Origin of the sequence: Brevibacterium sp. LS14, assembly GCF_012027885.1 — a bacterium.
GTDB lineage: Bacteria > Actinomycetota > Actinomycetes > Actinomycetales > Brevibacteriaceae > Brevibacterium > Brevibacterium casei.
Genome location: NZ_SJXG01000032.1, coordinates 1 through 56,828 on the forward strand (window position 1 = coordinate 1; position 56,828 = coordinate 56,828).

General features: G+C 68.6%; 50 protein-coding genes and 1 tRNA gene (1 of these 51 running past the window's edge). 25 read left to right on the top strand and 26 right to left on the bottom strand.

The features are described from left to right. The 4 genes from EZE58_RS03810 to EZE58_RS03825 form a co-directional block, all read right to left on the bottom strand. A partial coding sequence (locus tag EZE58_RS03810; protein ID WP_167559844.1) for an MBL fold metallo-hydrolase occupies positions 1-548 on the bottom strand: 548 nt, incomplete at its 3' end. Further along, positions 548-1,639: an S-(hydroxymethyl)mycothiol dehydrogenase gene (locus tag EZE58_RS03815; protein ID WP_063248829.1), complete on the bottom strand. Its 1,092-nt coding sequence runs from the start codon at positions 1,637-1,639 to the stop codon at positions 548-550. The genes EZE58_RS03810 and EZE58_RS03815, both read right to left, overlap by 1 nt. 317 nt (positions 1,640-1,956) lie before the next feature. Further along, positions 1,957-2,067 carry a methionine/alanine import family NSS transporter small subunit gene (locus EZE58_RS03820; RefSeq protein ID WP_009376483.1) on the bottom strand — a complete coding sequence of 37 codons (111 nt, stop codon included), beginning with the start codon at positions 2,065-2,067 and terminating at the stop codon, positions 1,957-1,959. After that, positions 2,067-3,653: a sodium-dependent transporter gene (locus tag EZE58_RS03825; RefSeq protein ID WP_063248830.1), complete on the bottom strand. Its 1,587-nt coding sequence runs from the start codon at positions 3,651-3,653 to the stop codon at positions 2,067-2,069. Before EZE58_RS03825 ends, EZE58_RS03820 begins: the two co-directional genes overlap by 1 nt. Positions 3,654-3,938: 285 nt before the next feature. On the opposite strand from EZE58_RS03825, the gene cysS reads away from it, so the two are divergent. Beyond that, entirely contained in the window at positions 3,939-5,390 is a 1,452-nt protein-coding gene (gene cysS, locus EZE58_RS03830; RefSeq protein ID WP_101623542.1) for a cysteine--tRNA ligase, read from the top strand. A gap of 62 nt (positions 5,391-5,452) precedes the next feature. Next, positions 5,453-6,394 (top strand): 23S rRNA (guanosine(2251)-2'-O)-methyltransferase RlmB, encoded by a 942-nt coding sequence (gene rlmB, locus EZE58_RS03835; RefSeq protein WP_009376476.1) that lies wholly within the window; start codon positions 5,453-5,455, stop codon positions 6,392-6,394. Between the two features lie 165 nt (positions 6,395-6,559). Here the strand turns inward: rlmB and EZE58_RS03840 are convergent, their stop codons facing one another. From EZE58_RS03840 to EZE58_RS03855, 4 genes are all read right to left on the bottom strand, one after another. After that, entirely contained in the window at positions 6,560-8,050 is a 1,491-nt protein-coding gene (locus EZE58_RS03840) for an amino acid permease (RefSeq protein WP_101623543.1), read from the bottom strand. A gap of 56 nt (positions 8,051-8,106) precedes the next feature. Then, positions 8,107-8,997 carry an SDR family NAD(P)-dependent oxidoreductase gene (locus EZE58_RS03845; RefSeq protein ID WP_167559939.1) on the bottom strand — a complete coding sequence of 297 codons (891 nt, stop codon included), beginning with the start codon at positions 8,995-8,997 and terminating at the stop codon, positions 8,107-8,109. 348 nt (positions 8,998-9,345) lie between these two features. Continuing rightward, a complete protein-coding gene (locus EZE58_RS03850; RefSeq protein WP_009376470.1) occupies positions 9,346-10,635 on the bottom strand; it encodes a DUF4032 domain-containing protein in 1,290 nt (429 codons plus the stop codon). 3 nt (positions 10,636-10,638) lie between these two features. After that, on the bottom strand, positions 10,639-11,346 hold the full coding sequence (locus EZE58_RS03855) for an ABC transporter ATP-binding protein (RefSeq protein WP_223289914.1): 708 nt from the start codon (positions 11,344-11,346) through the stop codon (positions 10,639-10,641). A gap of 301 nt (positions 11,347-11,647) precedes the next feature. Here EZE58_RS03855 and EZE58_RS03860 point away from each other — a divergent pair, with 301 nt between their 5' ends. Further along, complete coding sequence (locus EZE58_RS03860; protein WP_101623545.1) at positions 11,648-12,628, top strand: LacI family DNA-binding transcriptional regulator; 981 nt, start codon at positions 11,648-11,650, stop codon at positions 12,626-12,628. Continuing rightward, positions 12,628-13,677 carry a LacI family DNA-binding transcriptional regulator gene (locus EZE58_RS03865; protein ID WP_167559846.1) on the top strand — a complete coding sequence of 350 codons (1,050 nt, stop codon included), beginning with the start codon at positions 12,628-12,630 and terminating at the stop codon, positions 13,675-13,677. Before EZE58_RS03860 ends, EZE58_RS03865 begins: the two co-directional genes overlap by 1 nt. A 243-nt stretch (positions 13,678-13,920) precedes the next feature. Here EZE58_RS03865 and EZE58_RS03870 read toward each other — a convergent pair whose 3' ends face one another. Together EZE58_RS03870 and EZE58_RS03875 are read right to left on the bottom strand one after the other, a co-directional pair. Continuing rightward, positions 13,921-14,856 (bottom strand): trehalose-phosphatase, encoded by a 936-nt coding sequence (locus tag EZE58_RS03870; protein ID WP_167559848.1) that lies wholly within the window; start codon positions 14,854-14,856, stop codon positions 13,921-13,923. 8 nt (positions 14,857-14,864) lie between these two features. Further along, positions 14,865-16,559, bottom strand: coding sequence for a trehalose-6-phosphate synthase (locus EZE58_RS03875; RefSeq protein ID WP_119296919.1), 1,695 nt, complete (start codon positions 16,557-16,559; stop codon positions 14,865-14,867). Between the two features lie 65 nt (positions 16,560-16,624). Between EZE58_RS03875 and EZE58_RS03880 the strand changes: the two genes are divergently transcribed. From EZE58_RS03880 to EZE58_RS03890, 3 genes are all read left to right on the top strand, one after another. Then, positions 16,625-18,766: a serine/threonine-protein kinase gene (locus EZE58_RS03880; RefSeq protein WP_131248071.1), complete on the top strand. Its 2,142-nt coding sequence runs from the start codon at positions 16,625-16,627 to the stop codon at positions 18,764-18,766. Between the two features lie 330 nt (positions 18,767-19,096). Next, complete coding sequence (locus tag EZE58_RS03885; protein ID WP_063248839.1) at positions 19,097-19,957, top strand: thioredoxin domain-containing protein; 861 nt, start codon at positions 19,097-19,099, stop codon at positions 19,955-19,957. 340 nt (positions 19,958-20,297) lie between these two features. Next, a tRNA-Thr gene (locus tag EZE58_RS03890) sits at positions 20,298-20,373 on the top strand. Between the two features lie 38 nt (positions 20,374-20,411). Here the strand turns inward: EZE58_RS03890 and EZE58_RS03895 are convergent. Then, positions 20,412-21,923, bottom strand: a complete 1,512-nt coding sequence (locus EZE58_RS03895) for an MFS transporter (RefSeq protein WP_063248840.1) — start codon at positions 21,921-21,923, stop codon at positions 20,412-20,414. 127 nt (positions 21,924-22,050) lie between these two features. Between EZE58_RS03895 and EZE58_RS03900 the strand changes: the two genes are divergently transcribed. The 3 genes from EZE58_RS03900 to EZE58_RS03910 all read left to right on the top strand — a co-directional run bounded on the left by EZE58_RS03900 (position 22,051) and on the right by EZE58_RS03910 (position 24,550). Further along, on the top strand, positions 22,051-23,163 hold the full coding sequence (locus tag EZE58_RS03900; RefSeq protein WP_063248841.1) for a M4 family metallopeptidase: 1,113 nt from the start codon (positions 22,051-22,053) through the stop codon (positions 23,161-23,163). After that, positions 23,160-23,546 (top strand): hypothetical protein, encoded by a 387-nt coding sequence (locus EZE58_RS03905; protein ID WP_063248842.1) that lies wholly within the window; start codon positions 23,160-23,162, stop codon positions 23,544-23,546. The genes EZE58_RS03900 and EZE58_RS03905 overlap by 4 nt, the downstream gene beginning before the upstream one ends. Before the next feature lie 104 nt (positions 23,547-23,650). Then, positions 23,651-24,550, top strand: coding sequence for a tryptophan 2,3-dioxygenase family protein (locus EZE58_RS03910; RefSeq protein WP_063248843.1), 900 nt, complete (start codon positions 23,651-23,653; stop codon positions 24,548-24,550). A gap of 81 nt (positions 24,551-24,631) precedes the next feature. Here EZE58_RS03910 and EZE58_RS03915 read toward each other — a convergent pair whose 3' ends face one another. Together EZE58_RS03915 and EZE58_RS03920 are read right to left on the bottom strand one after the other, a co-directional pair. Next, the gene (locus EZE58_RS03915; protein ID WP_063248844.1) at positions 24,632-25,426 is read right to left on the bottom strand and encodes an alpha/beta hydrolase; all 795 of its coding nucleotides are present in this window, start codon (positions 25,424-25,426) and stop codon (positions 24,632-24,634) included. Beyond that, positions 25,419-26,417 (bottom strand): SGNH/GDSL hydrolase family protein, encoded by a 999-nt coding sequence (locus tag EZE58_RS03920; protein WP_063248845.1) that lies wholly within the window; start codon positions 26,415-26,417, stop codon positions 25,419-25,421. Before EZE58_RS03920 ends, EZE58_RS03915 begins: the two co-directional genes overlap by 8 nt. A 256-nt stretch (positions 26,418-26,673) precedes the next feature. Between EZE58_RS03920 and EZE58_RS03925 the strand changes: the two genes are divergently transcribed. Together EZE58_RS03925 and EZE58_RS03930 are read left to right on the top strand one after the other, a co-directional pair. Continuing rightward, positions 26,674-27,945: an amidohydrolase gene (locus EZE58_RS03925; RefSeq protein WP_063248846.1), complete on the top strand. Its 1,272-nt coding sequence runs from the start codon at positions 26,674-26,676 to the stop codon at positions 27,943-27,945. Continuing rightward, positions 27,942-29,738: a threonine/serine exporter family protein gene (locus EZE58_RS03930; protein ID WP_223289915.1), complete on the top strand. Its 1,797-nt coding sequence runs from the start codon at positions 27,942-27,944 to the stop codon at positions 29,736-29,738. The genes EZE58_RS03925 and EZE58_RS03930 overlap by 4 nt, the downstream gene beginning before the upstream one ends. 9 nt (positions 29,739-29,747) lie before the next feature. Here EZE58_RS03930 and EZE58_RS03935 read toward each other — a convergent pair whose 3' ends face one another. Further along, positions 29,748-30,449, bottom strand: coding sequence for a uracil-DNA glycosylase (locus EZE58_RS03935; RefSeq protein WP_095376308.1), 702 nt, complete (start codon positions 30,447-30,449; stop codon positions 29,748-29,750). 159 nt (positions 30,450-30,608) lie between these two features. Between EZE58_RS03935 and EZE58_RS03940 the strand changes: the two genes are divergently transcribed. The 5 genes from EZE58_RS03940 (at position 30,609) to groL (ending at position 36,070) form a co-directional block, all read left to right on the top strand. Beyond that, positions 30,609-32,075, top strand: coding sequence for an aldehyde dehydrogenase family protein (locus EZE58_RS03940; protein ID WP_095376249.1), 1,467 nt, complete (start codon positions 30,609-30,611; stop codon positions 32,073-32,075). Positions 32,076-32,424: 349 nt separating this feature from the next. Next, complete coding sequence (locus EZE58_RS03945) at positions 32,425-32,691, top strand: DUF3263 domain-containing protein (protein WP_009376448.1); 267 nt, start codon at positions 32,425-32,427, stop codon at positions 32,689-32,691. Positions 32,692-32,693: 2 nt separating this feature from the next. Next, positions 32,694-33,347 (top strand): LytR C-terminal domain-containing protein, encoded by a 654-nt coding sequence (locus tag EZE58_RS03950; RefSeq protein ID WP_009376447.1) that lies wholly within the window; start codon positions 32,694-32,696, stop codon positions 33,345-33,347. 278 nt (positions 33,348-33,625) lie between these two features. Further along, the gene (locus EZE58_RS03955) at positions 33,626-33,829 is read left to right on the top strand and encodes a cold-shock protein (protein WP_009376446.1); all 204 of its coding nucleotides are present in this window, start codon (positions 33,626-33,628) and stop codon (positions 33,827-33,829) included. 603 nt (positions 33,830-34,432) lie between these two features. Continuing rightward, positions 34,433-36,070: a chaperonin GroEL gene (groL, locus tag EZE58_RS03960; protein ID WP_095376250.1), complete on the top strand. Its 1,638-nt coding sequence runs from the start codon at positions 34,433-34,435 to the stop codon at positions 36,068-36,070. A 171-nt stretch (positions 36,071-36,241) separates the two neighbouring features. On the opposite strand, the gene EZE58_RS03965 is transcribed toward groL, so the two are convergent. After that, positions 36,242-37,012, bottom strand: coding sequence for a DUF1707 domain-containing protein (locus EZE58_RS03965; RefSeq protein WP_009376444.1), 771 nt, complete (start codon positions 37,010-37,012; stop codon positions 36,242-36,244). A 112-nt stretch (positions 37,013-37,124) separates the two neighbouring features. Here EZE58_RS03965 and EZE58_RS03970 point away from each other — a divergent pair, with 112 nt between their 5' ends. From EZE58_RS03970 to EZE58_RS03985, 4 genes are all read left to right on the top strand, one after another. Further along, positions 37,125-37,874: a sulfite exporter TauE/SafE family protein gene (locus tag EZE58_RS03970; RefSeq protein ID WP_095376251.1), complete on the top strand. Its 750-nt coding sequence runs from the start codon at positions 37,125-37,127 to the stop codon at positions 37,872-37,874. A 141-nt stretch (positions 37,875-38,015) separates the two neighbouring features. After that, positions 38,016-38,858 (top strand): OadG family protein, encoded by an 843-nt coding sequence (locus EZE58_RS03975; RefSeq protein ID WP_101623550.1) that lies wholly within the window; start codon positions 38,016-38,018, stop codon positions 38,856-38,858. Beyond that, positions 38,858-39,076, top strand: a complete 219-nt coding sequence (locus EZE58_RS03980) for an RNA-binding S4 domain-containing protein (RefSeq protein WP_009376441.1) — start codon at positions 38,858-38,860, stop codon at positions 39,074-39,076. Before EZE58_RS03975 ends, EZE58_RS03980 begins: the two co-directional genes overlap by 1 nt. 49 nt (positions 39,077-39,125) lie before the next feature. Further along, a complete protein-coding gene (locus EZE58_RS03985) occupies positions 39,126-39,764 on the top strand; it encodes a M23 family metallopeptidase (RefSeq protein ID WP_101623551.1) in 639 nt (212 codons plus the stop codon). Between the two features lie 6 nt (positions 39,765-39,770). On the opposite strand, the gene EZE58_RS03990 is transcribed toward EZE58_RS03985, so the two are convergent. The 9 genes from EZE58_RS03990 to EZE58_RS04030 form a co-directional block, all read right to left on the bottom strand. Beyond that, positions 39,771-40,367 (bottom strand): hypothetical protein, encoded by a 597-nt coding sequence (locus tag EZE58_RS03990; protein WP_101623552.1) that lies wholly within the window; start codon positions 40,365-40,367, stop codon positions 39,771-39,773. Positions 40,368-40,433: 66 nt separating this feature from the next. Beyond that, positions 40,434-41,345, bottom strand: a complete 912-nt coding sequence (gene htpX / locus EZE58_RS03995) for a zinc metalloprotease HtpX (RefSeq protein ID WP_101623553.1) — start codon at positions 41,343-41,345, stop codon at positions 40,434-40,436. 145 nt (positions 41,346-41,490) lie between these two features. Beyond that, a complete protein-coding gene (locus EZE58_RS04000; RefSeq protein ID WP_009376437.1) occupies positions 41,491-41,775 on the bottom strand; it encodes a hypothetical protein in 285 nt (94 codons plus the stop codon). Beyond that, entirely contained in the window at positions 41,775-42,518 is a 744-nt protein-coding gene (locus EZE58_RS04005; RefSeq protein WP_009376436.1) for a PspA/IM30 family protein, read from the bottom strand. The genes EZE58_RS04000 and EZE58_RS04005 overlap by 1 nt, the downstream gene beginning before the upstream one ends. Positions 42,519-42,832: 314 nt before the next feature. After that, the gene (locus tag EZE58_RS04010) at positions 42,833-43,120 is read right to left on the bottom strand and encodes a WXG100 family type VII secretion target (protein ID WP_009376435.1); all 288 of its coding nucleotides are present in this window, start codon (positions 43,118-43,120) and stop codon (positions 42,833-42,835) included. 290 nt (positions 43,121-43,410) lie between these two features. Beyond that, on the bottom strand, positions 43,411-45,609 hold the full coding sequence (locus EZE58_RS04015) for a trypsin-like peptidase domain-containing protein (RefSeq protein WP_101623554.1): 2,199 nt from the start codon (positions 45,607-45,609) through the stop codon (positions 43,411-43,413). Then, the gene (locus tag EZE58_RS04020) at positions 45,606-47,393 is read right to left on the bottom strand and encodes an ATP-binding protein (protein WP_009376433.1); all 1,788 of its coding nucleotides are present in this window, start codon (positions 47,391-47,393) and stop codon (positions 45,606-45,608) included. Before EZE58_RS04020 ends, EZE58_RS04015 begins: the two co-directional genes overlap by 4 nt. A gap of 30 nt (positions 47,394-47,423) precedes the next feature. Further along, complete coding sequence (locus tag EZE58_RS04025) at positions 47,424-48,179, bottom strand: response regulator transcription factor (protein WP_009376432.1); 756 nt, start codon at positions 48,177-48,179, stop codon at positions 47,424-47,426. Between the two features lie 355 nt (positions 48,180-48,534). Further along, on the bottom strand, positions 48,535-49,137 hold the full coding sequence (locus EZE58_RS04030; protein WP_240941125.1) for a CGNR zinc finger domain-containing protein: 603 nt from the start codon (positions 49,135-49,137) through the stop codon (positions 48,535-48,537). Between the two features lie 237 nt (positions 49,138-49,374). Between EZE58_RS04030 and EZE58_RS04035 the strand changes: the two genes are divergently transcribed. Together EZE58_RS04035 and EZE58_RS04040 are read left to right on the top strand one after the other, a co-directional pair. After that, positions 49,375-50,334, top strand: coding sequence for a DMT family transporter (locus EZE58_RS04035; protein ID WP_205772101.1), 960 nt, complete (start codon positions 49,375-49,377; stop codon positions 50,332-50,334). 64 nt (positions 50,335-50,398) lie between these two features. Beyond that, on the top strand, positions 50,399-52,078 hold the full coding sequence (locus tag EZE58_RS04040; RefSeq protein WP_101623557.1) for an ATP-binding cassette domain-containing protein: 1,680 nt from the start codon (positions 50,399-50,401) through the stop codon (positions 52,076-52,078). Between the two features lie 57 nt (positions 52,079-52,135). Here the strand turns inward: EZE58_RS04040 and EZE58_RS04045 are convergent, their stop codons facing one another. Together EZE58_RS04045 and EZE58_RS04050 are read right to left on the bottom strand one after the other, a co-directional pair. Then, a complete protein-coding gene (locus tag EZE58_RS04045; protein WP_095376255.1) occupies positions 52,136-53,770 on the bottom strand; it encodes a DNA repair helicase XPB in 1,635 nt (544 codons plus the stop codon). Positions 53,771-53,802: 32 nt separating this feature from the next. Beyond that, positions 53,803-55,995 carry a helicase-associated domain-containing protein gene (locus EZE58_RS04050; RefSeq protein ID WP_101623558.1) on the bottom strand — a complete coding sequence of 731 codons (2,193 nt, stop codon included), beginning with the start codon at positions 55,993-55,995 and terminating at the stop codon, positions 53,803-53,805. A 71-nt stretch (positions 55,996-56,066) separates the two neighbouring features. Between EZE58_RS04050 and EZE58_RS04055 the strand changes: the two genes are divergently transcribed. Further along, a complete protein-coding gene (locus tag EZE58_RS04055; protein ID WP_167559851.1) occupies positions 56,067-56,297 on the top strand; it encodes a hypothetical protein in 231 nt (76 codons plus the stop codon). A 321-nt stretch (positions 56,298-56,618) separates the two neighbouring features. Continuing rightward, a protein-coding gene (locus tag EZE58_RS04060; RefSeq protein ID WP_167559852.1) for a cold shock domain-containing protein crosses the window boundary here: on the top strand, positions 56,619-56,828 show its 5' portion. Its footprint extends 171 nt past the window's final position; the window shows 210 of its 381 coding nt (coding positions 1-210); its start codon is at positions 56,619-56,621; its stop codon lies off the right edge, out of view.

Here is a 56,828-nt window from a genome sequence, read left to right on the forward strand (position 1 = left end):
TCGATGATCGTCTCGAAGCTCGAGTGCGAACGACCCGTCGCACCGGGGCCGCCGTTGAAGAGCGTGTCCCCGGAGAAGAGCACGGGACCGACGGCATGGCCGGCACCCGCCGAGGCGGGGACGGGCAGCCCGGTCTCGATGAAGAAGCTCGTCGACCCGGGGGAGTGGCCCGGGGTGTGCAGCGCCCGCAGGGTCACCCCTCCGACGGTCCACGTGTCACCGTCGGCGATCTGCCCCTCGGGGCGGTAGTCCTCGTAGGTCATGTCCCAGAGGACGTAGTCCTCGGGATTGAGGTAGACGGGCGGATTGCCCACCCGCTGCGCGAACTCGCGGACGACGCCGACGTGGTCGTCGTGACCGTGGGTAAGGAGAACGGCCTTGACCTCTCTCGATCCGACCGCCTCGGCGATGGCATCGACATCATGGGCGGGGTCGATGACGATGACCTCGGTGCCGTCCCCGACGATCCACACGTTGTTGTCGACGTCCCACGTCCCGCCGTCGAGGGAGAACGTTCCTGACGTGACGACATGCTCGATCGCAGCCATCAGAGCACCACCACCGATCGCAGGACCTTGCCTTCGCCCATTTTCTCAAACGCCTCCTCGACGTCGCCGATGCCGATGCGCTCGGTGACGAACTTCTCCAGCGGCAGGCGACCCTGCTCGTAGAGGTCGACGAGCATCGGGAAGTCGCGTTCGGGCAGGCAGTCGCCGTACCACGATGACTTGAGCTTCCCACCGCGACCGAAGACGTCGAGCAGCGGCACGCTCAGCTCCATTTCCGGAGTCGGCACGCCGACGAGGACGACGGTGCCGGCGAGGTCGCGGCCGTAGAAGGCCTGCCGCCACGTCTCCGGGCGGCCGACCGCGTCGATGACGACGTCGGCGCCGAAGCCGTTCGTCCGCTCCTGGATCGCGGCGACGACCTCGTCCTCGCTCATGCCGCGGGTGTTGATCGTGTCGGTGGCGCCGAGGTCCTTCGCCCACTCGAGCTTCGCATCGTCGATGTCGAGGGCGATGATCGTCCCGGCCCCGGCCAGGCGCGACCCGGCGATGGCCGCACAGCCGACGCCGCCGCAGCCGATGACGGCCACGGACTTCCCGCGCGTGACCTCACCGGTGTTGATGGCCGAGCCGATGCCGGCCATGATCCCGCAGCCGAGGAGTCCGACGACAGCCGGATCCGACTCGTCGACCTTCGTGCACTGTCCCGCGGCGACGAGCGTCTTCTCCGCGAACGACCCGATGCCGAGCGCCGGTGTGAGCTCGGTGCCGTCGGTGAGCGTCATCTTCTGTTCGGCGTTGTGCGTGTTGAAGCAGTACCACGGCTCGCCGCGCTTGCATGCCCGACATTCGCCGCAGACCGCGCGCCAGTTGAGGATGACGAAATCGCCGACCTCGACGTTCGTCACGCCCTCGCCCACCTCGGCGACGACGCCGGCCGACTCGTGGCCGAGGAGGAACGGGAAGTCATCGGAGATCCCGCCCTCGCGGTAGTGGAAGTCCGTGTGGCAGACACCGCAGGACTTGACGTCGACGACGACCTCGCCCGGTCCCGGGTCGGGGATGACGATGTCGGTGAGCTCGACCGGCGCACCCTTGCTCCGTGCGATGACGCCCTTGACGGTCTGTGGCATTGCGCCTCCTAGGGATGATCGGCGCAGGTCAGCTGGGTCGCTCCGCTGCGCCGACAGAGAGTTCGGACACGTCCACCCTAACCAGGCGACGAGTCCTCAGCCAGCGTGTCCGGCATCTGTCACGGATCGTCCCGCCGAGGCGAGGGTGGGGTTCCGTGATCCCCTCGCCGAGGCGGGGGCGGGGTTCCTGGATGCCCTCGCCGAGGTTGGGGTGGGGTTCCGGACGCACCACCACCTCGGCGGGGATGGCACCTGGAACAGCGAAGCGGGGCGCCTCCCGAAGGAGACGCCCCGCCTGACTCGTGTGACCGCGAGGGTCAGTCGACGTCCGTGTCCGGGTGCTTGCGCAGATGCACGATCGCAGCTGCCAGCCCGCCCCACACGGTGACCATGGCGATGATCATCATGACGATGGCTGAAGTGCCCATCAGTTCCCTCCTCGGATGGTGTCGTCGGCCGAGTGGCGTCCGGCGGGACGCTTGATCTCCTCGGCCACGGAATCGGCGATCGCCTCATCGGCTTCCTCGATCGTGCGCCTCGGCCACTTGATGAGCGAGAGCACGATCGCCGCGACGATGAGCAGTCCGATCATGCCCCAGCCGAAGACGCCGATGAGCAGCGCCGGGTACTCGCCGTAGCCTTCGGTCGCATAGGTGATGATCTGCGTGATGAGCATGTAGAGGAGCACCAGGGTGGTGACTCCGCCGAGGATGATCATCCAGAACCAGCCCACCTTGAAGCTCGAGATCGCGTTGAGGTGATCCCGGAGCGCGGGCAGCTTGCGCGCAAACCAGCCGACGACGATGAGGCCGACGACGGCCGCACCGACGATGCCGATGTTGTTGGCGAAGGCGTCCATCGTGTCGAGCACGTAGAGCGCGGTGACCGTCGACATGAGCAGGATCGAGATGATCGCCATGCCGCCGCCGACGAGGAGGATCGAGGCCTTGTTGCCGACCCCGAACTTCTCGCGCAGCGCCTGGATCGGCACCTGGACGATCGAGATGAGCGAGGTCAGGCCCGCGAAGACGAGGCACGCGAAGAACGCGAAGCCGAAGAGATTGCCTCCCGGCATCTCGGAGATGAGCGTCGGGAAGGCGACGAACGCCAGGCCGATGCCGCTGGTCGCGACATCGGAGACCGCTGCTCCCGACGCCGAGGCCATGAAGCCGAGAGCGGCGAAGACGCCGATGCCGGCGAGGATCTCGAAACCGGAGTTCGAGAAGGCCACGACGAGGCCCGAACCGGTGAGGTTCGTCTTCCGCTTGAGGTACGACGCGTAGGTGATCATGATGCCGAACGCGATCGAGAGCGAGAAGAAGATCTGACCGTAGGCCGCGATCCACACCTTCGGGTCGGCCAGGGCCGCGAAGTCCGGGGTGAAGAGCGCATCGAGACCCGCGGCCGCACCGGGCAGGAACAGCGCGCGGATGACGAGGATGAGGAAGAGGATGATGAGCAGCGGGATGAAGATCTTCGAGAAGCGGGCGATGCCGGCCTGGACGCCGCCGAGGAGCACTCCGAGCGTGATCACCCAGACGATGATGACGAGGATGAGGATGCTCGGCACGAACTCCATGGAGACCCCGGGGTCGCCCATCTTGAGGAAGCTGCCGAAGAAGTAGGTCTCCGCATCGTCGCCCCACGCCTGGTTGAGCGAGAAGATCATGTAGGCGCCCGCCCAGCCGATGATCGCGGCGTAGTAGATGCCGATGACGATGGCGACACCGGTCTGGAACCAGCCGATCGGTTCGGCCACCTTCGTCGCCATGCGGAAGGAGAGCGGAGCGGATCCGCGCGCACGATGGCCCATCGCGTAGTCGAAGAAGAGCAGCGGGATGCCCGCCGTCAGCAGCGCGACGAGGTAGGGGATGATGAAGGCGCCGCCGCCGTTCTCATACGTGACATACGGGAAGCGCCAGATGTTGCCGAGGCCGACTGCCGAACCGATGGCTGCGAAGATGAACGCGCCGCGGGTGGCGAAGACCTCCCTCTGGGATGTGGTGGTTGACATGATGACCTTTCGTTTTCACGCCGCCTCATGGGCATCGGTGCCGCATGCACGCGGATGATTGCCCACCAGCTTACTGGGAGTTGCTTGAGAACAGTGCCCCACATCACGTGTCGTGGGTCACAATTCGGCACCGATCCGAACTCCATCGTCGAGACAAGGACGATGTCCCTCGGACGCGGGGGTGACGACCCAGGAGACGACGGCGGGAGACGGCGGCACCACCTCGGCGGAATCCGGCGTCTGACCAGGACCACCTCGGCGGGGATGGCCGGTAGACTTGGGCGGGTGACTATCGCTCTGTACAACACCGCCACCCGCCGGACCTCCGAACTGCGGCCCGTCATCGACGGCCACGTGGGGATCTACGTCTGTGGGGCGACCGTGCAGGGCGAACCGCACATCGGGCACCTGCGTTCGGCGTCGGTCTTCGACGTGCTCCGCCGCTGGCTGCTCTACCGCGGCTACAGTGTCACGCTCATCCGCAACGTCACCGACATCGACGACAAGATCCTCTCGAAGTCCGTTGAGGAGGGCAGGCCGTGGTTCGCCCACGCCTTCCTCTATGAACGGGCCTTCACCGCCGCCTACGATGCACTCGACATCATGCCGCCGAGCTACGAGCCGCGCGCGACCGGCCACATCACGGAGATGCACGAGCTCATCGCGCGCCTCATCGACGCCGGCCACGCATACCCTGCGCTCGACGACAGCGGTGACGTCTACTTCTCGACGACCTCATGGCCGGACTACGGGGAGCTGACGAACCAGCGTCTCGAGGACATGGAGCCGGCCGAGGACTCGGACATGCGAGGGAAGAAGGATCCCCGGGACTTCGCGCTGTGGAAGGCCCACAAGCCCGGCGAACCCGAGACGGCCTCGTGGCCGTCCCCGTGGGGTCGCGGCCGACCCGGCTGGCACATCGAGTGCTCGGCGATGTCGACGAAATACTTGGGCCCCCACTTCGACATCCACGGCGGCGGACTCGACCTGCGCTTCCCGCATCACGAGAACGAACTCGCCCAGTCCCGTGCGGCCGGCGATGCGTTCACGAACGTGTGGATGCACTCCGGGCTGCTCAATGTGGGCGGCGACAAGATGTCGAAGTCACTAGGCAACTCGATCTTCGCCTCCGACCTCTTCGCCCAGTTCAGCCCCATCGCCGTCCGGTACTTCCTCACGAGCGCAAGCTACCGCTCCGTCCTCGAGTACTCACCCGAGGCGATGGAGCGCCAGACCGCCTCGCTCGAGCGGCTCTCGAACTTCCTCGACCGGGCCCGGCAGGCCCTCGGCGACGAGGCTCCCGCGCTGCCGAACGTCGAGGCCGCCTACGCCGACCGGAGCGTCGACGTGCCTGAGGATTTCGCGCTCGCCCTCGACGACGACCTCGGCGTGCCCCGTGCGCTCTCCGTCGTCTTCGCCCGGGTCACAGAAGGGGCAAAGCTCCTCGACTCCGGTGCGGACAAGCCGGGTCTGGCCCGGATCGTCGCCGAGGTGGAGCTCATGCTCGACATCCTCGGCGTCAACCCCAGCGCCGAGGTGTGGGGCGGTGCGAACGCGAACGCCCCGGCCGCGGCCGCCCTCGATTCCCTCGTGGCCGAACTCGCGCAGAAGAGGATCGAGGCGAAGGCCGAGAAGGACTTCGCGACCGCCGATGCGATCCGCGACGAACTCTCCGCTGCGGGCATCGCGATCGAGGACACCGCCGACGGCTACCGCTACCATCTCAAGAACAGCTGATCACGCTCGTCCCGGTCGGACCGGGACGGGCAGGACGGCACCGACGAACCAAGAGGACTGACATGGCATCGAACCCACGCTCCGGCGGGTCGAAGAAGAAGGGGCCGCCGAAGGGATCCGGCGGCAAGAACCGACGCGGACTCCAGGGCAAGGGCCCGACCCCCAAGGCCGAGGACCGGGTCTACCACAAGGCGCACAAGGCCGCGCAGGCCAAGCGGGCTGCGAACGCCTCGGCGCAGGCGAAGCGGAAGAAGAAGGAGCTCGGGCCGAACATGGTCGCCGGGCGCAACTCCGTGCTCGAGGCCCTGCGCGAGGACGTGCCGGCAACCGCGCTCTACGTCGCCAGCCGCATCGACTCCGACGACCGGGTCAAGGAGGCGATCTCGCTCGCTGCCGGGCGGGGCATCTCGATGCTCGAGGCCAGTCGCGCCGATCTCGACCGGCTCACCGATGATGCGATCCACCAGGGCATCGCTCTGCAGATCCCGCCGTACGAGTACGCCGACCCCCGCGACCTCCTCGAGTTCGCCGCCGAACGGGCCGAGACCCCGCTCATCGTCGCCCTCGACGGGGTGACCGATCCGCGCAACCTCGGCGCGATCGTCCGCTCCGTCGCGGCCTTCGGCGGTCACGGGGTCATCATCCCCGAACGCCGTGCCGCCTCGATGACGGCTGCCGCATGGAAGACCTCGGCCGGTGCCGCCTCGCGGATCAAGGTCGCCCAGGTCGTCAACCTCGCCCGCGCGATCGACGAGCTCAAGAAGCAGGGCGTCTTCGTCGTCGGACTCGACATGGACGGCGAGGTCGACCTGCCCGAGCTCACGTTCAGCCGGGATCCGCTGTGCATCGTCGTCGGCTCCGAGGGCAAAGGGCTCTCCCGCCTCATCGCCGACAAGTGCGACCAGATCGTCTCGATCCCGATCGCCGCGACCACCGAGTCGCTCAACGCCGGCATCGCCGCCGCCGTCAGCCTCTACGAGGTCGCCCGCGCCCGCCGCGACTGAGCGGTCTCAGCCACCGTCCGGGCGCTGAGCCCTCGCTCACAGCAACCCCGCCGTCGAGGGGCTGTGCTTCCAGATGTCTTCCGGACGCTGTGCAACCCGGCTCGGGGTTGCCCAGCGCCCGGAGGGTTGCTGGGATGGTGGCTCTGAGGAGTGGAGCCCGCGCGCTCAGGCGTCGAGGCTCTCCCGGTAGGCGGCGTCACTCATCGTGCCCACGCGTGAGTGGCGGCGGCTGTAGCCGAAGTAGATGAGGAACCCGACGAACATCCAGATCCCGAAGACCGCCCAGGTGACCCCGCCGAGGTTGAGCATGAGGAATGCGCATGCGAGCGCCCCGAGGACGGGGATCGTGTACCCGAGAGGGGCCTTGAAGGAGCGTTCGAGTTCCGGCTTCGTCACCCGCAGGTAGATGACGGCGACGTTGACGAGGCAGAACGCGAAGAGCGTGCCGATGCTCGTCGCGTTCGCGAGCTCGCCGAGGGGGATGAGGGCCGCAGTGATCGCCACGAGCGTGCCGGTCACGAGCGTGCCGATGAGCGGCGTTCCCGTGCGCGGGGAGACGATGCCGAAGAAGCGCGGGACCATGCCGTCACGCGACATCGTCAGCAGGATGCGCGACTGGCCGTAGAGGACGGTGATGACGACGGAGAAGATCGCGAGCACCGAGGACGCTGCGAAGAGGAAGACCGCGAAGTTCGACTGCGTGATCTCGTGGACGATCTGCACGAGCGGGGCTGTCGTCGTCTCGAGGCCGAACCACTCCCACTCCCGAGCGCCGATCGCAGTGACGGCGACGAGGACGTACATCGAGGTGACGATGACCATTGAGAGGATGATCGCCCGCGGCAGATCGCGCTTGGGGTTCTTCGCCTCCTCGCCGGCGGTCGAGGCGGCATCGAAGCCGATGTAGGAGAAGAAGACGATCGAGGCGGCCGCGGTGACTCCGGCGGCACCCATCGGCAGGAGCGGTTCGAAGTTGCCGGCCTTGAACGCGGTGAACGCGACGATCGAGAAGAAGACGAGGATGCCGATCTTGACGAAGACGATGATCGTGTTGACGACGCCGGACTCCTTCGCCCCGCGCATGAGGAGGATCGTCGCGAGAGCGACGACGATGAGAGCCGAGAGGTTGATGACCCCGCCCGGCTGCTCGGGACCCGATGCGAGCGCCGGCGGCAGTTCGACGCCGAAGATCCGCAGCGTCTCGTTGACGTAGTCCGCGGCACCGACGGCGACAGCGGCGACCGAGACCGCGTACTCGAGGACAAGGCACCAGCCGCAGACCCAGGCCACACCCTCACCGAGGGTCGCATACGTGTACGAGTAGCTCGACCCGGACACCGGCACCATGCCCGCCATCTCCGCATAGCTCACCGCCGAGAGCAGAGCCGTGATGCCGGCGAGGATGAACGCGATCCACACACCGGGACCGGCGATCGGCACCGCCTCGCCGAGGATGACGAGGATTCCCGTTCCCAGGGTCGCACCGACGCTGATCATGGTGAGCTGGAAGACTCCGAATGTGCGCCGCAGCTCCTGCGAATTCGCGTCCTCGGTGTCCTTGATCATGCTGGTGATCGACTTGCGGCGTCCGAGCTGACGGACGATTCCTGGGCGCTGCCCCGACGGTGGTGCAGGCGTGCTCTGCGGAGAACTCATTGAGCCATTGTCACATGTGCCCGGGAGACCTCCGTCACGGAGGTCCCGGTACCGCCTCAGACCCGCGGAGTGAACCGTCCGTCGTGGGCCATCCACCCGCCGTCGACGAGCTGCGACGTCCCCGTCACGTACGACGAGGCGTCGGAGGCGAGGAAGAGCACCGGTCCGGCGATCTCGTGGAGTCGGCCCCAACGGCCGAGCGCGGTCTTGTCCGCGTACGCGTCCCACCACTGCTCGTCGGCCTTGATCTGCTGGGTGAGCGGGGTGTCGAAGGGCCCGGGGAGGATCGCGTTGACGCGCACCCCGTCGGGGCCGAGTTCGCTCGCGAGCGTCTTCGTCAGTTGGACGACCCCGGCCTTGGCCGCGGCGTAGATGCCCTGTCCGGGTTCGACGGTGATCGCCCGGAACGAGGCGAAGGTGACGATCGATCCGCGTCCGCGCTCGGCCATCTCGGCGCCGAAGCCGCGCATCAGCCGGTACGTGCCCTTGAGGTTGATGTCGATGACACGGTCGAACTCGTCGTCGGTCGTCGTGGTCAGGCGCTTGCGGACGTTGGCCCCGGGCGTGACGACGAGGATCTCCGCGTCGGGGAACGCGCTGACGAGGGCGGTGACGGAGTCCGTGTCGGTGATGTCGACGACCGCGGCCGTCGCCGGGACCGGGCTCGAGACGACGTCCGAGTCCGGCCCCTGTCCCGAGCGCGACTCGGCCCCCGCTTCCGGTTCCGCATGCGACCCCGTTCCGCCCCGCGCGCGCTCGGTGATGATGCGCACGGTCTCCTCAGCGCCGGCGGCATTGAGGTCGGCTGCGATGACGTGGGCACCGGCATCGGCGAGCCCGATCGCCGAGGCCTGCCCGAGCCCCGACCCGGCACCGACGACGACGGCCGTGCGCCCCGTGAGATCGAAGAGGGAGGGGATCGAGAGGCTGCCCTCGTTCGTCGGCACCGCCTGCGCAGAGGGGGCCGATGGCGCGGTCGTCGCAGCGGATGCGGGAGGTGGGGGCGGCGCAGGGGCAGCCGTCGGAGTGGGCTCAGTCGGGTCCTGCGTCATCGGAGGTCCTTCCTCCCGGCTTACGCGGCCGGGCAGAACGGGGTGCGCGCTGCATCGTTGCAGATCCGAGCACCGGAAGTGGGGCGTTGAGCCCAAGCTATGCCCGCCGAGGCGGCCCCGGCCACCGATGTCCACGTCGTGGACGCTGCGACCCGGCTGTCACCCGCGCCGACCCGGCCGTCTCCTCGGCGAGGGGCGGACGCCAGTCCATCGCGACCCGGCGGGACCGCTGCGACCCGGCCGTCACCTCGGCGGGGGCTGGACGTACCGGGATTCGTCGGGCAGCTTCGCGAGGTCGTCCATGATGAAGTAGGCGATCGCCTCGCGCAGGGGGATGTCGCGCTGCCTGGCCTGGGCCATGACCCGGCGGTGCTCGACGAACTCGTAGAAGATCTGCCCGGGTTCGAGCTTGTTCATCAGGCTTTCGGGGATCCCGCCGATGAGCGGCTTGTAGACCTCGTCGAGCCAGATCCTCGCTGCCTCCTCCTCGCTCAGCTCGACCGGCATCTCACCGGAGCCGTGCGCGCCGCCGGTGAACCCGGGCGCCGTCCGGTAGGAGTCGAGGTCGTTGAGCATCGCGCGGGCCTGGTTCTCGTTCGCCCCGATTCCCGTCAGGCGCAGCAGGCGCCTCGAATGGTGGTTGGGTTCGACGACCTTCGGCTCGACGAGGAGGCTGACCCCGTCGAGGTCGGTCGTGACCGTGAGTTCGCCGAGGTCGAAGCCGAGATCGTTGAGCCGGCGGATGCGCTCGTCGATGCGCCAGCGTTCGTTGACGGAGAACTCCTCGACCCGGGTGAGCTCGGCCCACAGCCCGTTGTAGGCCTCGAAGAGGCGGTCCCCGGCGGCGAGCGGGTCGACGTCGGGTTCGACGAGGCCGGCGGCCTGGAGGTCGAGGAAGTCCCCGGCGATGTTCGTCCGTGCGATCCGCAGGTCCATCTCCCGCTGCCCGTCCGACAGGGAGTCGTGGAGCTCCCCGGTCTCCGCATCGACGACGTAGGCGGCATAGGCGTCGGCGTCACGGCGGAAGAGCGTGTTCGACAGGGACACGTCCCCCCAGTAGAAGCCGACGAGGTGGAGGCGGGCGAGCAGGACGGCGAGGGCGTCGACGAGGCGGCCGGCCGTGTCCTCGGCCAGTGCCCGCGAGAAGAGCGCTCGGTAGGGCAGGGAGAAGTCGAGGTGCGTGGTCACGAGCGCTCCCGGCAGCTCCTGCCCGTCGGCGGTGCGCCGTCCCGTGATGTAGGCCCGGGGTTCGACGGAGGGGACATCGAGGTTCTCGAGCACGCCGAGGATGTCGAACTCCCGCAGCGCCTGCCGGTCCTCGGTCTCCTTGATCGCGAGCAGTTCGTCGCCGTTCTCGATGAACCGCACGATGTGGCGGGAGATGCCGCGGGGGAGTCCGCCCATGAGGTCTGTCGGCCAGTCGGCGAGCGGAAGATCCCACGGCAGCTGCGCCAACATCGCCCGGTCGGCGGGGTCGACGGTGTGGATCGTGGGGCCCGAGGTCGTGGTCTCGGCCCCTGCGGAGCCGGGCACTGGTCAGCTGTCCGTGTCGGCGATCGAGGCGACGAGCGCCTCGGCGACCTCCGGCTCCTCGACTCCGATGAGCCGGCCGTGGTCGAGGAAGGCGATGCGGTCGGCGAGGATCTTCGCATCCTCGAGGTTCGACGTCGCATAGAGGGTGGTGAGCCCGAAGTCCTGCTGGAGGTCCTTGATGAGGCGGACGGTGTCGGCCTGGTGCTCGGGCACGAGGTTGACGACGGGTTCGTCCATGATGAGGACCTTGGGCTCGCGCACGATCGCCCGGGCCAGCGCGATCGTCTGTCGCTGCAGGGGAGAGAGGTCCCCGGGCACGGAGTCGAGGATCGAGCTCAGTCCGATCTTCTCGGCCACGGACTCGACTCGGGAGGCGATCTCCTCGGCGGGCAGACCGTCGATGCGCAGCGCGAAGCCGAGGTTGTCGCGCACGCTCATGTGCGGGTAGAGGGCGTAGGACTCGAGCGCGAGCGTGACGTCGCGGTCGTTGACGGCGGCGTGGGTGACGTCGACGCCGTCGATGAGGATCGTCCCCGACCTCGGAGCCTCAAGTCCGTGGAGCATGCGCAGGATCGTCGACTTGCCCGATCCTGAGGGGCCGTAGAGGACGAGGAACTCGCCGTCGTCGATGAAGAGATTGAACGGATGGACCGAAGGGGACACCGTGTTCTCGTACGCGTGGCTGAGGCCATTCAACGACACTGTTGACATGTCAGCTCCTTCTCCGTCGGCCGTGAGCAGCAGGTCGTCGGTGACCTGCAGGGATGCTCAGTCCCCTTCATCCTATGCGGTCGCCGCCGCCCGGAGATAGGGACTTCGACACAGCGTAGAGTGATTCTCAGCACTGTGACAGCGCATGTGCACGGGCCTGAACGCGGGCTGAGTCGAACCTCGCCGAGGCGGTCGACGGGATCCGTCGACGGTGGCCGACCAGTGAGGCCGACCAGCAGAGCCGACCAGCGGAGCCGATCGACAGAGCCGACCAGCAGAGCCGATCAGTAGACTCGGGACCATGAGGGTCACGCTCGAGGAGGTCGCCGCACGCGCAGGTGTGTCCCTGGCGACCGTGTCCCGGGTGATCGGACGCCGCGGAGCCGTCGCCGAGACGACGCGGGCCGCCGTGCTCACCGCGATGGACGAACTCGGCTACACCCGCTCGACCCTGCTGCCCGAGTCTCCGCGCCGCCTCGTCGCCGTCGGAGCCCCCGGCAATCCCGAGTACTGGCAGACGCAGGTGTGCACCCGCGTGGCCACCGCCCTCCAGGACCAGGGGCTGCTCATCACCCGCCCGCCCGTCGAGACCGACTCCGCGCCGCTCGACATCGCGATCGCCGCGGGTGCCGTCGCGCTCGTCACCCCGACTCTGACCTCCCTGCACACCTCCATCCCGTGCATCCGCGTCGACGAGCAGTCGGCGAGCCTGGCCGAGGGCGGGACCGGCGACATCATCGCCGCCCGCCTCGACCTCGGCGGGGGGATGACGACGGCGTTCGAGCATCTGCGCGCGATCGGACACCGTCGCATCGGTCTCATCTGCAACGACACCGGGGAGCTCGCGACCCAGCTGATCCAGCGCTTCCTCGCCGAGCATCCCGCACGGTCCTACGGACTGCCGCTTGAGGACTGGATCGCCCCGGTCCCGAAGTCCTTCTCGGGCGGCTCCCGGGCGATCCTCGAACTCAAGGACGCGACGTGCACGGCCGTCATCGTCCAGTCCGCGCTCCAGCTCCACGGGGCGCTGCACGGACTGCGGAACCGCCGCCTCCAGGTGCCGCGGGACATGTCGCTCGTCGGCTTCGGCGACTCGCCGACGATGCGCTTCACCGGGCCGCCGGCGACCGTGCTCGGCATCGACGTCAACGGTCTCTCCCAGGCGCTCATCGAGGCCACGCTGAGCACCCTGCGGATCACCCCCGGGGGTCCTGCCACCGTCCCGCCGGTCTTCCGCCCGCGCCTCTTCGCGAGGGGCTCGACCGCGGCGGCGAGGCAGTGATGGGCGCCTCCTCGAAGCAGGTGCGCCTGGCCGAGATCGCCGACCTCGCCGGGGTCTCGACGGCCACGGTCTCCCGTGCGCTGCGGGACCCGGGAGCGGTCTCGGCCGCCTCGGCGGAGAAGGTGCGCCAGGCGCTCTCCGTCCTCGGCATCGAGACCCCGGCGGTGAACCCGTCCGGCATCCCCCTCATCGCCCTCGTCCGCCCGTCCGCCCCCGCCGGCAACGTCGACCCGTACACGAACCTCTTCGAGATCCTCACCAACCGGATGTTCGCCCAGGGCATCGCCGTCGTCCACGTCGAAGCCGAACTCGAGCGCACCGAGGCGATCGCCGATTCCCTGCTCGGCCCGGTCGCCGAGCACGGAGGCGAATCCTCGGGTCCGCGGATCGCCGGAGCGATCGTCCTCGGCGGGGGAGCGGCCGGGGCGCTCGCGGCCAGACTCTCCGAGCGCGGGCTGCCGCTCATCCGCGTCTCGAACGCCCGCCACGACGACGGGATCTCCCGCATCGTCCTCGACGCCTCCGACGGCATCGCCACCGCCGTCCAGCATCTCGTCCACCTGGGGCACCGGCGCATCGGTCTCGCCGTGCTCAGAGACACGGCCGCGGCCGCCCGGATCGCCGGGTTCCGCCGGTCGATGGCAAGCGTCCTCCACATTCCCGCGACCCGCGATCAGGCGCCCGTCGTCGAGGCCGCGGGCGGACCGATGGCAGGGGTCGCGGCTGCCGAGGAGCTCCTCGACCTCGGGTGCACCGCGGTCATCGCGTGCGCCCCCTCGCTCTCCTTCGGCATCCTCGAGGCCGCCGCGCGCGCCCGTCTCGACGTCCCCCGGGACCTCTCGCTGCTCACGGTCGGCGACATGCCCGATGCCGACGTCATCGCCCCGCCGCTGTCGCAGGTCAGCTACGACTGGGAGACGATCGCGGCCTCGGCCCTCGACGAGGTGGAGGCGATGATCGCCGCCCCGACGCGAGCGAGACGGGTCGACTACTCGGTCACTCCCGACCTCGTCCTCCGCGCCAGCGCCGTGCCCCCGCAGCGAAGGTAGGACGCGGGGCCTGGACCTCGATGCCCTGCAGAGTTGCCCGCACATGATGTCGTCGTTCGTGCCCGATGTCGTCGCCCGTGCGCCTGCGATTTGCTGGTCACTGCGCCGAGGCTGGCGGGCCGGATCGGGCTGATCGACCTCGGCGGATCGACCAGCAAATACTCGCAGCCTCGGCGGAGTGACCAGCAAATCCTGCAGGCCTCGGCGGAGTGACCAGCGAATCCTACCCAGGCGGCGTCCGCGTCAGGAGGCAGTGAACTCCGCGCGCTCGTCGGCGAGGCGGGTGAGGAGCGTCGCGACGGCGTCGGGGTCGGCGATGCGCAGCTCGGCCTGCGTCGGTGCCGATCCGACCTTGATGCCGACCCCGGTGACCTCGGGCCGCATCTCCGCGAGTTCGGCGAAGGCGTCCTCGTCGGTGATGTCGTCGCCGAGGTAGAGGGCCGCTGTCGGGTGCACCTCGGCGACCAGCGCCCGGATGCCGGTGCCCTTCGTCGCCTGGCTCACGGCGAGTTCGGTGATGTCGTGTCCCTCGATGACGCGGATGCCGCCGTGCTCGGCCTGGACCGAGACGACGTGCTCGCGCAGGGACGCGGCGAGTCCGGGTGCCATTCCGCGCGTGTGCACGGTGCGGGAGTAGGGTTTGCGCTCGATCCGCAGGTCGAAGCCCTCGCGGTCGCTGAGCGTCGTCAGCTCGGCGAGGTGGTCATCGATCGCCGCGAGCAGCTCCTCCTCGTCGTTCGTCACGGCGTTCGCCTCGGTCGGGTCCGGCGCCGAGGCGGTCGCCGCGGACTCCGTCCCCGAGGCGGTCGCCGCGGACTCCGTCCCCGAGGCGTCCTGCCCCGGGCCGAGGTCGATCTCCGCCCCGTGGGAGCCGACGATCATCGCCGAGGCCGGAGGATCGGCGAGCTCGCGCAGGGTCGCAACGTCCCGGCCGGAGACGAGCGCGAGCTGCGTGTTCGGCAGGGACGCGATCCTCGCGATCGCCTCCGCCGAGGCGGGCAGGACCCGACTGAGGGAGGGGTCGTCCTGCAAGGGGGCGAGCACGCCGTCGAAGTCGAGGGCGACGAGGAGGTCGTCCGCCTCGGCGAGGGGGCGCAGATCCACGTCAGCGGGGTCGCTGAGCGGAGGAGTGAGGGAATCGGAAACGGCAGGCGGCATCGAGGTCGAGTCCGAGGTCACGGCGGCTCCTAGGTCGCTGAACGGGTGTCGGGTGTGGACTGCGCGCCGTCGGTCGACGCAGGCGTGGAGGACGAGGGTGCGGCCGCGGGTGTCGCAGACGGCACCGGGGCGACCGGCGAGCGCTCGGGCACCGGAGCCGATTCGGGCGCTGGAGTCGTCTCCTGGGCTGGAGTCGACGGTGCCTGTTCGGGGGCGGCCGGCTGGGCAGCGGGACGACCCTGCGGGGCGGGACGGTCGGGGACGACGGCCTCGGGGGTGTCGCGGATCGCATCGAGCTCGGCGAGGAACTTCTTCGACCACGCGCTCACGGTGTCGGTCCTCACCTTCTTCCGCATCTGCCGCATCCGCCGGCTGCGCGTCTTCGGGTCCATGTTCACGGCCTCGAGGATGCCGGCCTTGAGGTTGCCGATGTCGTGCGGGTTGACGAGCACCGCCCCGGCCAGCTGCTCGGCGGCGCCGGCGAACTCCGAGAGGACGAGCGCACCGTCGTCGTGGAGGCGGCAGGCGACGTACTCCTTGGCGACGAGGTTCATCCCGTCGCGCAGGGCGGTGACGAGCATGACGTCGGCGGCGATGAAGAACGCCGTCATCTCATCGCGCGGATAGGAGTGGTGGAGGTAGTGGACGGCGATCGAGCCGATGTCCGCCTGCTCGCCGTTGATCCGTCCCACCGCGAGCTCGACGTCGTGGCGGATGAGCTTGTACTGCTCGAGCCGCTCCCTGGACGGGGTGGCGATCTGGATGAGGACGATGTCCTCGACGTCGAGTCTGCCTTCGGCGAGCAGCTCGCCGAAAGCCTTGAGCCGGTGCCGGATGCCCTTCGTGTAGTCCATCCGGTCGACGCCGAGCATGATCACCTTGGGATTGCCGACCTCCTCGCGGATCTGCGCGGCCCGTTCGATGATCTTCGGGTCGGCGGCGAGCTCTTCGAGGTAGGGGGTGTCGATGGAGATGGGGAACGCCTCGGCGCGCACGAGGTGGCCGGGAAGGTCGCCGTCGGCGGGGACGGTGACCGTCGAGCCCTTCGTCGTGAAGCCGAGCCGACCGCGCACGGCCCGACGGAAGTTCGCGGCGTCCGCGGGGCGCTGGAAGCCGATGAGGTCGGCGCCGAGGAGGCCGCGGAGGATCTCGTCGCGCCACGGCAGCTGCGCGAAGAGTTCGAACGGCGGGAAGGGGATGTGGTTGAAGAAGCCGATCCGCAGATCCGGGCGCATCCGGCGGACGAGCTGCGGGACGAGCTGGAGCTGGTAGTCGTGGACCCACACGGTCGCGGACTCGGCGGCCACCTCGGCGACCTTCTGCGCGAAGCGCTCATTCACCCGCACATACGCGTCCCACCACGTCCGGTGGTACTCGGGCGGGGCGATGACGTCGTGGTAGAGCGGCCACAGGGTGGCGTTGGAGAACCCTTCGTAGTACCTGAGGACATCCTCATTTGTCAGGGTCACCGGGATGAGATGCATCCCATCGATGGTGAAGGGGTCGAAGTCGACGTCGGCGACACCCGTCCAGCCGATCCACGCCCCCTCCTGCGCCTTCATGACCGGGGCGACCGCGGTGACCAAACCCCCAGGTGAGGTACGCCATTCACGATCGGGATCGGATGCGTCGCGATCGACGGGGAGTCGGTTCGCGACGACGACGAAATCACTCTCGCCGAACGGTTCCGCAGTCTCGGATCCAGCGGCGTCGACGGTGCTCATCTGCGCCTCCTCAAGTCTCGTTGCTTGGAACGAACTCTACTCGCTCGACTACCCTTGTGACCGTGATGGTTCAGGATCTGGGAGGCTACCGCCTCATCGAGGAGCTCGGCTCGGGCGGCATGGGTGTCGTCTACCTCGGTGTCGACGGCGGCAACAATCCTGTCGCCGTCAAGGTCCTCCACCCGCACATTGCCAGCGACGAGACCGCGCGCAAGCGTCTGGCCAGGGAGGTGAGGACGCTGCGGCGGATCCGCCATCCCCGCATCGCCGAGGTGCTCGACGCCGAGCTCGACTCCGCGCAGCCCTTCATCATCACCGAGTTCGTCGACGGTCAGACGCTCTCCGACGACGTCCGGGACAACGGTCCCTTCGCCGAGGACGAGCTCGTCCATTTCGGTCATGCCCTCCTCGACGCTCTCGGTGCCGTCCATGACTCCGGGGTCATCCACCGCGACCTCAAACCGGCGAACGTCATGATCATGGACGGGGAGCCGATGGTCATCGACTTCGGCATCGCCCAGGTCGCCGACGAGGTGCGGGTGACAGCGACGGGGCTGGTCATGGGCACGCCCGGCTACCTGTCCCCGGAGATCGCCGACGGCAAGTCGTCGTCGGAGAAGACCGACTGGTGGGGCTGGGCTGCGACGATGGCGTTCGCGGCGACCGGCCGCAACCCCTACGGCGCGGGACCGCTCGAAGCGGTGCTCGGCCGAGTGGCGCTCGGCAAGTTCGACCTCGCTGATACCCCACGCAACTTCGTCCCCCTGCTCAAGGCCTGCCTCGACCCGAAGCCGGAGAGGCGCCCGAGCGGGCAGATGATCCTCGATGCGCTCGTCGACATCGAATCGGGGCGCATGCCGCAGCTCGGCTCCGGATCGGGCCCCGGGGTCCAGCGCACCGCCGTCATGCCGGCCGTCGACGAATCGCGGTCCGGGGCGCCCGGCGGCGGAGACTCGGCCGACGGCCGGGGAGCGCTGCGCGGGGGATACCCGGGACAGGATCCGCACGGGGGCGCCGCGGTCGGGGGTGCCGCCGCGCTCGGCGGTGCGATGGCCGGCGGTGCGATGGCTGCGGGGATGTCCGGCGGCGGGAATGCCGCTGCTGGCCATGCCGCTGCGGGGCCGCGAGGCGGTCAGGACATGATGCCGGGCCGGGGGTACGCTCCGACCCAGTCGCCGGGAACGACGAACTTCTCAGGTCAGCCGGGTTCCTCGGCGCCGGGACAGCAGCATCCGGGGCAGCGTCCGTTCCCGGGGGAATCGTCCCCGGGCCAGCGCTTCGCCCAGGGCCCGCCCGCCGGGCAGGCGCCGATGCGCCCGACCTCCCTCCATCCGGGGGCCGGCCAGCCGGGCTTCGACCCCCGCGGCGGGACGATGCGCCAGGCCACGGCGGGTCCCGTGCGCAATCCCAACGGCGCCATCCAGGCCGCACCGGGCTCGGCGCTCGCCGGTGCCGACCTCGGCAGCCGCGGCTACGGGCCCGGCGATGTCACGGCAGGCGGGTGGTCGGGCCAGGGCGGACATGCCGGTCGTGGTCCCGTCGGCATCGGCCCCGTCGGGCATGAGGGCGGCGGTCCAGGAATCCAGCCCGGCGAGCAGTGGGCGCCGCTGACCTACCGCTCCATCCGCACAGGCGGATGGGTCGTCTTCGCCCTCGTCGTCTTCGCGGCGGTGATCATGCCGCTCAGTCCGCTCGTCATCACCGCGTTCTCCTTCGCCTGGTCGGTGCTCGCGCGCACGGCCACCCGTCTCGACCGCAAGGTCCAGCGCTACCGCTATGAGCGTGGGGAGGACGGCGGCGGAACGCTGCGGTCGGTCGCCTCGGCGCCGGGAGCGTTGCTGGCATCCGTGCTCACCTCGGTGGCGACGTTCCTCCTACCCGCGATCGCGGGGGTCGCGATGCTCGTGCTCACCAGGCTCGACGTCGCAGGCATCGTCCCCGGCGAGCTCTCCGAGCAGTGGTCGGTGTGGGCGGCAGCGGCGGCCGGCGGCCTCGTCCTCTGGGTCGGTCCGGGGGCTGCGAGCCTGCGCTACGGGTCGCGGCTCATCGTCTCCGGGGCGACCCGCAATGGCCTGGGCAGGCTCATCGCCCTCGGCGTCATCGCCGTGCTCATCGTGCTCGCGATCATGGTCATCACCTCCGGGGCCGCGATGAACTGGTGGCCTCTGCCCGAGAGCCCGTTTGCGTGGCTGCCGGGACCTGTCTGAGAGTCTCCCCGACGTTTGCGGGACGGAGGGCATGGGCCGCGCGGAACGAGGAGCAGCCTCGGCGGGGATGATCGCACCGGAGGACCCGGCCGTGGAAGGCGGTTGAGCACTGCGCACGGGAGGGGGCCGAGCCCCGCGCATGGGAAGGGGCCGAGCCCCGCGCATGGGCGACGATTGCGATGATTGAACCTTGAATTTCACTGGGAGTCGCGTGACATGCGATTTCGGTACAGTGGGAGCGTCGGGGCGGAGCACCGCCCGACGGGTCTGATGTCGGTTCGCGCCGACCGGGACCGACCCCCAGTCGGACGATCGACAACGTGAGGAACCATGGCGAAAGACAACTCCGCGGCGGAGAAGCGGAATCGGGCACGCGAGAATGCCCGTCAGATCGCAGCAGCTCAGGCGAAGAAGGAGAAGACCGCCAAGATCATCCTCTACTCGGGGATCGGCGTGGTCGTCGTCGCGGTGGCCGTCATCGTCACCCTCCTCGTCGTCCAGTCGGCCAGGCCCGCGAACCCGCCGGCGAACTACGTCGCCGGGGGCGTCAGCCTCGCCAAGGGCGGAACCGTGGTCCAGCCGATGAACATGCCCGAGGGCGAGGAGTCGTCGCTGCCGACGCCGGCCGAGGCCGGTGTCAAGGAGAATGCCGCCACCGTCACCGTCTTCATCGACTTCCAGTGCCCCGCGTGCCGGGCGTTCGAGGAGACCAACGCGTCGACGCTGAATAAGCTCGTCGAAGAGGGCACGATCGTCCTCGAATACAAGCCGATTGCCATCCTTGACCGCTTCTCCAACGGCAACGAGTACTCGACGCGCGCCGCCAACCTCGCCGCATGCGTCGTCGACTCCCAGCCGGAGAAGGCCGGAGCGCTCTTCGAGGCGCTCTTCGCTCAGCAGCCCGAGGAGGGCACCAGCGGACGCACCGACGAGGAGCTGCTCAAGGTCGCCTCGGACGCCGGCGTCGACACGTCGAAGGCGCTCAACTCCGATCCGGAGCAGACCGTCGAGAGCTGCGTGACCGACCAGTCCTTCAAGAAGTACGTCACGAACTCCACCCAGGAGGCTCTCGATTCGGGTGTCGACGCCACCCCGTGGGTCCTCATCAACGGCAAGCAGACCGAGCAGACCGGTGACCCGCAGTCGCTGGCCATCGAGATCCTCAAGGCCACCGGCGAGGTTCAGAACTGAGGTTCTGAGCCCTCCCACCGTTTGCGGTCGAAAAACCGAGGGAAATTGGCCGATCTGGCTGATTCCCCTCGGTTTTTCGACCGCAACGGGCGATTTGGTGGTCACTGGGGCGTGGTCGGCGGGTGAATCCCGGCCCGGTCGCCTCGGCGGAGTGACCAGTCAATCCTCCGGACCTCGGGGCAGTGACCGGAGAATCCGCAGGATCACCCCGAATGAGCCCTGGCCATCATCCGCCGAAGCGGCCGAGTTGCCCGACGCTCTCAGAGCTCCGGCTTTTGTCGCCCGAGTGCCCGATGGACTACTATCGTGTAGGCATTGAGCGCGGGAGAACCGCGCCCGCGCCTCCTTAGCTCAGTTGGTAGAGCACCGCTCTTGTAAAGCGAAGGTCGTCAGTTCGAGTCTGACAGGGGGCTCCACCGAATCGGGTCCGGCAGTCTGCTGCCGGGCCCGATCGTCATCTCCGGCTCGGGTGGTCGGCCGATGACCACTCGGAGGGGGACTGTCCGGTCTGATCCTCGTCGGTGGGTCGGCTCCCTGCCTCGTTCGACCGGCCGGCGCGCCCGGCGGCCTGAGGCTCCGCCCCGGCTGGCGGGCGCTCCTGTCCCGCGTTCCGCCCCGGGAGGCCGATCCTCTTCGCCCACACGAGCACCCAGACGGCACCGGCGATCGCGAAGAGGCCGGTGAAGAGGACGCCGAACTGCAGCGAGGCGATCGCGATGACGAGGGCGATGACCGAGGGGCCCGCGAGCTTGCCGCCGTTGTTGAAGATCGCCCAGATTCCGAGGAACCGGGCCCGCCCGATGGCAGGCGAGAGGTCCGCGCCGATCGTCATGTTGACCCCCGCGCCGAGGCCGTTGCCCACGGCCATGATCCCGACCGCGACGATCATGCCCACGAGGGTGGGCATCGTCACCATCGCGATGAACCCGGCCCCGAAGATCGTCAGGCAGGCGACGAGCGTGGCGACCCGGCCCAGATGGTCCTTGATGTAGGCACCGAGGAACATGAAGACGAGTTCGAGCCCCGCCCCGAAGGCGATGAGCAGCGAGATCTGCGACTCGTGCAGTCCGATCGAGACACCCCACAGCTGGATGACGACCGGCTGTGCCGACCGCGCCACGGTGAGCGTGATGATCGAGATCCCGACGAGGATGACGGCGTTCCAGCGCACATCGAGGCGGGCTCGCCGAGGTGGTGCGGCAGTTGCAGACGCCCCCTGAGCGTGAGTGTCACCTGAGATCGGATGCTGCGCTGAGTCGGAGGCGGCTTGGGAATCGCGTGGGACCGTCGTCACGGTGGTGGCGTCGGCCGCGTCGGCTCGACCTCGGGCAGTCTCACGGTGGTCCGAATGCGCCGACGCCGTTCCCGTCGCCGCGTCTCCCGAGGTCTGACCGTAGTCGGGGATCCGTGCGATCGGCAGGGCGAGGACGAGGATCGCGAGCAGCCCGGCGACACCGGCGAAGACGAAGACCGACCATATCGGGAAGACGAGCATGAGTCCGGCACCGATGATCGGCCCGACGAGGTTGCCCACCCGCATGCTCCCGCCGAGCGCCGTCATCGCCTTGGCCAGATGGGCAGAGGGCATCACCTCGGCGACGACGGCCTGCCGGGCGAGGTTCCACACATCGGACACCGGCGCGAAGAGCATGAGTGCGATCGTGTAGACGACGATCGATCCCGCCGAGTCCCAGAGGAACGCGACCACGATCGCTGCGAGGACGACGATCGCGGTGACCGTCGCGACGACCATGGCGCGAAGATCGCCGAGGCGGTCGATGAGGATCCCCGCCGGCACCGTCGCGAGCAGTGAGACCGCGCCCATGATGCCGACGGTCGCGGCCGCGAACGCCGAACTCGCCCCGAGCGAGAGCGCACCGAGGACGAGGACGGGCAGGATCGCTCCCAGTCCCGCCGCGAAGAGCAGCGAGGGGATGAGCACCGGCCACAGGATGGGTTTGAGCACATCACCAGTCTATGGAGGGTGCCCATGGGCCGACCGAGGCGTCCGCAGGGCGGTGTGCGGGCGTCTTCTCCGACCGCTGTGACGCCGCTCCCATCGAACACTCGGGCGAAGATGAGAGCGTGGTCACATGAGAACAGCGAACACAGTGGTCCCGCCGTACCTGCTCAGCAACCTCGCCGACAACGGCGGCGAGAGGTTCCCCCGCGCCGCCGACGCCGCCCGCACGGGCCTGAGAGCCGACGCCCGAGTGCGTCAGCTGCGCGCCGAAGGCCTGCGCGCAGCACCCGACGACTCCTCGGCGACTGCCCGGACCCGCAGCGCCCAGGCCGGTGAGGCGACGGGTCCGAACCGCCAGATCCACGACGCGCAGAACAAGGAGGACCTGCCCGGCGTCCTCGTCCGCAGCGAGGGCGAGGGACCCGTCGCCGACGACGCGGTCAACGAAGCCTACGACGGCCTCGGCGCCTCGTATGCCCTCTTCGCCGAGGCCTTCGACCGGAACTCCCTCGACGGTCAGGGCGGACCCCTGCTCGCGAGCGTCCACTACGGTCAGGACTACGACAACGCCTTCTGGGACGGTCGCCTCCTCGTCTTCGGCGACGGCGACGGTGAGGTGTTCACAGGCTTCACCGGCTCCCTGTCGATCATCGGCCACGAACTCAGCCACGGCGTCATCACCCACACCGCCGACCTCGAGTACTTCGACCAGTCCGGCGCCCTCAACGAGCACTGCGCCGACGTCTTCGGGGCGCTGACCGAACAGCATTCCGCCGGGCAGAACGCCGAGGACGCGACCTGGCTCATCGGCGCCGGAATCTTCACCGAGGCGGTCACCGGCAAGGCCCTGCGCTCGATGATCGCCCCGGGCACCGCGTACGACGACGACGTCCTCGGCAAGGACCCGCAGCCGGACCACATGGACGGCTTCGTCCGCACCGAATCCGACAACGGCGGCGTCCACCTCAACTCCGGCATCCCCAACCGCGCGTTCGCGGTCGCGGCGACGACCGTCGGCGGTCCCGCGTGGGAGACCGTCGGGCAGGTCTGGTACGGCGTCCTCACCGGATCCGAGATCACGACGACGACCGACTTCGCGCAGTTCGCAGATCTCACCATCGCCGAGGCGGCCGACCAGTTCGGAGAGGGATCTGACGTCCACGACGCGGTCGTCGAAGGATGGACGACCGTCGGCGTCGTCACCGGGCCCGCAGCCCGGGGAAACCGAGGGAGCAGCTGGTGAGCACCGCAGGATCCGGTGACCGGGAGTTCGGTCACCTCCTCGTCGAGCGCAGCGGAGGGATCGGCGGATTCCTCCTCGTGTGGGATCTCGACATCGACACGAGCAAACACCGTGAGGAGCTCGGCGAACGCGTCGCCGACCTCCCGTGGCCGAGCCGAGGCGACGGGCACGCTGGAGCATCGGGTGCCGGTGGGCAGGCGGCGGCAACCGGCGCCGCTCCGGGCGGGTCGGTGTCTTCGGCCGATCGCTACGTCTACCTCATCGAGAGCCGCTTCGGGCACGCCCGGTTCGGGGAGAAGGAGCTCACGGGGGAGTGGAAGGAGCTCGTCGACCACGTCCGCGACGTCGCCGAACCCGAACGCCGCCGCCCCGGCGCCGACTGAGCCGACCGTACCGGCTGGGGTGGAGGCTCAGACCGAGCGCCCGCCTCGGCGGCGATCGACCGCCTCGGCGAGGGGGTGGGCACCGGCCATGACATCCTTGTCCCATGACTCATGACACGTCGACAGCCGAGAAGAACGAGCGCGCCCTCGAAGACGAGATCCACACCGACCTGCGGGAGCAGATGACCTACGGGTCGTACCTCGACCTCGATCGGCTCCTCACCTCGCAGCATCCGGTGAGCGATCCCGAGCACCATGACGAGCTGCTCTTCATCATCCAGCACCAGACGACCGAGCTGTGGTTCAAGCTCGTCATCCACGAACTCCTCGACGCCCGCCGCCTCATCGCCGCCGATCAGCTGCAGCTCGCGCTCAAGCGCATCGCCCGCGTCAAGCACATCCAGAAGACCCTCACCGAACAGTGGTCGGTGCTCGCGACGCTCACCCCGAGCGAGTACGTCGGCTTCCGCGACGAACTCGGTCAGTCCTCCGGCTTCCAGTCCTGGCAGTATCGGGCCGTCGAGTTCCTCCTCGGCAACAAGAACAAGGGCATGCTCGCCGTCTTCGACGCCGAACCCGAAGCACAGGCGCAGCTGCGGCGCTACCTCGAGGAGCCGAGCGTCTACGACGAGTTCCTCCGGTTCCTCTCCCGCCGCGGTCTGCCCGTCCCGCAGCGCATCCTCGACCGCGACGTCTCCGTCTCGCACACCTTTGATGAGGAGCTGCTCGAGACCTTCCGCATCATCTACGAGAACCCCGAGGAGTACTGGCTCGAGTACGAGAGCTGTGAGGAGCTCGTCGACCTCGAGGAGAACTTCCAGTTCTGGCGCTACCGCCACATGCGCACGGTCCTGCGGATCATCGGCATGAAGCGCGGCACCGGCGGCTCGAGCGGCGTCGGATTCCTCCAGAAGGCCCTCGACCTCACGTTCTTCCCTGAGCTCTTCGATATCCGCACCGGCATCGAGAACGGCCCCGGGACGCGGACGGCCCCGAAGCACTGAGCACCCGTCCGGGCGCTCGGCAACCCGGTGCAGGGTTGCTCAGCGCCCGGAGGGTTGCTGGGATCGTCCGGCGGCGTGTGCTCAGCGGTCGGCGAAGAGGAGCTCGACGACCTGCGGGAAGTACGGCGAGGACGGCTCGACGAGGTCCATGTGATCGGCGCCGGGCAGAACAGTCAGCTGTGCCGGGAAGTTCTGCGAGAACGACACGTCGACGATCCCGTCGGCGTCGCCGTGGATGATGTGGGCATCGGCGCGCTCGGGGATGAGCACCGCCCGCGACCGCGGGTCCTCCCACAGGTACGCGGCGAGGTCCTCCTGCGGAGGCGCGCCCATGTAGTCGAGCACGGCACCGTCGGCGAGTCCGTCATTGACCTCCCGGAGCAGATCCGAGATCGGAGCGAGCGGACGCAGCCGGAAGTCAGGACCGTCCGCATCGAGGTGGCTCGCCCATGCGAGCACGAGGCACCCTCCCGCGGAATGCCCCGCGACGACGGGCCGGTCCCGCGCCTCGGCGGCCACACCCCACGCCTCGAGCGAATCGAGGGCGAAGCTGATCGCCGCGGTGACGTCGTCGAGGCAGCGCGGCTGCCCGCCGATGCGTCCGTACTCGACGAGGACGCAGAGCACCCCGGTCTCGGCGAGCGCCTGGGCGAGCGGCCTGGCGTGGACGAAGTCGATGCTCGGGCGGAAGTATCCGCCGTGGACGAAGACCACCACCGCCGAGGCGGTCGCCGGGTCCCCGTGGACCTCGACGAACTGGTCGGGATCGTCCCCGTAGGGGTGGCGGACGATGTTCGGCTCAGCACCGAGCCGCTGCCCGAGCGCGTCGAGTGCCTCGCTGCGCGCATCCTCGGTCGATCCGTGTGTCTCACTCATCTTCGTCCTCCTTGACGATTCGCCTGCCGTCGACTGCCAACCGGCCGTCGTCGCTGATCAGCTGTGCGGTCTCGACGTCGACCCCTGTCCGTTCGCCGGCGGCCTCGGCGGACCCGGAGCCCTCGCCGTCAGAGGGGTCCCCGCCGGAGAACCCGGGCTCGTGAGCGGCGGCGGTGACGTCGACCTCGTCGTCGACCGCGATCTTCCGCACCGGGGAGAGGTCGGGGACCTTGGGGCTGAGCAGGTCGCCGGAGGACTGGCCGCGCAGCCGCCTGCCCACCCACGGCGCGAGATGCTCGCGCGCCCACTTCGACTCCTCGACGACGACGTCGCGGATCGCCCGGGTCGTGCGCGGCGGCATCCCGAAGCCCGTCGTCGGCAGCGAATGACCGGATTCGAGGGTCGCGAGCGCCTGCCGGGCGACGAGGTCGTGGCCGTCAGGGGAGAGGTGGATCTTGTCCTCGGCCCACATGTCCTCGGCGTAGAGGGGGCGCAGACCCCAGACGTCGACCATGTGGCAACCGTGGCGCTGCGCGATCGTCCACAGGTGCGCGTTGTAGACGCCGACGCGCGGACGCACCGCGCGCAGCAGCGGCGACATCGTCTCCGTGTCGAAGCCGTTGGCCATGACGACCTCGATGCCCTCGTCGCGCATCGCGATGACGGCGCGCTCGAACTGGTTCGCCAGCCCGTCGATGTCGGTGCGCGGGCGCAGGCAGTCGTTGCCGCCGGCACAGAAGCTCACGAGGTCCGGTTTGAGGTCGAGGACCTTCGGCACCTGCTCGTCGATGACACCCTGGAGGAGGCGGCCGCGGATCGCGAAGTTCGCGTAGAGGAGCTCGGGTCCACCGGCCGGAGAGTCGACAAGGAGTTCGGCCAGCCGGTCGGTCCACCCCCGGAATCGGTCGGGGGTGCCGTCGGGGTCGGGGTCCATGAGGCCCTCGCTGAAGGAGTCGCCGATCGCGACGTAGGAAGTGATGGTTTCGAGCATCCTCAGCTCCTTCTGATCGTTCGTCCGCTCTCTCCAACCTATACCCACAGTCCCCATGCCGCTCCCATGCCCGACCGCCTGATCTGTGCATGCGCGCCACACCCGCTGAGTCGTCGGCGGGAGATGCCCCAGAGGTGCCTCGACCGCGTGGTGAGAGCCTTGAACGGGCACCCCCGTGGCGTAGACTCGACACCGCGGCACAGCAGCCGCGCACCTTGAGCGAAGAGCACCCGGCACACGCATCTGAAGGAGCACGATGTATCGATCGGTCCCCGTCCCCGCACGCCACGACGTCGCCATTGTCAATGCGAGGATCCTGCCGATCGCCGATGCGCAGGGTGAGCGTGCCGAACCCATCGAGTCGGGCACGATCGTCCTCGCCGACGGCCGCATCGCCGCCGTCGGCGGACCGGAGACCGAGGTGCCCGAGGGCACCGAGGTCATCGACGCCGCGGGCCGCTGGGTGGTCCCCGGCTTCATCGAAGCCCACGGCCACCTCGGCGTGCATGAGGACGGAGAAGGCTGGTCGGGCGACGACACGAACGAGATGACCGACCCCAACGGGGCGGGCCTGCGCGCCCTCGACGGGATCGACCCGGCCGAGCTGGGATTCAAGGATGCCCTGCGCGGAGGCGTCACCTCGGCGCTCATCAAACCCGGATCGGGCAACCCCATCGGCGGGCGCACCGCCTTCGTCAAGACCTGGGGCCGGGTCGTCGACGAGATGCTCGTGACGCAGGACCTCTCGGTCAAGTCCGCGCTCGGGGAGAACCCGAAGCGGGTCTACGGGGACAAGAAGGTCACGCCTTCGACCCGGATGGGCACCGCGAAGATCATCCGCGACGCCTTCGTCGAGGCACAGAACTACCGGGCCAAGCGCGACCACGCCGAGGCTGAGGGCACCCCCTTCGAACGCGACCTCGTCAAGGAGACGCTCGCCGAGGTGCTCGACGGGACCCTCGCATGGGACCAGCACTGCCACCGGGCCGACGACATCGCCACCGCGATCCGGCTGTCCGAGGAGTTCGGGTACCGGCTGGTCATCAACCACGGCACCGAAGGCCACAAGATCGCCGACTTCATCGCCGAGAAGGGCATCGACGTCATCCTCGGCCCCCTGATGACGAGCCGGTCGAAGGTCGAACTCCGTGACCGGACCCTTGCCACCGCCGCAGCGCTCGCCGAGGCGGGGGTGCGGATCGCGCTGACCACCGACCATCCGGTCATCCCCATCAACTTCCTCATCCACGAGGCCTCGCTCGCCGTCAAGGAGGGCCTCGATCCCGTCGTCGCGCTCGAGGCGCTGACGATCAATCCGGCGGCGATCTTCGGCCTCGACGACCGGCTCGGCTCGCTCGCCCCCGGCAAGGACGCCGACCTCGCGATCTGGTCCGGCGATCCGCTCGACCTCGACTCCCGCGCCGAGGAGGTCTTCGTCGACGGACGCCTGGTCTACTCCTTCGACCAGGAGACCGGCACCGCCGAGGTGGCCGACCCGTACGGTCCGACTCTCATCAGCGAGCCGTGACCCAGAGGCCCCCAGACGACGCCGTGACCGGAGCCGGGATCGACTCCGACGAGGCGACCACCGCCGACATCCCCCTCGACGGTGCGGTGACCGAGGATGCGACGACCGCTGACATCCCCGTCGACCGGGCCCCCGCCGAGGTGGTCCGCGACCAGGATGCTGAGACCGGTCCCGTGCGGGGCCGGGAGAGGTCCGAGGCCGGGTCGCAGGCCCTGCGCGAACTGCTCGAACGCACCCGAGCGCAGCGCCTGGCCGAACTCCAGTCCCAGCCCCAGCGCACCGGCAACGGCAGAGCCCGGACGCAGAAGCAGGCCAAGCCGCGCACCGACCACCTCGGCGCCTCCCAGCGGGTCGCCCAGCGCGTGGCCCGCCGCACCGTCGGCAGGCTCGTCACCGGCACCTCGGTGAACACCCAGCCGGTGCCGATCATCACCGTCCTCAAGGGCACCCCGTACCAGGCGCCCGTGCAGGCGAGCGAACCGAGCGAGGACGAGGCGCGGATGATCCTCGACCTCGCCGCCGATATCGCCGCGATCATGATGCGCGCGGGTGCGGGCACGAACGACATCGAGGTCTCCGTCATCGCCGCGTGCACGGCGTGCGGACTCTCCACCGCCGAGGTCGACCTCACCTCGAGCACGCTCGTCGTCCACTACTCGACCTCGGACGGGCGGCTGATGACGGTGATGCGCGTCAACCGCGGGGAGTCGACCCACTACGCGAAGCTCGCCTCCGTCCACAAGCTCGTCTCCGACCTCGTCGACGGCCGCATCGGGTTCATGGACGCCCGGAGCCGTCTCGATGCGATCCGCTCGCAGCGTCGGCCCTTCAAAGAGTGGTTCGTCACCGGTGCGTGGGGGCTCATGGTCGGCTCCCTCGTCCTCCTCCTCGGCGGCGGTCCGATCGCGATCGTCCTCGGCATCGCGATGGCCGTGTTCATCTTCCAGCTCGGCAAGCTCATCGGCCGCACGAGCCTGCCGTCGTTCTTCATCACCGCGCTCCAGGCGGCGATCGGCACTCTCGTGGCGATGGCGGCGGGCAACTTCGGGCTCATCGACTCCCCGCAGTACCTCGTCGCCGCGGCCATCGTCCTTCTGCTGCCCACGCAGTCGCTCTACTCCTCCGTCCAGGATGCGCTGACGAACTTCCCGCTCACCGCAGCCGGGCGGCTCGTCGGGGTGTTCCTCTCCTTCGCGGGCATCGTCTCCGGACTGGCATTCGGCGTCGCGTGCGGGCAGGCGCTCGGCATGGATCCCATCGAGATCCTCGTGCCCCGCTCCGGTGTCCACGTCGTTGCGATGATCGTCTCGCTCGGTGCGGCAGCGGTCGTCGCGATGGCCGGTGCCGTGGGCATGCAGGCCTCGAGGCGGTTCATCCTCCCCGCCGCGGTCGTCGGCCTCGCCTCATTCATCACGATGATGTCGCTGTCCCTGCTCGGGATGGACAACGTGCTCGCGAGCCTTCTCTCGGCCACCGTCGCAGGCTTCCTCGCCCGGCCCCTGGCACTGCGGCTGGGAGCACCGGCGATCGTGCTGACGATCCCTGCGATCTACACCCTGCTCCAGGGACTCTCGATCTTCACCGCGGTCTACCGGATCGTCGCGGAGACGGAGACGACGACCTTCGCCGAGGGCCTCTCTGCGCTCTTCACCGCGATCCTCGCCAATGCCGCACTCGCCGTCGGCGCGGTCCTCGGCAGCTACCTCGCCCGCCCGCTCAAGGGCCGCAAGGCGGAATCCGTCGCCGATTCCGTGCGCTCAGGGGAGGCACCGCCGAAGGACGTGCAGGGCTGAGGTCTGCGTTCACTCCTGGGCGGGCAGCTGCCAGTCGATCGGGGCGATGCCCTTCTGCGCGAGCAGCTCGTTCGTCCGTGAGAACGGCCGCGAGCCGAAGAAGCCCCGCGACGCGGACAGCGGGGAGGGGTGCGCGGATTCGATGATGGCCACCTCGGCGGGGCCGGAGGTGAGCAGCGGGGCGAGGTTCCGCGCATCCCGACCCCAGAGGATCGCGACGAGGGGACGGTCACGGCTGATCAGCGCCCGGATGGCCCGCTCGGTGATCGCCTCCCAGCCCTTGCCGCGGTGGGAGGCCGGGGAGCCGGGGCTGACGGTGAGGACGCGGTTGAGGAGCATGACTCCCTGCCGGGACCACGCGCGCAGGTCGCCGTGGGCGGCGGGAGGGATCCCGAGGTCGTCGGCGAGCTCCTTGTAGATGTTCGTCAGGGACCGCGGCAGCGGCCTGACCTCGGGGTCGACGGCGAAGGAGAGGCCGATCGGATGACCCGGGGTCGGGTAGGGGTCCTGGCCGACGATGAGGACCCTGACCTCGGACAGGGGCTCGGCGAAGGCGCGGAAGACCGCCTCGCCCGCCGGCAGGTAGGAGCGTCCGGCGGCGTTCTCCGCTCGGAGGAAGTCGCCCATGAGGTGGATGTCGGCTTCGGAGTCGGCGAGCGCCTCGGCCCAGTCGGGGGACATGATCGTGCTCAGCTGCGCATTCGAGGTCATGCCGGTGATTCTATCGAGCACGTGTCGGCCGCCGTGTGCTCCGAGCGCAGACGAGGTGTGCATGATCGCCCAGCCCTCCGGCGTTCAGATCGGCAGGGGCCAGGGGCTATGCTCGGGAGAACGAGTTCATCGGAGAACCTGGAAGGTGAGAGCACCCCAATGACGGAATTTCCCGACGCCACACCCTGGAAGATGTACATCGGCGGAGAATGGGTCGACGCCCTCGACGGAGAGACTCATGACGTCATCACCCCGATCGACCGCAACGTCGTCATCGCCACGGTGCCCGAGGGCAAGGAGGCCGACGCGGACCGGGCGGTCAAGGCCGCTCGCGCCGCCTTCCCCGAATGGGCAGGACTGCCGTTCAAGGAGCGGCAGAAGCTGCTCATCAAGTGCGCCGACGCGCTCGAAGCCGGTTCGGAGGAGCTCGCAGAGCTCACCGCGCTCGACACCGGCAACGCGATCCGCACGCAGGCGAGGCCCGAGACCGTCATCCTCGCCGATCTCTTCCGCTACATGGGCGGCGTCGCCGGTGAGGTCAAGGGCACGACCCTGCCGGCCGGAGACAGGCAGCTCCAGTACACGAAGCGGGTGCCGCTGGGCGTCGTCGCCGGCATCCTCCCGTGGAACTCGCCGCTGATGATCGCGGCGTTCAAGACCCCTGCCGCGCTCGCCGCCGGCAACACGATCGTCCTCAAGTCGGCCGAGGACGCTCCGCTGACGATCCTCAAGATGGCCGAGCTCCTCGACAGGATCCTTCCGCCGGGCGTCCTCAACGTCGTCACCGGCAAGGGCTCGGTCATCGGCGAGGCCCTCAACGTCCATCCCGATGTCGACAAGCTCTCGTTCACCGGGTCGACGAACGTCGGTCGGCACGTCGCCGAGGTGGCCGGCAGGCGTCTGGCGCACTCGTCGATGGAGCTCGGGGGCAAGAGCCCGAACATCATCTTCCCCGACTCCGACGATGAGGACACGGTCGAGCAGGTCCTCCTCTCGACGCGCTTCGCCCGCCAGGGGCAGTCGTGCACGATGGGCTCGCGCCTCTTCCTCCATGAGGACATCTACGACTCGTTCCTCGCCAAGCTCGTCGCCGCGGTGAAGAAGATGAAGGTCGGCGATCCGCGTGACGAGGAGACGGACATCGGCGCGATCATCAACGAGAAGCAGTACGACCAGGTCGCTGACTACATCGAGATGGGCAAGTCGATGGACGGCGTCGAGATCGCCTACGACGGCCACGGTGAGCTCAATGTCGGCGAACCCGGCTTCTACCATGCTCCGGTGATCTTCTCGAAGGCCCAGAACGACTGGCAGACGAGCCAGGAGGAGATCTTCGGTCCCGTCCTCTCGGTCATCCCCTGGAAGACCGTCGACGAGGTCATCGGCATGGCGAACACGAACGAGTACGGACTCGCCGCCTACGTGTTCACGAAGGATCTCGACTCGGCGCTGACGATGGCCGACCGGATCGAGTCCGGGTGGATCCAGGTCAACCAGGGCGGCGGTCAGCTGGCAGGACAGGCCTACGGCGGCATGAAGAACTCGGGCTTCGGACGTGAGGCCTCACTCGAGGGCATGCTCGAGGGCTTCACCCAGATCAAACAGGTCAACATCCGCATCCGCTGAGGGAGGAGCCGCAGCGCACCCGCTGCGGGTCGACGGTCTCCCGACTGGGGGCAGGGGCATCGGCCTCTGCCCCCGGTCGTGCACAGCCCCGCTATGCGCGGGTCGTGCTCTGCCCCGCTCGGACCGTGCAGGATCCATAGGCCGGGACCGACTGTGACTTCCGCAACGGTGACAGTCACGCCCGGCGGGACCCGGCGGTCGCCTCGGCGAGGGGGAATCCCCGGTGCAGAGCCGAGTCCGCCGCCCCTGCGGGTCTCGGAGGGGCGAGCTGGCGCGGCGGGAATGACAGCCGTGTCATTCTGGCGATAGCATAAGCTTCAGAGTACACACCCGAAGGAGCACACCGTCTATGCCGCAGAACGAGGGCACCCCTGAACTGAGTGAGCTCGAGGTGTCCGTTCTGGAATTCGAGCGGCGCTGGTGGAAGTACGGCGGTGCGAAGGACCACGCGATCCGCGAGCGCTTCGACATGTCGGCGACGAGCTACTTCCAGATACTCAACTCCCTGCTCGACAATCCGGCGGCCCTCGCGAGCGATCCGATGCTCGTCAAGCGGCTGCGCCGGATCCGCACGACGCGACAGAGCGAACGTGCGCAGGCCCGCGTCTCGAGGTAGCCATGACTGACGAATTCGACTCCATCGAGCCAGGCCGCCGCAGTGGAGCCCATCGGCAGGACTCCGCGGCCTCGTCGAACCTCGGGGCGATCACGCTGGTCATCGTCCTCGCGCTCGTCGCGGTCCTCCTCGTCGTCGCGGCGATCAACATCATCACCTCCTCCATGCGCGACCCCGAGACGACCGTCGGCGAACCCGCCCCGGAGACCTCGGCGCCGGCGACGCCGAGCCCCTCGGAGAGCGAAGTCAGCGTCGTCGACTCCTCGCTCACGGTCGACGTGCTCAATGGCTCGGGAGTCTCCGGCGTCGCGAAGAGGTTCTCCGACGCGGTCGAGGAGAAGGGCTGGACCATCGGCAAGGTCGGCAACTACTCGACTGCCCGCAGCGACTCGGTCGTCTACTACAAGGACAAGGGTTCGGCCGCGCAGGCGAAGCTCGTCGCCGACGCCCTCGGCATCGAGGCCACGGAGCAGTCGGACGACTTCACCGCCGACCTCACCGTCGTCGTGTGCTCGGACATCGCCCAGCGCGGACCGTCGTCGAGCGGCACGGATTCGGGTTCGGGAAGTGCTGAATCCGAAGGGACCGGCTCGGGCGCCGGCAGTGCTGGATCCGAAGGCGGACAGTCTGAGGGCACCGGCCTCGGTGAGGGCTGAGAGTTCACGCGAATTCACAGGATGAATGCCGGCTGAAATCAAATGTAACGAATTGATAACAGTGTTGAGCGAACCTCTGGCCCGCCCGGCCCTGGGGTAGAGTTTTACCAGCTAGGCAAGCACTGCACCTTGTGTTCTGATCGTGCTTCACCGAGATCAATCTCCAGAGGTCAATGAGAGAAATCGCGGGGTCTGTTGAGGTTTACTAGCGTTCGGATTCCGGCACTGCGTTGTGTCGGAAGCGGATTTCAAATGACACTGCATTCTATGGAGAAGTAATGGCACAAGGCACCGTCAAGTGGTTCAACGCCGAAAAGGGCTACGGATTCATCACCCTCGAAGGCGACGGCCAGGACGTGTTCGTCCACTGGAGCGCGATCCAGATGGACGGCTACCGCTCCCTCGAAGAGGGCCAGCAGGTTGAGTTCGAGGTCGGAGAAGGTCAGAAGGGTCCCCAGGCGGAATCCGTCACCCTCCTCTGAGTCTGATGTCGCCGGCGTGAAGCCGTGCGCGACCGTGCCCCGCGATCTCCGCAGATCGCGGGGCCGCGGTTTTCGCTGCCGGCGTCATCGGTCCGCTGCGATGGCCGTCTGACGGTCGGCTCTGCGGACATCGAGCCACGAGGCGCCGAGTCGATGACGACTCGGCGCCTCTGCATTTTGCGCGGGGCTCACCCCGCGGTGTCGCGGCGACGCCGGTCGGTTGGGGGCTGTCCTCCGGTCGCGCGCGGTCGGTCGGTGGGGCACTGCTGGCGGACGTTCACCGCGCCCCCTGGTGGTGCGACTCGTCCGTCGCCTGCGGTCGCCGCCCCGGACTCGCGTGTTCGCGTCGACCTGCCGTCGGTCGCTTCTCGTCATCGTTTCTCAGAGACTCCCCGGAATTCCTGGCTCCGCGAGGATTTCGTTTGCACTCTCCCCCTGAGAGTGCTAAATCTAGTGGTGGTGAAAACCACGGGATCGCATCAGTCGTCTCGAGAGCGTGGTCCCCGTGTGGAATGGAACATGCGGACACACTCTCTGCCGTCGCGGGCGCTGACGACTGCTCTGGGATCCCAGTCCACTCCATCAGGGAGGATCTAAGCCACTATGGCAAAGATGATTGCATTCGACGAAGAAGCTCGTCGGGGACTCGAAGCCGGTCTCAACCAGCTTGCGGACGCGGTCAAGGTGACGCTTGGACCGCGCGGCCGCAACGTCGTGCTCGAAAAGCAGTGGGGCGCACCCACGATCACCAACGACGGCGTGTCCATCGCCAAGGAGATCGAGCTCGAGGATCCCTACGAGAAGATCGGTGCCGAACTCGTCAAGGAAGTCGCCAAGAAGACTGACGACGTCGCCGGCGACGGCACCACCACCGCCACCGTGCTCGCTCAGGCGCTCGTCCGCGAGGGTCTGCGCAACGTCGCGGCCGGTGCTGACCCGCTCAGCCTCAAGCGCGGAATCGAGAAGGCTGTCGCCGCAGTGACCGAGGTCCTGCTCGACAACGCCATCGAGATCGAGACGAAGGAGCAGATCGCTGCCACCGCCGGAATCTCCGCCGGTGACTCTGCGATCGGTGAGCTCATCGCCGAGGCGATCGACAAGGTCGGCAAGGAAGGCGTCGTCACCGTCGAGGAGTCCAACACCTTCGGACTCGAGCTCGAACTGACCGAGGGCATGCGCTTCGACAAGGGCTACATCTCCGGTTACTTCGTCACCGACACCGACCGCCAGGAAGCCGTCCTCGAGGATCCCTACATCCTCATCGTCAACTCGAAGATCTCGAACGTCAAGGATCTGCTGCCCGTCCTCGAGAAGGTCCAGCAGACCAACAAGCCGCTCCTGATCATCGCCGAGGACGTCGAGGGCGAAGCACTCGCCGTCCTCGTGCTCAACAAGATCCGCGGCACCTTCAAGTCCGTGGCCGTCAAGGCTCCGGGCTTCGGTGACCGTCGCAAGGCCCAGCTCGCCGACATCGCCATCCTCACCGGTGGCCAGGTCGTGTCCGAGGAAGTCGGGCTCAAGCTCGACAACGTCACCCTCGACCTGCTCGGCACCGCCCGCAAGGTCGTCGTCACGAAGGACGAGACGACGATCATCGAAGGTGCTGGAGACGCCGACGAGATCGCCGGTCGCGTGGCCCAGATCCGCGCCGAGATCGAGAACTCGGACTCCGACTACGACCGTGAGAAGCTGCAGGAGCGCCTGGCCAAGCTGGCCGGCGGTGTTGCCGTCATCAAGGCCGGAGCCGCGACCGAGGTCGAGCTCAAGGAGACGAAGCACCGCATCGAAGACGCCGTGCGCAACGCCAAGGCCGCTGTGGAAGAGGGAATCGTCGCCGGCGGCGGCGTCGCCCTCATCCAGGCCGGCAAGGCCGCCTTCGACGACCTCTCGCTCACCGGCGACGAGGCCACGGGTGCCAACATCGTCAAGGTCGGCATCGAGGCTCCGCTCAAGCAGATCGCCACGAACGCCGGTCTCGAAGCCGGTGTCGTCGCCGACAAGGTCGCGAACCTCGAGCCGGGCTGGGGCCTCAACGCCGCCACCGGTGAGTACGAGGACCTGCTCGCCGCAGGCATCAACGACCCGGTCAAGGTGACCCGTTCGGCTCTGCAGAACGCCGCGTCGATCGCCGGTCTGTTCCTCACCACCGAGTCGGTCGTCGCCGACAAGCCCGAGAAGGCCGCACCGGGTGCTGACGCAGCCGCTGCCGGTATGGACGGAATGGGCGGCATGGGCTTCTGATCAGCCCAGCGCTCGACGAGCCGTGCCGGTGTCCGCAGGGACGCCGGCACGGCTCTTCTCGTTGTCACCGCGACGCTGTCTCCGCGAGGCGGTCTCACGGGCCCTCGCCGAGGCTGTCTCACGAGCTCTCGCCGAGGTGGCCGGACGGTGTGGTGCCGACCGCGGGACAGCTCAGTCCCAGGGGTTCTCGCGGCGGTGGCGGCGCTCCTCGCGCCGCCTGCGCAACTCGTCGTCGCGGGGATCGATCTGGCCCGGCCCGTACGGCGGCATCGGAGGGTGCGGGGGCTGGAGTCCGTGGCCGAAGGCCACGTCGTCGTCCTCGACGTCGCGCTGCGGCGCCTCGAGCTGACGTTTGGCCTCCTCATCGCCGAGGTGGGCCCTGGCCCGTTTCGTCAGCTCCTTCTTCCGCCGGCGGATGATCTCGTCTTTGCCGGTGATCTGGGAGACCGCTCCGAAGAACGTCGGAAGGATGATGAAGATCGGCCAGAAGAAGATGAAGGCGCCTGTCGCGATCGAGGAGACCGCCCAGATGAGGAGCGTGAAACCGACAGGACCGGCGACCATGCCGAGCAGGGCGCGGCGGACGCGGTCGCGGTAGTACTTCTCGGCGGCGGCTTGGATCTGGGTCGGAGTGATGGGGATCCGCTCGTCGTCGAGCTGTGCGAGAGCTCGTTTGCGGGAAGCCTCGTCGAGGTGGTCGGGGTCGATCTCCTCAGCGTCGGCGACGACGAGGTCCGAGACGAGGTCGGGGATCTCGCCGAGAGTCTTGACGCGTCCTGCCGTCTCCATCCGCTCGTCGAACTCGCCGGCGTCGATCTGCCCGAGGGCGTAGGCCTCGGAGAGCACGTCGGTGACGACGGCCCGATCGGCGTCGGAAGCCCTGACCTGGCCGTAGGCGCGCGGGTCTGCGCTGAAGCGGGACCAGAGGGGACGACTTTCCATGCCTCTTACTGTAACCCCGCACGAGCGGCCCGGTTCCTGGGATCTCGCGCCGAATCCGACGCGCTCCCGGACATCCCTGAACGGGGCCTGAACGGCCACTAGACTCTCTCTGGTGGAACCCGTCGTCGTGCTCATCCTCGCCGCAGTCTTCGTCGGAGCACTCTCACAGCGGGTGACGGGGATGGGGTTCGGGCTGGTCAGCGGACCGTTCCTCGTCCTCCTTCTCGACCCGGTCTCCGGCGTCATCCTCGTCAACCTCTGCGGGATCATCGCCAGCGGCACGGTCTTCGCGCGGACGTGGCGCGAGGTCGAGTGGCCGGTGTTCTGGAAGCTGGCCGTGGGCACCGTGGCCGGGACCGTGCCCGGAGCGCTCCTGACGACCGCCCTGCTGACGGCGCCGCTGCAGATCCTCATCGGAGCGCTCATCATCGCCTCGCTCGCCGTCTCCCTCATCATCGGCCGCTTCGGCGCGACGATCCCTGCGAACTTCGGGACGCAGTTCACCTCGGGGTTCGTCTCCGGGACGATGTCGGCGGCCGCCGGTGCCGGCGGCCCTGCGGTGAGCGCCTATGCGGTGCTCACCCGGTGGGAGCAGCGGCCGTTCGCCGCGACCCTGCAGCCGTTCCTCGTCGTCGGCACCGGGTCGGCGATCCTCGCGAAGGCCCTCCTCGACGAGGGTGCCTGGCCGCGGCTCGACCCGACGATCTGGGTGGGGATCGGAATCGTGCTCGTCGCCGGCCTCCTCGGCGGGGATCTGCTGGCGCGGAGGCTGCCGCCGACGACGGCGAGGATCGCGATGATCGTCCTCGCCTTCGGTGGGGGAGCGGCGACTCTGGCCAAGGGGTTGGGGCTGTTCGGGTGAACCTCCTCGGCGGGGAATCGGGACGGGCACGCGCAGGCAACGGGCGGCTGGGACTGAGGGCGCACAGGGGCGCGGCTCAGTCGCTTGCCAGTTTCATCGGGCATACTGGGCAGTGTTCCGTCCATCTGGGAGGCAGAGATCGTGGGAACAGTTTTCCTGTTCATACTCATCGTCCTCGGGGCCATCTTCTTCATCGGCCACCGCAAGGAGAAGAAACGTCAGAAGGAGCTCCACGCCGCGGAGCTCGCGCAGGTGAAGAAGGCTGCGGAAGAGGACGTCACCGAATTCGGCGAAGAGGTCGCCGAACTCGACATCCTCACGTCCGGGGTCGAACTCGACACCGGCGGATCGCAGGACTACAAGCAGGCGCTCGATTCCTACGATGTGGCGAAGGAGACCCTCGAGAAGGTCGAGGAGCCCACTGACATCCGTCATGTCACCGAGGCGCTCGAAGACGGCCGCTACGCCGCGAAGTGCGTGCGTGCCCGCGTCGAGGGCAAGCCGCTTCCCGTGAGGCGCCCGCCATGCTTCTTCAACCCGCAGCACGGACCTTCGGTCGAGGACATCGACTGGGCTCCCGCCGGCGGTCAGCTGCGCCCGGTCCCCGTGTGCGCGGCCGATGCCGAGCGCGTCGCCGTCGGCGCCGAACCCGCGGTCCGCAAGGTCGTCACCGGTGACGGTCACACGCGTCGCGCCTACTGGGAGGCCGGCCCGGCCTACGCCGAGTACAACCGCGGCTACTTCAACTCCTACGCCGGCTCCGGCCTGTTGCCAGGTGTCCTCATGGGCGCCATGCTCTTCGGCGGCATGGGCGGCGGCTGGGACGGCTCGTACGCCGAGGGCTACCAGGACGGCATGGGTGCCGACGGCGAAGACGCCGGCGGCGGCGATGTCGGCGGTGGTGACGGCGGCGGATTCTTCGGCGGAGGCGACGGTGGTGACGGCGGAGGACTCTTCGGCGACTTCGGAGGCTTCGACTTCTGATGGACGTCGTTCCGATCCGTGACGAGTCGATCAGGCTCGGCCAGCTCCTCAAGCTCCACGGCGTCGCCGAACACGGCGCGATGGCCAAGGATCTCATCGCCGCCGGTGACGTCTTCGTCAACGGCGAGGTCGAGACCCGCCGAGGAGCGACCATCCGTCCCGGTGACCGTGTCGAGGCGCTCGGCGAGGTCTTCGAGGTCCGAGCAGAGACGGACTGAGGAATGTCGGTCCCGTCCGCACCGAACTGAGCACAGCGAGTCGATCGCCGTGCCTGCTGAGTCCTCGTCGGACCGGTCGGGTGCGGCGATCGACTGCGTCTACCCGTTCCAGGGTCGGTGGCTGGTCCAGAACAGCCCTGCCGACCGTGTGCCCAGCCACGGCACCACGCTCTTCGGCAGCGCACATGCGATCGACTTCGTCCCCGTCGATGCGGGCGGGCGATCCGCTCCCTTCACCGTCGCCGCGCTGTTGCGCACGGAGGTTCCTGAGCACTTCCCCGGCTTCGGTCGCAGGCTCTGCTCACCGGCGCACGGGGCGATCATCGTCGTCGAGGACAGCCTCGCCGATCACCGGACCCATCGCGGATTCCCCTCGCTGCTCTACGCAGCCTCCCAGCGCACCAGGTTGGCCGGCGGGTGGCGGGAACTGGCAGGCAATCACATCGTCATCGCCCTCGGCTCGGCCTTCGTCGTCCTCTGCCACCTGCAGCAGCACAGCGCCATGGTGGTGCCCAGGCAGTCCGTGACCCCCGGTGAGCCGGTGGCCAGGGTCGGCAACTCCGGAAACAGCACCGAACCCCATGTGCACGTGCAGGCTGTCGATCGGCTCGACTTCGACAACGCGCAACCGGTGCCGATGAGCTTCGCCGGGGGAATGCCGCGAAGCGGCGAGATCATCTCCGTGTGAGTATGCTCAGCCCTCGAGGGCGCGGGGAGTCTCGTCGAGTCCGGGCGCGTCCCAGAGCGGGGACCAGCGCGACATGTCGTCCTCGAAGGGCAGCTCACCGGAGAGGATGCCCTTGACCTGGATCTCGAGCGCGTTGTCCCGCTGCCGGGGACCGGTCGGCGCGAAGGGGTAGAACGTGCCGCGCTTGTACTGGTAGACGAGCGCCAGCCGCCTGCCGTCCGAGTGCGCGAAGTACACGGTCGAGCACAGGAGCATCGTGTCGAAGCCCTGGTTGACCAGCGCCGCGTTGACGGCGTGGAGGTTCGTCACGAGGTTGACCACCTCGGCGTCGGAATCGGTGACGACCTGCCAGGTGTAGCCGAAGCCGTCGTTCGTTTGCCGCACGCTCGCGGCCGGGTCGGAGCTGATGAGCGCGACGCTCTCTGCCTCGGCGGAATCGAAGGCCGCACCTTCGACCTGGCGGAACACGACCGCACCGACACCGGTGGGGACGAAACCGGTGGCCGCCTGCAGGGTGAGTGCCGCAGGCGGCAGAGCGAAGAGGTCGTCGAGGTTGGCGCGCTTCGGCTTGGAGCGGCCGAGGATGGCGTCGAAGAAGCCCATGGGTCTCCTAATGGGTGTCGGTGGTGGTGCCCGGAGCCGACAGCGGCCCGAGCCGGGCGCGGTCGGTCATTCCGGCTTCGAGAGCTGCGCGGAGATCTTCGCCAGCTGGGCGAGCCGCTTGTCGAGCGAGGGGTGGGTGGAGAAGAGCTCCCCGAATCCGGAGCTGCCATGTGCGGCGGGGATGAGGGCGAGATGGTTCGCCGAGGCGGTCTCGCGCAGGTCCTTTTCCGGGATCCTGTTCATGTCCCCGCTCAGCTTCGTCAGCGCCGAGGCCAGCACCGAGGGTCGACCCGTGAGGAGGGCCGCGGCCCGATCGGCCGCGAGCTCGCGGTAGCGGGAGAGGCTGCGGATGAGGAGGAACGAGAGACCGTAGACGACGGCGCCGACGAGGATGAAGAGCAACTGGATGGGGATGCCGCCGTTGTTGTCGCGGCGTCCGCCGAGGGTCATGTAGTACCCGGCGCGCATCATCAGGGCGGCGACGACGCCGGTGACCCCGGCGACCGTCATCACGGTGACGTCACGGTGGGCGACGTGGGAGAGCTCGTGGGCGAGGACGACCTCGACCTCCTCTCGGTCGAGCTTCTCGAGCAGGCCTCGGGTCACGCAGACGACCGAGCGTTTGGGGGAGCGCCCGGTGGCGAAGGCGTTGGGCACGGCCGAGTTGGACACGGCCACCCGCGGCTTCGTCGAATCCGAGAGCTGCGTGAGCCGGTCGATCATCGTGTGGAGCTCGGGTGCCTCCTCGGGGGAGACCTCTCTGGCGCCCATCGCCTTCATCGCGATCGAGTCGGAGAAGTACCACTGGAAGAAGAACGCCCCGATGCTCACGAGCACGGCGATGATGACACCGGTCGTGCTTCCGCCGAGCATCCACCAGACAGCGAGGATGAGCACGACGTAGATGAGCCCGTTGAGGAAGATCGTCCACCCCATCCGCATGGTGAGTCCGTTGTCCTTGACGAAGCGGTTCGACATCGTGGGTCCTCTCTGGGTTGTGCGCATCCGGCCCATCACCTGGCATCAGGCGACGGGCCGGAAATCGTGGAGTCGAGGTCGGATGGACCGGGCGGCTGCGGGGCGGAGAGCCGGACTGCAGCCTCGGCGGTCGGGCGGACCGGACTCAGGCAGGGTCGGGGATGAACCCCTCGCCGGTGAGCAGCTCGGAGATCTCCTCGAGGGTGGCGTCGACGAAGGGGACGACGACGTCGCTCGTGCCGAGGAAGTCGTCGGAGACGGGCTTGCCGTGGCTGACGACGTAGTCGTGGAGCTCCTGCAGTGCGGTGCGGGCCTCCTCCGTGTCACCGGATTCGACAGCGTGCTCGACCTGGTTGTCGTACTTCTGCAGAAGCGCCTGATCGACGTCGGCGACGTCGAACTGACCCTCGCCCATGATCCGGATGATCATCACTGGCCCTCGCCTTCGAGCGACTTCTGGTCCTTCTTCTCGCCGGCCGGAAGAGACTCGCGCATGCGGGCGAGCTCCATCTCGACGTCGTTCTCGCTCGAGAGCGCATCGAGCTGGGCGCTGATGTCGTCCTTCCGCGTCCCGGTGACGTCATCGAGGGCGCCGGAGGCGATGAGCTCGTCGACGGCACCGGCCCGGGCCTGCAGGGCCGCGGTCTTGTCCTCCGCGCGCTGCACGGCGAGGCCGACATCGCCGAGCTCTTCGGAGATGCCGGAGAACGCCTCGCCGATCTTCGACTGCGCCTCGGCGGCGGTGTACGTCGCCTTGATGGTCTCCTTGCGCGTGCGGAACGCATCGACCTTCGCCTGGAGGCGCTGGGAGGCCAGCGTGAGCTTCTGCTCCTCGCCCTGGAGACCCTCATGCTGGGTCTGGAGATCGGTGATCTGCTGGCTCAGCCCGGACTTGCGGGTGAGCGCTTCGCGCGCAAGGTCCTCGCGTCCGATCTCCATCGCCTTCTGCGCCTGGCCGGAGAGCTTGTTCTGCTGCTGCTCGAGCTGGTTGATCTGCAGTTCGAGGCGCTTGCGGCTGGTCGCGACGTCGGCAACGCCGCGGCGCACCTTCTGCAGCAGTTCGAGCTGCTTCTGGTACGAGTAGTCGAGGGTTTCGTTGGGGTTCTCGGCCTTGTCGAGGGCCTTGTTCGCCTTCGCTCCGAAGATCGTCGCGATTCGTTGGAAGATGCTCACCGTTGTCGACTCCTGCTCTGGTCCTGATCCGGCGAGCGCGGAACGGAAACCTCCCATCCAGGAGTCTCCCGGCCTCGATCGCCGTGAACTTATCGCCTTCAGCCTACTCATAAAGGCTGATAGTTTCCCAGATGCAGACGAGGAAACAGGGACAGATCGGTCCGCGTGTCGCGCCCGGCGCAGCCCCCGGCCACGGTGCTCGAGAGTGCGCAGGAAGCGTGGGCGGGCGGGCCCCGGGACGACCGCAACCGGGTGCGCCGAGGAGCATCCGGCCGGGGTCGCTCGGCGGGGCCGGCACCGATCGGTGGGCTGACTCACGGAGCGAAGAGCCGCGAGTTCGCCGCCTCCACCTCCGAGTACTGGGCCGCCGCGGTGCCGAGGGCACCGTGGATGGAGTTGAGCGACTCGAAGAGCTGCTTCTGCGCGCCCTCCCACTGGTTGATGACCGCCTGGAAGTTCTGTGCCGCGCTGCCCTTCCAGCACTCCTGCAGCGTGAGCAGGTTGCGCAGCATCGTGTTCGACTCCGTTACGAGGGCCTGCGACGAGGCGGCGGTGGCGGTGGCTGCGGACGAGACGCGCTCGGCGTCGACTTCGAAACTCATGGCTTCTCCTTCTCCTGCGATGGTCGCCACCGCGAGAGGCGATGGTCGTGGGGGCAGGGTCCAGCGTTGCCTGATCCACGACCGCGGGCAAGGCGGACGACGAAGGGTGTGGACGGTCCCTGACCGTCCACACCCTTCCAGCACATGAGTGCCGGATCTGTCCCCAGGCGCTGGCACACAGGTGATCGCACCCGTCCGCCTCACCCGGTACCCGGCCTCACCCGAGCACCCGACTCACACCCTGGCCGCTCTCCTCAGGGGAGGATGAGCACTCCCTGGAGGATGAGCCCTCACTGGAGGATGAGCGAGACCGAGAGCTTCTGCTCCTGACCTCCGCGGACGATGGTGAACTCGACCGGGGTGTTCACCGGCTGTGCGCGGACGAGGGCCTGGAGCGAGATCGCGCTCGTCACCTTCGTGTCGCCCACTGCGATGACGTCGTCACCGTCCTGGAACCCTGCCTTGGCGGCAGGAGAACCCGGCTCGACGGCCTGCACCTTGGCGCTGGCGCGGGTGATCCCACCGGTGTTGATCTGTCCGTCGGTGAGCCGGACGCCGAGGAACGGGTGCTGAGCCTTGCCGGTGGCGATGAGCTGATCGGCGATCATCACCGCCTGCGAGGCGGGGATGGCGAAGCCGATGCCGATCGACCCCGACTGCTGACCTTCCTCACCCTGGCCGAGCGACGCCGCAGCGGAGTTGACGCCGATGAAGTTGCCGTTGCCGTCGACGAGCGGGCCGCCCGAGTTGCCGGGATTGATCGCCGCGTCCGTCTGGATCGCGTTGGTGATCGTCAGCTCCTTCTGCTGCGAGGACGCGTCATCGCCGATGTTCTCCGTGGTCACGGGTCGGTCGAGGGCCGAGACGATGCCGGTCGTCACCGAGTCGGCGAGTCCCAGCGGATTGCCGAGCGCCATCACCGGATCGCCGACGCTCAGCGCCTTCGAATCGCCGATCGGCAGCGGCTTGACGCCTTCGGGAACCTGGTCGAGCTTGATGATCGCGATGTCGGTCGAGGGATCCCGGCCGACGATCTCGGCCTTCATCGTCGCACCGTTCTTCATCGTCACCGTGAGCTCGCCGCCCGGAGTGTCCGAGGGGGCGACGACGTGGTTGTTCGTGATGACGTGGCCCTGATCGTCGTAGAGGGAGCCCGATCCGAGGGCGACGACGCGACCGTTCGCGGCGGCTTGGATCGAGACGACGCTTTCGGATGCGGACTTCGCGACCTCGGTCCAGTCCGGCGTTTCGATCGTCTGCTCGGCGACCTTCCTCGACTCGGTGCCTTCCTGCATCGCGCTCACCGCATAGCTGCCGCCGAACGCCGCACCCCCGCCGAGGAGGGCGGCGATGAGGGCGATGGCGATCGTCGCGCCCCACCCCGGTCCGCGCTTCTCCCGCCGAGGCTGCTGACCGCCTCCGTACGGACCCTGACCTCCGGAGCCGTAGGAGTCGGTGGCGTAGGGGCTGGCGCCCGCCGAGGCATACTGGCTCTGCCCGGAGGCGCCGTACTGGCCCTGACCACTCGTGTCGTACTGGCCGCCCGAGCCGTAGGACCCGGTCGATGATCCGTACTGACCGGAGCCGGCGGATCCGTACTGGGCTGAGCCGGTGGATCCGTACTGACCGGCTGCGGCGCCCGGCTGACCGGAGGCTCCGGCACCGGGGTAGCCGCTGGACGATCCCGGCTGGGAGCCGTGGGGACCAGGCGCTCCGTATGCGGCTGAGTCCTGCTGACCGGTGGCGCCGGAGCCCTGGTGTCCGGCCGCGTAGCCGGCGGCGGCACCGAAGCCCGCAGCTGCTGCGCCGCCCGAAACATTCGACGACTGACCCGGGGCGATCGATGACTGACCCGGTGCGTTCGACGACCGGCCCTGGGAGTCCGACGGGGTGCCGGGGGAGGGGTGTCCGCCGGTGGCGCTGCCCTGCGCGCTCGAGTCGTAGCCGCGCGATTGACCGTAGCCCGACTGGCTGGTGTTGCCCGACTGACCGTGGCCGCCGGTCTGACCGTAGCCGCTGGACGGGTTGTGCGTGCCACCCTGATTCGATCCGTACGTGCCGCCCTGACCGGTGGAGGCACCGCTGCCCCGGCCGTTGCCGTCCACAGGGTTCTGAACATAGGTCGGCTGGACGCGGGTCCGGTCGTCTCCACCCGAGGCGCCGAAACCGGTCGTCGCCGGGTAGCTGCGGGTCGACTCATCGGATCGAGGGCCCGCCTGTCCGGAACCCTGGCCGTAGCCGGAGCTCGACGACCCCGACCCCTGACCCGACTGGCCCTGGGTCGGCTGGCCTGAGCCCTGGCCCGGCTGGGACGTGTCGGGTCCCGACGGATAGGAGTCCCGCCTCGGCGAGGTCGAGTCCGACCGGTCGGCAACCGAATCGCTGGGGAAGGTGCGGGGGACCTCGGAGGAGCGACGAGGGAACGTGCGGTAGTCGTCGTCTCCGTGCCTGCCCCGGTTCCGGGGAGTGTTACCGTCGTTGCTGCTCATCGCTCGTCCTTTCGCGCGTCTGGAGCACTGTCTTCGTTCTCTGGTATCGGCAGGTCGACGCGGAAGGTCGCGCCGCCCCCTGGCGTTTCGTGGACGGAGATGACTCCGTGATGGTTCTCGACGATCGCCTTGACGATCGAGAGACCGAGCCCCGATCCGCCGGTGTCCCGGGTGCGGGAGACGTCGAGGCGGTAGAACCGCTCGAAGATCCGCGGGACCATCTCCGGATCGATGCCCTCGCCGTGGTCGCGGACCTCGAAGCGGACCCGACCGTTGGGGAACCCCCGCAGGGAATCGTCGACGGCCAGGGTTCCTGCGGCCGTGACGTTGGGGACGATCCCCGCCGGTTCCTGCGCGTCGGCCGCATCGGCACCGCTCGAGTCGCCTCGGCGGAAGATGCGGACTCCACCGGTGACGAAACCGCGCTCACGGGACTTCTCCTTCGCCCCCGGCTTGCCCGAGTCGTCCCCGCCGCCGTTGGACCTGCGCTCAGCGTCATCCGGCAGACCGACGACGCCGACGGCGAATTCGATCGCCGCCTGCTCGGGCGTGTGCCGCACGGCGTTGCCGGCGAGGTTGACGATGACCTGGCGAATCTTCGACTCCGAGCCGCGGATAAGCGGCACCGGCTGCGCATCGGATCCGTCGAGTCCGATGAAGCTGATGTCCCGGTCCGGGGCCTGGGCTGCGGCGTCGGCGGCGGCGTCGCGGACGACCTTGAACAGGTCGATCGGTCCGATCTCCGCCGGTCGCTGCTCGTCGAGGCGGGCAAGGACGACGAGGTCGTCGACGAGCACGCCCATCCGCTTCGCCTCCGACTCCATCCGCTCCATGGCCTGGCCGATGTCCTCAGGCTTCGTGATCGCGCCCTGCCGGTAGAGCTCGGCGTACCCGCGGATCGTCACGAGCGGGGTGCGCAGCTCGTGCGAGGCGTCGGAGACGAACTGCCGGATCCGCTTCTCCGAGCGGGTCTGGCCGTCGAACGAATCCTCGATCCGTCCGAGCATGGTGTTGAGCGCTGCCGAGAGCCGGCCGAGCTCCGTGTTGCGGGGGAAGGTCGGCACGCGCTGGCTGAGATCGCCGCCGGCGATCCGGGACGCGGTCTTCTCGATGTCACGCAGCGGGCGGAAGGTGTTGTTGATCGCCCAGTACCCGATGCCGGCGACCATCGCGAGCGCGAGCAGGCCGATGCCGATCATCGTGTTCCGGGCGCGCTCGTTGATGTTGTCGATCTCGCGATCGAAGGGGACCGCGATCGTCACGAGTACCTGAGTGTTCTGCACCTTCATCGCCCGTGCCCGCCACTGCGAGTTCGTTCCGGCGACCGTGAACGGCTCACCGGCCTTCTCGTAGACGTCGGCCTCGGTGACCTTGGGAAGGATCGGGTGGTTCTTCGGCGACGGGGCGACCGGGTCGCTGATCGGGTTGCCCTTGGTGTCGAAGAACTGGACGTAGAACCCGCCCGGGAGCAGATCCTTGAGCTGGCGCCACGAATCCGAGTCGATCGTCGTCGGCGCCGAGGTCCCGCCCTTGCCGTCCTCCGTCGACTGCAGCTGCGCCGGCTGGAACACGTCCTGGTACGCCTGCTTCGCCAGCGTCTCCGAGGCGCTGATGAGACGTTCATCAGTGCGTTCGATGAGACTGTCGCGGAGGTTCTCCAGCACCCACGCGCTCGTCCCGGAGAGGACGAGGAGCATGAGGAGCATCATGATGCCGAGGAGTTTGGTGGTCAGAGACCACTCCTCCCAGAAGCTCGGTCGGGAGGGACGGGATTGTTGTGCCACGTGAGTAATCTAGCGCCCGCGCTTGGGGGACTACTTGGATTCCGGTGTGCGCAGCATGTAACCGACACCGCGCTTGGTCTGAATCATCGGCGTCCACTCCATTTCCACAGGGTGTCCTGCGGCGTCGGTCTCCGGGGTGACATCGATCTTGCGTCGGAGGTAGGAGATGTAGGACTCGACGATGCCCGTGTCGCCGCCGAAGTCGTACTCCCAGACGTGATCGAGGATCTGCGACTTCGAGAGCACGCGGTTGGCGTTGAGCATGAGGTAGTGCAGCAGTTTGAACTCGGTGGGGGAGAGGTCGATGAGGATTCCCGAACGGCGCACCTCATGGGTGTCGTCGTCGAGTTCGAGATCGCCAGCCACGATGACGGCGTTCTCCTCCTCCTCGAGGCTGCGGGTGCGGCGGAGCACCGCGCGGATGCGGGCGACGACCTCTTCGAGGCTGAAGGGCTTCGTCACGTAGTCGTCACCGCCGACGGTCAGCCCCGTGATCTTGTCCGAGGTGTCGTCGCGGGCGGTGAGGAAGACGACGGGAGCGTTCATGCCGATCTGGCGCAGGCGCCGGGTAACGGTGAACCCGTCCATGTCGGGCAGCATGACGTCGAGGACGAGGAGGTCGGGGTTGGTCTGCTCGGCCAGTCGCAGGGCCTCGGCTCCGTTGGCGGCGGAGACGACGTCGAAGCCGGCGAAGCGCAGGCTCGTCGAGAGGAGTTCGCGGATGTTGGGCTCATCGTCGACAACGAGGAGGGTCGCTTCGATGTCGGTGTCATTCTGTGTGCTCATGCGTCCAGTGTGGAGAGCGACCCTGAGAGTCAAGTGAATGTCAGCTGAACGCGAATGTGACCTCGGTCACTGAAAAATTCCCAGGAAAGTCGATTCGGGTCCGATTCGGCTCTCAGGCTCTCAGGAACGGGAAGTTGAATTGCGGGAAAATTTAGTGTCCACACAACTTGCGCTCAGTAATGGGCGCGGCATCGCGGGTTCTGTGTCCGCCTCCGCCGTGAGTCGTTCAGCCCGGGCCCTGTGCGGCAAGCCCGGTTGTCCCAGGATCAGCTCCCGCAGGCGCTGCCGCCCCGAGCTCGACCGCCGTAGGCACTGCAGCCCCGGGCCCTCCTGTCGGCGCGGTGACGGACGGTCGTCAGCCGTTCGCGTGCTCGGCGTCGCTCTGCCTGGCACGGAAGGCCGCGACGTGGGTGCGGTTCGCGCAGTTGCCGGTGTCGCAGAAGCGCTTCGAGCGGTTGCGGCTGAGGTCGGCGAGGTAGGCCCGGCAGCCTTCGGCCGCGCAACGGCCGAGCCGGTCGAGGTCGCCGGAGCGGATGAGGTCGATGAGGACGAGCGCGACGTCGGCGGCGACCCGATCGGCGAGGCTCGCGCTCGAGCCGACCGCGTGGAGGTGCCAGTCCCAGTCGTCGTGGCGGACGAGCTGCGGTAGGGCGTCGGTCTCGCGCAGGGTGAGGTTGACCTCGGCGACGATGCGCTCCTCGAGCGCCTCGCGGTCGCTGTCGACCTCTGAGTCGAGTCCGGCCGCAAAGGCGGCATCGAAGCGGTCGCGCAGTCGTCGGGTGTCCTCGACGTCGCTCTTCGTCGCCCGCAGCGGTCCCGAGAAGTCGTGTCGGGAGGCGAAGTCGTGGAGGTTCGCCGTCGTCGTCAGCTCATCGCCCGCCTCGGCGATGGTCCCTGCGGTGTTGAGGAGGTCGACGAGCATCGTGAGGTTCGAGCGGATGTCGTAGGCAAAAGTCATGATGGTGACCATTGTGCCACAGCCTGTAAGGAGCAAAATGCACTTGACTCATTTCATTCGGCTGCGGAATACTGGCAGCACAGGGGCTCGCGCTCACCGCTGAGTGCGGCCCTGACCCGCAGTGACGCCCGTCACGGCGGGGCAGTCCGGCACGTCGGAACGGTCAGTCGCAGTTGACGATCCGTTGCGACGGAACGGTCAGCCGCCTCGGCGAACACACACTTCAGGAGGTCAGGAATGAGTCGCACAGTGATTCTGGGGTTCGTCCTCACTCTCGCCTCGGCGTTCTTCTTCGCGGTCTCGGGACCGATCGCGAAGACGATGTACGCGGTCGGGTGGACGCCCGGAGCCGTCGTGCTCATCCGCCTCGTCGGCGCCGCCCTGCTCCTCCTCGTCCCCAGCCTCATCGCGCTGCGCGGACGCTGGGCGGAGGTGCGCAGCAGCTGGCGCACCGTCCTCATCTACGGACTCGTCTCGATGGCCGGGGTGCAGGGCTTCTACTTCGTCGCCGTCGAGCACCTCACCGTCGCCGTCGCCCTGCTGCTCGAGATGACCGCGCCGATGCTCATCGTCTTCTGGATCTGGGCGCGCACCCGCACCCGCCCGGCGACCGTGACGTTCATCGGAGTCGTCATCTCGATGATCGGCCTCCTCCTCGTCCTCAACCTCCGCGGCGCCTCGATCAGCATCCTCGGAGTCGTCATGGCGCTCGCCGCCGCGGTCTGCCTCGCCTCGTACTTCCTCGTCTCGGCCAAGGACACGATCACCGTGCCGCCGGTTGCGCTGACCGGGCTCGGTATGGGCGTGGGTGCCCTCGTCATGGGCGTCGTCGTCCTCATCGGCGTCATGCCCTGGGGTGCGACGGTCCACGACGTCGACTTCGGCGGCGTCCAGGCCTCGTGGGTGCTGCCGATGGCGCTCATCGTCCTCTTCACCGCCGGGGCCTACATCACCGGCATCCTCGGCCTGCGCTACATCGGCGCGACCGTCGGGGCCTTCGTCAACCTCATCGAGGTCCCGTTCTCCGTCGCAGTCGCGTGGCTCCTCCTCGCCGAGATGCCCGCCCCGATCCAGCTCTTCGGCGGCGTGTTCATCCTCGGCGGCGTCGTCTTCATCAAATGGGGCGAGTCCCGGCTGGCCCGCCGGGTCCGCAGCCGTGAGGTCGTCGCCCGCTCGGAGGCCTTCGCCGAGGTGTGAGGCGATTCCGCGTCGACCTCAGCGCCCGGAAGGTGGCTGAGACCGCAGCTGATAGCTTGAGGGCATGGGCCACATCGAAGTCAGCGACGTCTCGTTCACCCTGGCCGACGGCCGTCCCCTGCTCTCGGGAGTGAACTTCCGCCTCGGCGACGGGGCGAAGGCCGCTCTCATCGGTGCCAACGGCGCGGGGAAGACGACGCTGCTGCGGATCCTCACCGGTGAGCTCGTCCCGGAGTCCGGGTCGGTCTCCCGGACCGGATCCGTCGGTCTCATGCGCCAGTTCATCACCGCTGACACCGTCGCCGAGGCGCTCGAGGAGTTGGCGCCGAAGCGGATCCGCACAGCGGCGGCCGTCGTCCGCCGGGCCGAGCAGCGGCTGCTCGGACCCGACGGAGAGACCACCGAGGTGCAGATGGCCTACGCGAACGCCCTGAGCGAATGGGCGGACGCCGGCGGCTACGACGCCGAGGTCCTCTGGGACACGTGCACCACCTCGGCGCTCGGGGTCCCGTTCGAGAAGTGCCGCGACCGCGCCGTCTCGACACTGTCGGGCGGGGAGCAGAAGAAGCTCGTCCTCGAGGCGCTGCTGCGCGGAACCGACGAGGTCCTCATCCTCGATGAGCCCGACAACTTCCTCGACGTGCCGGGCAAACGGTGGCTCGAGGCCCAGCTGCGGGAGACCGACAAGAGCGTCCTCTTCGTCTCCCACGATAGGGAGCTGCTCGCACAGGCGGCAACGGAGATCATCACGCTCGAACTCTCCGCGGCAGGGAATTCCGCATGGATCCATCCCGGCGGGTTCGGCACCTACCACGAGGCGCGCGCCGCCCGCTTCGAACGGCTCGAGGAGCTGCGCAGACGCTGGGACGAAGAGCACGCGAAGCTGCGCGCCCTCGTCCAGATGTACAAGCAGAAAGCCGCCTACAACTCGGACATGACCTCACGGTACCGGGCCGCGCAGACACGGCTCGAGCGGTTCGAGACCGCAGGCCCGCCCGAGGCGATCCCGCGCGAGCAGAACCTCGGCATCCGCCTCGGCGGGGGACGGACCGGCAAGATCGCGATCGTCGCCGACGGTCTTGAGCTCACCGGCCTCATGCTGCCCTTCGACCTCGAGGTCCACTACGGGGACCGGGTCGCGGTGCTCGGGTCGAACGGGTCGGGGAAGTCCCACTTCCTCCGCCTTCTCGCCGCCGGCGGCACCGACCCCGAGGCCGAGCACCGGCCGGTCAGCGACATCGACATCCCCGCCGTCGACCACGAGGGGCGGGTGCGGCTCGGTGCGAGGGTGCGCCCGGGGTGGTTCGCGCAGACGCACGGCCGGCCCGACCTGAGTGGGCGCAGCCTGCTTGAGATCCTTCACCGCGGCGATGAGCACCGCAGCGGTCTGCCGCGTGAACCCGCGTCGCGGGCGCTCGCCCGCTACGAGCTCGCCGGGGCGGCCGAGCAGACCTTCGACTCGCTCTCCGGCGGGCAGCAGGCGAGGTTCCAGATCCTCCTCCTCGAACTCGCCGGGGCCACCCTGCTCCTCCTCGACGAGCCGACGGACAACCTCGACCTCGTCTCCGCCGAGGCGCTCCAGGATGCACTCGCCGCCTTCGACGGGACGGTGCTCGCCGTCACCCACGACCGCTGGTTCGCTCGGGACTTCGACCGGTTCCTCGTCTTCGGCTCCGACGGCGAGGTCTACGAGTCGAGCGAGCCGGTCTGGGATGAGGGCTGCGTCGTCCGCGCCCGCGGGTGAGGTCCCATGCCCGCGGGTGAGATCCCCGCGTCACCGGGTGAAACCGCAGCGCGAGGGCTAGCGGACTTCGATGTCGTAGCTGTAGCCCTGCTCGGTGAGGAACCGGCGGCGTTGGGCGGCGAAGTGCTCGTCGACGGTGTCGGCGGCGACGACGGTGTAGAACGTCGCCGAGCCGGCATCCTCCTTCGGGCGGAGGATGCGGCCGAGCCTCTGCGCCTCCTCCTGCCGTGACCCGAACGCCCCGGAGACCTGGATCGCCACCGAGGCGGCGGGCAGGTCGACGGAGAAGTTCGCGACCTTGGAGACGACGAGGACGCGGATGGCGCCGGAGCGGAAGTCGCGGAAGAGCTGCTGACGCTGCGACTCCGGGGTCTGGCCGGTGAGCACGGGCGCGTCGAGCTCCGCACCGATCTCCTCGAGCTGGTCGAGGTACTGGCCGATGACGAGGATCTGCGCGTCCGGGTGCTCGGCGACGAGGCTGCGGACGATCGGCAGCTTCGCATCCGAGGTCGCGGCCAACCGGTACCGGTCCTCCCCGTCGGCGCGCGCGTACGCGGTCCGGGTGCCCCCGTCGAGGCGCACACGGACCTCATGGCAGGCGGCGGTGGCGATGAACCCGAGACGTTCGAGCTCCTTCCACGGCACCTCGTACTGCTTCGGCCCGATGAGGGAGAACACCTCGTCCTCCCGGCCGTCCTCGCGCACGAGGGTCGCCGTCAGTCCCAGCCTCCGCCTCGCCTGCAGGGACGCGGTGAGCCGGAAGATGGGGGCCGGCAGGAGGTGGACCTCGTCATAGATGACGAGCCCCCAGTCTTTCGCGTCGAGGAGTTCGAGATGGAGATACGAGCCCTTCCGCCGCGTCGTGAGCACCTGATAGGTGGCGATCGTGATCGGCCGGATCTCCTTGACCGAGCCCGAGTACTCGCCGATCTCGTCCTCGGTCAGGGTGGTGCGCGCGAGGATCTCATCCTTCCACTGCTTCGCCGAGACCGAGTTCGTCACGAGGATGAGCGTCGTCGTCTGCACCCGCGACATCGTCGCGACCCCGACGACGGTCTTGCCCGCCCCGCAGGGGAGGACGACGACCCCGGACTCCCCGGCCAGTGACTGGTCGATCGCCTCGCGCTGGTAGTCGCGCAGATGCCACTGCCCGCCGTGGGCGTCGTCGCTGAGCGCGATGTCGTGGGCTTCGCCGTCGATGTAGCCGGCATGGTCGGAGACCGGGTGCCCGAGCTGGAGGAGCGCATGCTTGAGCTCCCCGCGCTCGGAGGGGTGGACGAGGACGGATTCGGCATCGAGGCGCCTGCCGAACTTGCCGACGAGGTCGGGCTGGCCGACGAGCCGGTCGAGCAGCTCGGTCTCCGTCGACGTCAGGGTGAGCCCGTGGAGGGGATGGTCGATGAGCGTGAGCACCCCGAACCGGTCCATGATGTCGACGATGTCGACGAGCAGCTCGTGGGGCACCGGATACTTCGCGAACTCGAGGAGGACGTCGACGACCGACTCCGCGTCATGCCCGCTCGCGCGCGCGTTCCACAGTCCCAGCGGGGTGATCGTGTACGTGTGGATGTACTCCGGGGTGCGCGCGAGCTGCGCGAACGGGGCGATCGCCACGGCCGCCTCGACGGCCAGGGGATGGCCAGATTCGAGGAGCACGGTCCGGTCGGATTGGACGATGAGGGGTCCGTTCATTCACTTCCTTCGCCGAGGAGACAACGAGGTGGTCAACGCCCGCGCGGTCCCGATTGTTCCCCGGCCCCGTCCGCGTCGTCGGGGCCGCCCGTGTCGTCGGTACCGGCTGTGCCGTCGGCTCCGTCCGCCGATGCCTGCGCTGCCGGGTCCGGCACCGGGTCGACGCTGACGATGCGCGCGATCGACAGGGACGCCTCGGCGCCGGTCGTGACCACGGTCCCGCGCACCCTGCCGCCGTTGACCGTCGTCGGCTGCATCCGCACCACCTGTTCGTTCCCGTGGGAATCGGCGAGCCGGATCGTCACGAGCGATTTCGTCTCCGCAGCCTCCCGCAGTCGGTCGAGGTGTCCGAGCGGTTCGTCGCTGGCGCTGCGTGTGCTCGCGGCACCCGCCGGAGAGCGGAGGATCCGCAGATACTCGCCGAGGCGGTCGTCGCTCACCCGGGCCCGCCTCCTCGTCGTCACCTCGGGTTCGGTCTGCGTGATCACCGAGCGGCGTCGCACGGGACCGGTGGGGGAGTGGAGGAGCGCATGGTGGTCCCCGGATTCGAGGAGGTGCATGGTGCGTTCGGGACCGAGCTGGCTGATCGCCACGGTCGGGGCCAGCCGTTCGAGGTTCGCGGGCACCATGATCTGGTCGGCGAGGATGACGTCGAGGTCGACGGGGTCGTCGACGACGAGGACGGCGCGGGCGCCTGCGACGCGGACCCGGCGCAGCTTCGCCGCCGTGTTGGTGACAAGGAACTCGAGCGTCGAGGGCAGCTCCTCGGCGCTGATCTCCCGCAGCTGGGCGAGCACCTCGGCTGAGTCGATGCCCGTCTGCATGCTCGCCTCGACCGTGTCCGCATCGATCCGGTAGACGGTGCCCTGACCGCGGGCCTCGACGACGGCGAAGCGGCGGAGGATGTGGTGGACTCGCGGGTCGATGGGTCCCGTCGCCACGGCCGTGAGATCGGATTGGATGAGCACGGTCTCGACCTCGGGGACGAGACCGTCTCGGACTTCGGCGGTGACCTCGGCGGGCACCGCCAGTGCGGCCACGCTCAGACCCAGGGGAGCGATGGAGGGGTCACGGCGGGCCTCAGCGGCCATCGCCTGCTCGAGGCCGGCGGCGAGCATCGACCCGAACCGGCTCGGTCCGAAGTGGTTCGGCTGCTGGAGCGGGGTCGTCGCGAGACCGAGCATGACCGTCGTCCGCAGGACCTCCTCGGTGATCGCCGCCTCGTGGGCGGGCAGGAGGGGATGGGTGCGGAGCACCTCCCGGTGGATCCAGGCCGCCGAGCGTGAGGAGCCGAGGCCGATGCCGTGGAGGACGGAGAGCACCGTGGACCGCAGCAGCGGCATCGCCGGCACGGATTGGGCGAAGCCCTTGAACAGGGACCTCTTCGGCGTCGCGAGCACGGTGAGGCGTTCGTTCGCACTCGCCCCGGCGACGAGCTGGGTGACCTCCTGGGATTCGCGCAGCCAGGCGGTGACGAGTGCCGCCCACGTATCGGCGCGGTCGCCGGAGAGGACCTCGCGTGCGGTGTCGCTCGCCGTCCACTGCGGGTCGAGCGGGTCGTCGAGGACGCCGATGAGTCCGAGCGCCTTCGCCGCGAGCAGCAGGGTGATCGTGTGGGTGCTCTCGAGCTCGAGGCTGCGGGCGAGCCGACCGACGTCGCGCTTCGATATGCCGCCGCTGGTCAGCCGGGACACCGGTGCGGAGTCGAGATCGTCGACGAGCCCGCGCAGGGAGGAGATCACCTCGGCGACGGCGGCCTGTTCGCTGTTGTGGATGAGCGCCTGCGGGATCACGGTCTCAGACTCATCGATCGCCGCCTCGGTGGAGGTCTGCCACGGGCGGGGCCGGGCGGCTTCGGCCGCCGACGTCGGCAGCAGGGTGATCGCCTCGGACTGGATCCTCCAGGTGCCCGGCGTCGACGTCGGCCACGCGAGACCGAGGTCGCGCAGGCGGGTGAGTTCCGCCTCGGCGGGGGTGGGCGTCAGGGAGCCGATGTCGATGTCGGGACTCGTGCGGGCCGCGGTGGCGAGGTCGATGAGGAGGTCGAGCTCGGACGCGGTGAGCGCCTCGATGCCGCGGGAGACCCCGATGCGCGAGGACGCGGCCGCGGCCAGCGCCCCGATCGTCGGCGACTCGGGCTGGAGCAGGTCCCGGCGGCTCCGGGCGAAGGACTCGAAGTCCGCATCGGAGCTGTGGGCGAGCCAGGCGCTGAAGGTCGTTGACATCGCCGTTCAGTGTATCCCCAGGGGTATGATGGTGGGGTCAGGAAAGCACATTCCCTCGGGAGGGACGAGCATTGTCAGCCAAGCGTGTCGACACGGCCATCGTCGTCGTGGCCGTCGCAGCAGCCGTCATCGGAGCCGCCGCACTCCTCGGCGTTCTGGGTCAGGCGTGGATGGGGTACACCCCCTCGCATCTGCTGACATACCTGCCGATGATCCTCCTCCCGGTCGCCTTCGCCCTCGCCGCCGCGGCTGTGATCCGCGCGGTGCTGCGGCGCAGGCAGACCGAGGTGGGCCCGAGCTGAACCGAATCCGCCGGACTGCGGATCGGGATGCGGCCGAGGACACCGTGAGTCGGTGCCTGTCACCGACGGGCTGAGAGCACTCTGAGCGGACCGGTCGGATCCGGACACAGACCCCCTCCGCAGCTTCGAGGCGAATCGGCGGGACACCTCGGCGAATGCGCCACCCGCCTCGGCGAGGACGGGACGATCCCGACGCACAGACACCGACATCGACCACCGCCGGGCCTGCCCGGCACGAGCACCGCCGGCACAGCCCGGCACGAGAACCGGCCTCCGCCCCGGAGGCCCTTAGGGCACTGCACCACATCAGGAAAGGACACCATGCCAACCGGACGCGTGAAATGGTTCGACGCCGACAAGGGCTACGGCTTCGTCGTCGCCGAAGACGGCTCCCAGGCCTTCCTCCACTCCTCCTCCCTGCCCGAGGGCACGGAGATCACCAAGGGCACCCGCCTCGACTACGACGTCGTCGACTCCCGCCGCGGCGCGCAGGTGCTCAAGGCCCGTGTGCTCTCGGCTCCGGCGAAGGTC

Bases quoted from the DNA above. Each gene is read 5' to 3' on its own strand.
- EZE58_RS03815 (WP_063248829.1), bottom strand. From the start codon at position 1,639: ATGCCACAGACCGTCAAGGGCGTCATCGCACGGAGCAAGGGTGCGCCG.
- EZE58_RS03820 (WP_009376483.1), bottom strand. From the start codon at position 2,067: ATGGGCACTTCAGCCATCGTCATGATGATCATCGCCATGGTCACCGTG.
- EZE58_RS03825 (WP_063248830.1), bottom strand. From the start codon at position 3,653: ATGTCAACCACCACATCCCAGAGGGAGGTCTTCGCCACCCGCGGCGCG.
- rlmB (WP_009376476.1), top strand. From the start codon at position 5,453: ATGGCATCGAACCCACGCTCCGGCGGGTCGAAGAAGAAGGGGCCGCCG.
- EZE58_RS03840 (WP_101623543.1), bottom strand. From the start codon at position 8,050: ATGAGTTCTCCGCAGAGCACGCCTGCACCACCGTCGGGGCAGCGCCCA.
- EZE58_RS03855 (WP_223289914.1), bottom strand. From the start codon at position 11,346: ATGTCAACAGTGTCGTTGAATGGCCTCAGCCACGCGTACGAGAACACG.
- EZE58_RS03860 (WP_101623545.1), top strand. From the start codon at position 11,648: ATGAGGGTCACGCTCGAGGAGGTCGCCGCACGCGCAGGTGTGTCCCTG.
- EZE58_RS03865 (WP_167559846.1), top strand. From the start codon at position 12,628: ATGGGCGCCTCCTCGAAGCAGGTGCGCCTGGCCGAGATCGCCGACCTC.
- EZE58_RS03875 (WP_119296919.1), bottom strand. From the start codon at position 16,559: ATGAGCACCGTCGACGCCGCTGGATCCGAGACTGCGGAACCGTTCGGC.
- EZE58_RS03880 (WP_131248071.1), top strand. From the start codon at position 16,625: ATGGTTCAGGATCTGGGAGGCTACCGCCTCATCGAGGAGCTCGGCTCG.
- EZE58_RS03885 (WP_063248839.1), top strand. From the start codon at position 19,097: ATGGCGAAAGACAACTCCGCGGCGGAGAAGCGGAATCGGGCACGCGAG.
- EZE58_RS03900 (WP_063248841.1), top strand. From the start codon at position 22,051: ATGAGAACAGCGAACACAGTGGTCCCGCCGTACCTGCTCAGCAACCTC.
- EZE58_RS03910 (WP_063248843.1), top strand. From the start codon at position 23,651: ATGACTCATGACACGTCGACAGCCGAGAAGAACGAGCGCGCCCTCGAA.
- EZE58_RS03915 (WP_063248844.1), bottom strand. From the start codon at position 25,426: ATGAGTGAGACACACGGATCGACCGAGGATGCGCGCAGCGAGGCACTC.
- EZE58_RS03920 (WP_063248845.1), bottom strand. From the start codon at position 26,417: ATGCTCGAAACCATCACTTCCTACGTCGCGATCGGCGACTCCTTCAGC.
- EZE58_RS03925 (WP_063248846.1), top strand. From the start codon at position 26,674: ATGTATCGATCGGTCCCCGTCCCCGCACGCCACGACGTCGCCATTGTC.
- EZE58_RS03935 (WP_095376308.1), bottom strand. From the start codon at position 30,449: ATGACCTCGAATGCGCAGCTGAGCACGATCATGTCCCCCGACTGGGCC.
- EZE58_RS03940 (WP_095376249.1), top strand. From the start codon at position 30,609: ATGACGGAATTTCCCGACGCCACACCCTGGAAGATGTACATCGGCGGA.
- EZE58_RS03945 (WP_009376448.1), top strand. From the start codon at position 32,425: ATGCCGCAGAACGAGGGCACCCCTGAACTGAGTGAGCTCGAGGTGTCC.
- EZE58_RS03950 (WP_009376447.1), top strand. From the start codon at position 32,694: ATGACTGACGAATTCGACTCCATCGAGCCAGGCCGCCGCAGTGGAGCC.
- EZE58_RS03955 (WP_009376446.1), top strand. From the start codon at position 33,626: ATGGCACAAGGCACCGTCAAGTGGTTCAACGCCGAAAAGGGCTACGGA.
- groL (WP_095376250.1), top strand. From the start codon at position 34,433: ATGGCAAAGATGATTGCATTCGACGAAGAAGCTCGTCGGGGACTCGAA.
- EZE58_RS03965 (WP_009376444.1), bottom strand. From the start codon at position 37,012: ATGGAAAGTCGTCCCCTCTGGTCCCGCTTCAGCGCAGACCCGCGCGCC.
- EZE58_RS03980 (WP_009376441.1), top strand. From the start codon at position 38,858: ATGGACGTCGTTCCGATCCGTGACGAGTCGATCAGGCTCGGCCAGCTC.
- EZE58_RS03990 (WP_101623552.1), bottom strand. From the start codon at position 40,367: ATGGGCTTCTTCGACGCCATCCTCGGCCGCTCCAAGCCGAAGCGCGCC.
- htpX (WP_101623553.1), bottom strand. From the start codon at position 41,345: ATGTCGAACCGCTTCGTCAAGGACAACGGACTCACCATGCGGATGGGG.
- EZE58_RS04000 (WP_009376437.1), bottom strand. From the start codon at position 41,775: ATGATCATCCGGATCATGGGCGAGGGTCAGTTCGACGTCGCCGACGTC.
- EZE58_RS04010 (WP_009376435.1), bottom strand. From the start codon at position 43,120: ATGAGTTTCGAAGTCGACGCCGAGCGCGTCTCGTCCGCAGCCACCGCC.
- EZE58_RS04015 (WP_101623554.1), bottom strand. From the start codon at position 45,609: ATGAGCAGCAACGACGGTAACACTCCCCGGAACCGGGGCAGGCACGGA.
- EZE58_RS04025 (WP_009376432.1), bottom strand. From the start codon at position 48,179: ATGAGCACACAGAATGACACCGACATCGAAGCGACCCTCCTCGTTGTC.
- EZE58_RS04030 (WP_240941125.1), bottom strand. From the start codon at position 49,137: ATGACTTTTGCCTACGACATCCGCTCGAACCTCACGATGCTCGTCGAC.
- EZE58_RS04035 (WP_205772101.1), top strand. From the start codon at position 49,375: ATGAGTCGCACAGTGATTCTGGGGTTCGTCCTCACTCTCGCCTCGGCG.
- EZE58_RS04040 (WP_101623557.1), top strand. From the start codon at position 50,399: ATGGGCCACATCGAAGTCAGCGACGTCTCGTTCACCCTGGCCGACGGC.
- EZE58_RS04045 (WP_095376255.1), bottom strand. From the start codon at position 53,770: ATGAACGGACCCCTCATCGTCCAATCCGACCGGACCGTGCTCCTCGAA.
- EZE58_RS04050 (WP_101623558.1), bottom strand. From the start codon at position 55,995: ATGTCAACGACCTTCAGCGCCTGGCTCGCCCACAGCTCCGATGCGGAC.